13 protein-coding genes (2 of these 13 cut by a window edge) are annotated in these 57671 nt (G+C 73.6%); 8 read left to right on the plus strand and 5 right to left on the minus strand.

From position 1 onward, the window contains the following. The 3 genes in view from rfbB to FXF68_RS02950 are tightly spaced (at most 54 nt apart) and all read right to left on the minus strand, a layout consistent with a single transcriptional unit that may run on beyond the window. On the minus strand, positions 1-517 hold the 5' portion of the coding sequence (gene rfbB, locus FXF68_RS02940) for a dTDP-glucose 4,6-dehydratase (protein WP_148757335.1). Its footprint begins 470 nt before the window's first position; only the first 517 of its 987 coding nucleotides appear in the window; the start codon lies at positions 515-517; the stop codon falls past the left edge of the window. After that, positions 514-1611 carry a glucose-1-phosphate thymidylyltransferase gene (locus FXF68_RS02945; RefSeq protein ID WP_148757336.1) on the minus strand — a complete coding sequence of 366 codons (1098 nt, stop codon included), beginning with the start codon at positions 1609-1611 and terminating at the stop codon, positions 514-516. The genes rfbB and FXF68_RS02945 overlap by 4 nt, the downstream gene beginning before the upstream one ends. A 54-nt stretch (positions 1612-1665) precedes the next feature. Next, the gene (locus FXF68_RS02950) at positions 1666-2649 is read right to left on the minus strand and encodes a Gfo/Idh/MocA family protein (protein WP_222869784.1); all 984 of its coding nucleotides are present in this window, start codon (positions 2647-2649) and stop codon (positions 1666-1668) included. A gap of 249 nt (positions 2650-2898) precedes the next feature. Between FXF68_RS02950 and FXF68_RS02955 the strand changes: the two genes are divergently transcribed. From FXF68_RS02955 to FXF68_RS02985, 7 genes are read left to right on the plus strand one after another with little or no spacing between them, the layout of a single operon-like run. Next, positions 2899-3333, plus strand: a complete 435-nt coding sequence (locus FXF68_RS02955) for an allene oxide cyclase barrel-like domain-containing protein (protein ID WP_148757338.1) — start codon at positions 2899-2901, stop codon at positions 3331-3333. Positions 3334-3352: 19 nt separating this feature from the next. Next, positions 3353-9607 (plus strand): type I polyketide synthase, encoded by a 6255-nt coding sequence (locus FXF68_RS02960; RefSeq protein ID WP_148757339.1) that lies wholly within the window; start codon positions 3353-3355, stop codon positions 9605-9607. 13 nt (positions 9608-9620) lie between these two features. After that, positions 9621-25001 (plus strand): type I polyketide synthase, encoded by a 15381-nt coding sequence (locus tag FXF68_RS02965; RefSeq protein WP_148757340.1) that lies wholly within the window; start codon positions 9621-9623, stop codon positions 24999-25001. A 46-nt stretch (positions 25002-25047) separates the two neighbouring features. Continuing rightward, complete coding sequence (locus tag FXF68_RS02970) at positions 25048-30366, plus strand: type I polyketide synthase (protein WP_148757341.1); 5319 nt, start codon at positions 25048-25050, stop codon at positions 30364-30366. A 31-nt stretch (positions 30367-30397) separates the two neighbouring features. Continuing rightward, the gene (locus FXF68_RS02975; RefSeq protein WP_148757342.1) at positions 30398-41962 is read left to right on the plus strand and encodes a type I polyketide synthase; all 11565 of its coding nucleotides are present in this window, start codon (positions 30398-30400) and stop codon (positions 41960-41962) included. Further along, positions 41959-46305 carry a type I polyketide synthase gene (locus FXF68_RS02980; RefSeq protein ID WP_148757343.1) on the plus strand — a complete coding sequence of 1449 codons (4347 nt, stop codon included), beginning with the start codon at positions 41959-41961 and terminating at the stop codon, positions 46303-46305. The genes FXF68_RS02975 and FXF68_RS02980 overlap by 4 nt, the downstream gene beginning before the upstream one ends. Continuing rightward, entirely contained in the window at positions 46302-47762 is a 1461-nt protein-coding gene (locus tag FXF68_RS02985) for an FAD-dependent monooxygenase (RefSeq protein ID WP_148757344.1), read from the plus strand. Before FXF68_RS02980 ends, FXF68_RS02985 begins: the two co-directional genes overlap by 4 nt. Positions 47763-47836: 74 nt before the next feature. On the opposite strand, the gene FXF68_RS02990 is transcribed toward FXF68_RS02985, so the two are convergent. Together FXF68_RS02990 and FXF68_RS02995 are read right to left on the minus strand one after the other, a co-directional pair. Further along, a complete protein-coding gene (locus FXF68_RS02990) occupies positions 47837-48061 on the minus strand; it encodes a ferredoxin (protein WP_246178215.1) in 225 nt (74 codons plus the stop codon). Next, the gene (locus FXF68_RS02995; RefSeq protein ID WP_148757346.1) at positions 48058-49272 is read right to left on the minus strand and encodes a cytochrome P450; all 1215 of its coding nucleotides are present in this window, start codon (positions 49270-49272) and stop codon (positions 48058-48060) included. The genes FXF68_RS02990 and FXF68_RS02995 overlap by 4 nt, the downstream gene beginning before the upstream one ends. Positions 49273-49463: 191 nt before the next feature. Here FXF68_RS02995 and FXF68_RS42940 point away from each other — a divergent pair, with 191 nt between their 5' ends. Then, positions 49464-57671 carry the 5' portion of a type I polyketide synthase gene (locus FXF68_RS42940; protein ID WP_222869785.1) on the plus strand. 10464 nt of this gene lie beyond the right edge of the window, so 8208 of the gene's 18672 nt are visible here — the first part of the coding sequence; its start codon is at positions 49464-49466; its stop codon lies off the right edge, out of view.

A 57671-nucleotide genomic window follows, 5' to 3' on the forward strand; every position in this document is an offset into this window, starting at 1 on the left:
TCGAGACCTTCAGCTTGTGGCTCCGCCAGTAGGCACGGGCGATCAGGTCGCCGCCCGCCTTCGACGCCGCGTACGGCGAGTTCGGGGCGAGCGGTGACTCCTCCGTCCACGCGCCCTCGCCGATCGACCCGTACACCTCGTCGGTCGAGACGATGACGACGCGGTCGACGCCCGTGTGGCGGCAGGATTCGAGGAGGGTCTGCACGCCGAGGACGTTCGTCCGGACGAAGGCGTCCCCGCTCAGCAGCGACCGGTCGACGTGGGTCTCGGCGGCGAAGTGCATCACGGCGTCGTGCCCCGGCAGCAGCGACGCCAGCAGCGCGGAGTCGCAGACGTCGCCCTGGACGAAGTCGAGCCGCGGGTGCGACATCGGCAGGTTGGCCGGGTTCCCGGAGTAGGTCAGCTTGTCGAGGACGGTGATCCGCGCGTCCTCCAGCCCCCGGTAGCGGCCTTCGAGCGCGCAGCGGACGTAGTGGGAGCCGATGAACCCCGCTCCCCCGGTGACGAGCAGCCTCACGCGTCCCTGCCTTTCTGGGGAGCGATCTCGACCCGGCCATCGTCGCCCACCACCAGGCGGTGGGCGGCCCGTTCCCCGTCCGGCGCGCCGGGCGGCGGCCCGACCAGCGCGGACCGTCCGATGACCGAACCGGCGAGCGGGCCGACGCCGGTGACGGACGCGCCGTCCAGCAGCATCGAGTGCTCGACGTCGGCGTCCTCCAGCAGGCAGCCCGCGCCGAGCGAGGTGCCGGGGCCGATCCGGCTGCCGCGCACGACGCAGCCGGGGCCGAGCAGCGCCGGGCCGGTGATCACGGACCGTTCGATCAGGGCGTCCTCGGCGACGACGACGGGGCCGGTGATGACCGTCCCGGCGGTGACGGCGCCGCGGACCTCGGGGCGGAGGCGCTCCAGCAGCGTCCGGTTGCAGTCGAGCAGCCCGTCGACGGTGCCGGTGTCGTGCCAGGGACCGGCGAGCAGGCGGGCCTGCACGTCCCGGCCCTCGGACACGAGCCACTGGACGGCGTCGGTGATCTCCAGCTCGCCGCGGGCGCTCGGCTCGATCGCCCGGACGGCCTCGTGGATCTGCGAGCTGAAGAAGTAGACGCCGGTGACGGCGAGGTCGCTGCGCGGGCGGTCCGGCTTCTCCTCCACGCCGAGGACGCGTCCGGTGTCGTCCACCTCCGCGATGCCGCATTCGGTGGGCTCGGCGGCCTTGGCGACGACGAGCTGCGCCGCGGGCCGCCGCTCCTGGAACTCGAGGAGGGGTTCGCCGATGCCGTCCGCGAAGACGTTGTCGGCCAGGTACATCACGAAGTCGTCGTCGCCGAGGAAGTCGCGGGCGATGAGGACGCAGTGCGCGAGCCCGAGCGGCTCGTCCTGCGGCAGATAGGTGACGCTCATGCCGAACCGGGAACCGTCGCCGACGGCGGCGCGGATGGCGTCGCCCGGCGCGCTGACGATGATTCCGGTCTCGGTGACGCCCGCGGCGCGGAGCGCGTCCAGCACGTGGAAGAGCACCGGCGCGTTGGCCACCGGGACGAGCTGTTTGGGAATGCTGTGGCTGAACGGCCGCAGCCGGGTGCCGTGACCGCCGGCCAAAACCAGGGCCTTCATAATCGACCTTCCTGTACCGGTCAATTCCGTGGAAATTCGGTTAATCGCTGCCGGTCAAATGGTGGGGGCGGCCGGACCGCGTCGCGCCTGGCTCCGGATGTCGTCGACCAGCGCCGCGTGCCGCAGCAGCCGGTCGGCGTACGGGCCGAGGACCGCGCCGTCCCGCACGCCCCGCGCGAACGCGCGGACGAGTTGGGCGAACTGGTCGTCGGGCGGAAGGGTGATCTCCTCGGCGTGGTCCTGCCGGACCACCCGCAGGGTCGGGTTCAGGGTGGGCGGCGGGGTGAAGGCCCGCTCCAGGACGATCCGTCCCTCGCTGCCCCAGATCTCGTACATGGACCGGTAGGACGACCGGAACCCGAACGAGAGGTGCGCGGGCACGCCCGCGGGGGTGTGCAGCAGTGCCGCGCCTTCCAGGTCGACGTCCAACTCCGGGTCGACGCGCAGGACGGACCCGGCGACCGACAGCTCCTCGCCGAGGAACATCAGCGCCGCCTGGACCGGGTACACGCCCACGTCGAGCAGCGCTCCGCCGCCGAGTTCCGCCTGGTAGCGGACGTCGGACGGGTCGAGCGGCGGGATCCCGAAGGCGCTCGCGAACGACCGCACCTCGCCGATCCGCCCGCTCTCGACGAGCCGCCGGACGGCGGTGTGCTGGGAATGGTGGCGGAACATGAAGTCGTCCATCAGCCACAGCCCGGACCGCCTGGCCTCCGCGACCAGTTCGGCGGCCTCGTCCAGCGTGGCGGTGAGCGGCTTCTCGACGAGGACGTGCTTGCCCGCCTCCAACGCCCGCAGCGCCCAGCGGTGGTGCAGGCCGGTCGGGACGGCGACGTAGACGGCGTCCACGTCGGGACGGTCCAGGAGGTCGGCGTATCCGGTGACCGGGGCGCCGCCGAAACGTCCGGCGAACTCGGCGGCCTTCGCGGGGTCGCGGCTCGCCAGCGCGGTGATCGCGACGTCCTCGACCCGCGCCATCGCGGGCAGCACCTTGCGTCCCGCGATGGCGGCGCAACCGAGGACACCGATACGCAACACGTCACTCAACGAGACCCCGCCTCTCTGGGGGCGACCCCCAGACCCCCGAAGGGGAGCGCCCTGATGCTCGCTTCGCTGCGGTCACGCCTTGCCTCCCTTACCTCCAGGGAAGGCAAGCGAACTAGGGCTCGCTGAAGCGGCGACAATGCGCCGCCAATTTGCACCGCGCCTAGCCCCGGGCTAGGGCGGCTTTAGCGGCCGCTTTGACGATGAGGCGTCAGGCAGCGCCACCAATCAGGCGGGAGTCCCATGAACACCGCGACAGCCATCACCCTTGAGGACATCAAGGAGATCTGCCACACCACCATCGTTTTCGGCGGTAAACCGGAAAGCGGAGAGGGCGCGCAATTCGGCGTCAACCTCGGGTCCAGCGTCGAGTTCGAGGACGAACTGTACGACGCCGACGGCACGCAGATCGGCACCGCGAAGGGCACCTCGGTCATCTTCGCCCGGCCGGACGGCACGATCATGCAGATCGTCAGCGCCCGCGACGACTACGCGGACGGCAGCGTCACCTGGTCGGGCACGTACACGATGTTCCCGGTGACCGAGCCGAAGTCGGTCCCGGCGCACGGGATCAGCGGCCGGTACCACGGCCTCGCCGGCACCCGCACCTTCCAGCTCCTCGACCGGCCGGACCCCGAGACGTCGCTCATCAAGTCCAGCCTCGTCCTGAACGGCTGACCAAGGGGGCACCCAGCAGATGACTGTGGAGGATCGGCTTCGCGACTACCTCCGGAGGGTGACCGCCGAGCTGCAGCAGACGCGGGAGCGGCTGGCCGCGGCGGACGCGGGCGCGCACGAGCCCATCGCGATCGTCGGCACGGCCTGCCGCTTCCCCGGCGGCGTGGCCGGCCCGGCGGACCTGTGGCGGCTGGTGGCGTCCGGGACGGACGCGGTCACCGAGTTCCCGTCCGGGCGGGGCTGGGACGTCGGCGCGCTGTACGACCCGGATCCGGACCGTCCCGGGAAGAGCTACACGCGCGAGGGCGGCTTCCTGCACGACGCCGGCCTGTTCGACCCGGTCTTCTTCGGCATCAGCCCGCGCGAGGCGCTGGCCGTCGACCCGCAGCAGCGGCTCCTGCTCGAGACCACCTGGGAGACCTTCGAGCGGGCGGGCCTGCGGCCGGGCGCCTTGCGCGGCAGCCGGACGGGCGTCTTCACCGGGATCATGTACGGCGACTACGCGGCGCGGCTGCTCGGGAACGTCCCCTACGAGCTGGAGGGATACCTCAACGCGGGCAGCTCCTACAGCCTCGCGTCGGGACGGCTCGCCTACTCGTTCGGGCTGGAGGGCCCGGCGGTCAGCGTCGACACGGCCTGCTCGTCGTCGCTGGTCACGATGCATCTGGCGGCGCAGGCGCTGCGGAACGGCGAATGCGACCTGGCGCTCGCGGGCGGCGCGACCGTGATGGCGACGCCGATGCTGTTCGTGGAGTTCAGCAGGCAGCGCGGAATGGCTCCCGACGGGCGGTGCAAATCGTTCGCCGCCGCGGCGGACGGCGCCGGGTGGGCCGAGGGCGTCGGAATGCTCCTGCTCGAACGGTTGTCGGACGCGCAGGCGAACGGCCATCCGGTGATGGCCGTGATCCGCGGTTCCGCCGTGAACCAGGACGGCGCGAGCAGCCGCCTCACGGCGCCGAACGGGCCTTCGCAGCAGCGCCTCATCCGGGCCGCGCTCGCCAATGCGCGGCTCCGCTCGGACGAGGTCGACGCGGTCGAGGCGCACGGCACCGGAACGACGCTCGGCGACCCGATCGAAGCACAGGCACTGCTGGCGACCTATGGACAGGAACGGCCCGCGGACAGGCCGTTGTGGCTCGGGTCCATCAAGTCGAACATCGGGCACGCCCAGGCGGCGGCCGGGGTCGCCGGAGTCATCAAGATGGTCGAGGCGATGCGGCACGGCGTGCTGCCGAAGACGCTCCACGTGGACGCTCCCTCGCCGCATGTCGACTGGGATTCCGGGGCGGTCAGCCTGCTGACGGAGGCGACCCCGTGGCCGGAGCGGGACGGTCCGCGCCGGGCGGCGGTGTCGTCGTTCGGGATCAGCGGGACGAACGCCCACGTCATCCTCGAAGAAGGGGCGGCCGTTCCGGCCGGCGCGGAGCCGCCTGAACGTCCGCTGCCGGTCGTGCTGTCGGCGAAGACCGAATCGGCTTTGCGGTCGCAGGCCGAGCGGCTGCGGGAGTTCGTTTCCGAGCATCGTGAACTCGGGCTGGCCGATGTCGCCCACACGCTGGCGAACGGGCGCACTCATTTCCAGTATCGCGGCGGTGTCGTCGCGCGGACCGTCGACGAGCTCGTCGAGCGGCTGTCGGATGTGCGGCCGGTCGACGGAAATGCGGGGAGGGTCGCCTTCCTCTATTCCGGGCAGGGGTCGCAGCAGGCCGGGATGGGACGGGAGCTGTACGAGGCGTTCCCGGTGTTCGCCGAGGCGCTGGACGCGGCGTGCGCGCACCTGGATCCGCAGCTCAAGGACGTCATGTTCGCCGACGACCCCGAGCGGCTGAACGAGACCCTCTACACGCAGCCCGCCCTGTTCGCCTACCAGGTCGCCCTTCACGCGCTGCTGGCGGATTGGGGCATCACACCGGACTACCTGCTCGGGCATTCGCTCGGGGAACTGACGGCCGCTCACACGTCCGGGACGCTTTCGCTTTCGGACGCGGCGGCGTTGGTCACCGCTCGGGCTCGGGCGATGCATGACACTCCGGTGGGCGCGATGGCCGCCATCGGCGCGGCGCCCGACGAGATCGCCGGGACTCTTCCGGAGGGCGTGAGCGTCGCGGCCGTCAACACCGCGACCAGTTGCGTGATCTCCGGTCCTCCGGAGGCCGTGCGGGAGATCGCCGGGCGGTGGAAGGAGCAGGGGCGGCGGACGCGGATTCTCCCTACGAACCGCGCGTTCCATTCGTCGTTGATGGAGCGGGCCGTCGAGCCTTTGACGGCTGCGGCTCGTGGTCTCGCGCATGGTGCGGCGTCCATTCCCGTCATCTCCAACCTCACCGGAGAGCCCGCCGACCACCGACCTGCGTACTGGGCGGAGCATCTGCTCGGGACGGTGAACTACCACCGGGCCGTCCAATACCTGGACGAGCAAGGTGTCACGACGTATGTCGAGATCGGGCCGGACGCGACGCTCACCGCGTTGACCGCCGACATCAGTTCCGCGGCGACCATCGCCTTGCAGAACCCGAAGCGGCCGCAGGCGTCGGAACTCCTCTCCGGTGTCGTGAACATCCACAGCAGTGGGGCGGCTGTGGATTGGGCGAAAGTCCTCCCGGACGGGCGTCACACTGAGCTGCCCACATATGCCTTCGAGCGGCGCCGGTTCTGGCTCGATGCGCGGCCCGCGACGGCCGGGGGCTCGGGGCATCCGTTCCTTGGCGAGGTCATCTCGCTGGAGGACGAGGGTTATCTGCTGACGGGCCGGGTCTCGCTGGAAACGCATCCGTGGCTCGCCGACCACGCCGTTCAGGGAACCGTGCTCTTCCCCGGCACGGCGTTCCTGGAATTGGCGTCGCACGCGGCTCGCGAGATCGGGTGCGACACGGTCGAGGAACTCACGCTGGACGCTCCGCTCGTGCTGCCGGAGGGCGGGAGCGTGCGGCTCCAGGTCCGGGTCGGTCCGGCGGACGGCGCCGGGCGGCGGGACATGAGCGTCCGCGCCGAGTCCGAGTCGGTCTGGACGCGGCACGCCACCGGAGTCCTCTCCGTGGCTGCCGATGTTCCCGCCGCCGACCCGGGTGTTTGGCCTCCGTCCGGGGCCGAGGCGATCGGGCTCGACGGGCTCGCCGACCGCCTGGCGGACGCGGGCCTCGCCTACGGCCCCGCCTTCCAGGGGCTGCGGCGGGCCTGGCGGCACGGCGACGAACTGCTGGCCGAGGTCGCGCTGCCCGAGGAGATCACCGACGCGGCGGCGTTCACGCTGCACCCGGCGCTGCTCGACGCCTCGCTGCACCCGACCATGGCGGTCGAGGACTCCGGCGCGGCGCGGCTGCCGTTCTCTTGGACGGGTGTGACCGTCCACAAGCCGGGCGCGTCGGAGACGCGGGTGCGGCTGTCGCCGTCCGGTTCCGGTTCGTGGTCGTTGACCGTGGCGGACGGGGATGGCGCGCCGGTGGCGTCGGTGGAAACGCTGGCCACTCGTCCGGCGTCGTTCCCCGGCCATCGGGACTCGCTGTTCCATCTCGACTGGATGCCCGTCGACGGAGAGGCGTCCGAGGAGCCGTTTACCGTTCTCAACGGCAGGGGCGAGCTTGCCGGATTGTCGAACGGTTCAGTTCCGAGCGCTGTCCTTTGGCATTGCGCGGGTTCGGGTGGATCGGAGTTCGTCGAGGGCGTCCATGGTGGTGTCAGCGAGGCGCTCGGGTTGGTGCAGGAATGGCTCTCGGTCGAGGCGCTGAATTCTTCGCTGCTGGTCGTGGCGACTCACGGGGCGGTTTCCGTGGGTGACGGCGAGCCCGTCCGGGACCTTTCGCGCGCCGCCGTCTGGGGCCTGCTGGCCGCCGCGCAGACCGAGAACCCCGGACGTATCGCGCTGATCGACGTCGATGACCGGAGCGGCTCCGCCGACGCGCTGCCCGGCGCGGTGGCGAAGGCGCTGGCCGGGGAATCGCGCCTCGCCGTCCGGGACGGGGAGGTCTTCGCTCCGCGGGTCGTCCGGGCCGGTTCCGATGGGGCGCTCACCCCGCCGGACGGCGTGCCGAACTGGCGGCTTTCCGTGTCCGCGCCCGGGACGCTGGAGAACCTGGAGTTGGTGGAGAACCCGGAGGCGGCCGCTCCCCTCGGGCCCGGCCAGATCCGCGTGGAACTGCGGGCCGCCGGGGTCAATTTCCGCGACGTGCTGATGACGCTGGGAATGTATCCGGGCGACGCCGTCCTGGGCGGTGAGGGCGCCGGGACCGTCACCGAGGTCGGCGCCGATGTCACGGAGTTGGCGGTCGGCGACCGGGTCATGGGGCTGTTCACCGGAATGCTCGGGCCGGTCGCCGTGACCGATCGGCGATTGGCGGTCCGAATTCCGAGCGGTTGGTCGTTCGCGCAGGCCGCGACCACTCCCGTGGTGTTCCTGACCGCCTATTACGGGTTGCGTGATCTGGCGGGGATCCGTTCCGGGCAGCGTGTGCTCATCCACGCGGCGGCTGGCGGGGTCGGCATGGCCGCCACCCAGCTCGCTCGCCATTGGGGCGCCGAGGTCTACGGCACCGCCAGCCCCGGCAAGTGGGCGACCCTTGAGGGCCGCGGGCTCGACGCCGACCACATCGCCAATTCCCGGACGCTCGACTTCCGGGACGCGTTCCCGGGCGGTCTCGACATCGTCCTGAACTCGCTCTCCGGCGACTTCATCGACGCCTCTCTCGACCTCCTCAAGCCTGGCGGCCACTTCCTCGAAATGGGGAAGACCGATCTGCGGGATTCCGTCGAACCCGGCGTCCGGTACTCGCCTTTCGACTTGAGCGAGGCCGATCCGGACCGAATCCGGGAAATGCTCGGCGCGCTCGTCGAACTCTTCGAGGGCGGGCGGCTCACCCCGCTGCCGGTCACCGCGTTCGACGTGCGGCAGGCGCCGCAGGCGTTCCGTCGGCTGAGCCAGGGACGGACGATCGGCAAGGTCGCCCTGACGCTGCCGCGTCCGATCGACCCGGAGGGGACAATCCTGATCACCGGCGGGACGGGGGCGCTCGGGACGCTCGTGGCGCGGCATCTCGTCCGCGAGCACGGCGCCCGCCGCCTGCTCCTCGCCAGCCGCCGGGGCCCGGCCGCCGGCACGGCCGCCGAGCTGCGCGAACTCGACGCCGACGTCACCATCGCGGCCTGCGACGTCGCGGACCGCGACGCCCTCGCCCAGTTGCTCAAGGACGTCCCGGCGGAGCATCCGCTGACGGCGGTGATCCACGCCGCCGGGGTCCTCGACGACGGGACGTTCGACACGCTCACGCCCGAACGCGTCGGCGAAGTGCTGCGCGCGAAGGCCGACGCGGCCTGGAATCTGCACGAGCTGACCGCCGGAATGGACCTGTCGGCGTTCGTCCTTTTCTCGTCGGTCGCCGGGGTGCTGGGCTCCGCCGGGCAGGCCGGTTACGCGTCCGCCAACGCTTTCCTGGACGCGCTGGCCCGGCACCGCCGAGCCGAAGGGCTGCCCGCGACGTCCCTCGCATGGGGCCTGTGGGACAACGGTTCGGGAATGGCCGGAGAGCTGGACGAGACCGATCTCGCCCGAATGCGGCGCACCGGAATACGCGCGCTCTCCCCCGAGGAGGGGCTCGCCCTGTTCGACGCCCACGACTCGGGCCCGGCGGTCCTCATTCCCGCCCGGCTGGACACCGCCGCATTGCGGGCTCAGGCCGAATCCGGGGTGCTGCCCGCGATTCTGGGACGGCTCGTCCAGCGCGGCGCGCGGCGGGCGGCGGCCCCGTCCGGCGAGACCGGCGAGGCGTGGAAGCGGCGGCTCGCGGAGCTGGCGGAGGACGATCGCCGCGAGGCGCTGGTGGACCTGGTGCGCACCGAGTCGGTCGCGGTGCTGGGCCACGACTCGCCGTCCGTGCTGAAGAGCGACCAGGCGTTCAAGGAGGCCGGGTTCGACTCGCTCACCGGCGTCGAGCTGCGGAACCGGCTGAGCACGCGCACCGGGCTGCGGCTGCCGTCGACGCTGGTCTTCGACCATCCGACGCCCGCCGCGCTCGCCGACCACCTGCTGGCGCTGTTCGTCCCCGGCGACGCGGCGGCGGGCCCGCCCGCGCTCGCCGAGCTGGGCCGGCTGGAGTCCGCGGTGCTCGCCGCCGCCGCGGATCCGGGGACGCGCGCGGAAGTGACCGAGTCCCTGACCGCGCTGCTCCAGAAAGTGCGCGAGATCGGCGACGCGGCGGACGACGCCGACTCCGCGGACATCGCGGCGCGGCTCGACGCGGCGACCGACGAGGACCTCTTCGATTTCATCGAGAACGAACTCTAGGGCTGGCGGGACAATGACCAACGAGGACACCCTGCGCGGCTATCTCAAGCGCGTCACCGCCGATCTGCACGACGCGCGCCGGCGCCTCCGCGACATCGAGTCGAAGAACCACGAGCCCATCGCCATCGTCGCGATGGGATGCCGTTTCCCGGGCGGCGTCCGCTCGCCCGGCGAATTGTGGGACCTCGTCGCGCGGGGCGAGGAGGCCATTTCCGGTTTCCCGGAGGCACGCGGCTGGAACGCCGACGAACTCTACGACCCGGACCCGGACGTGCCGGGAAAGACCTACTGCGTCCGCGGCGGCTTCGTGCAGGACGCCGAAAGGTTCGACGCCGAGTTCTTCGGGATCAGCCCGCGGGAAGCGCTGGCGATGGACCCGCAGCAGCGGCTTCTCCTTGAGTCGTCCTGGGAGGCCCTTGAGCGCGCCGCGATCGACCCGGCCACATTGCGCGGCAGCAGGACCGGCGTCTTCACCGGAGTCGCGACGGCGGAATACGCCACCATGCGGTACGGCGGGCCGCCCGAGTCCGAGGGCTATCTGCTGACCGGAATCCTCGCCAGCGTCGCGTCCGGGCGGCTCTCCTATTCGCTCGGCCTTGAGGGCCCGGCCGTCAGCATCGACACGGCGTGCTCGTCGTCACTGGTCGCCCTGCACCTCGCCGTCCAGTCGCTGCGCAACGGTGAATGCGATCTGGCGCTCGCGTGCGGCGCGACGGTCATGACGTCGCCCGGCGTCTTCGTCGAATTCAGCCGCCAGCGGGGCCTTTCCCCGGACGGGCGCTGCAAGGCGTTCTCCGCCGCCGCCGACGGGACGGGCTGGGCCGAGGGCGCCGGTGTCCTGGTGGTCGAACGGCTGTCGGACGCCCAGGCGAACGGCCACCCGATCGTGGCCGTCGTCCGGGGTTCGGCGGTCAACCAGGATGGCGCGAGCAATGGCCTGACGGCGCCGAACGGCCCGTCACAGCAGCGGGTCATCCGGGCCGCGCTCGCCAATTCCGGTTTGAAGCCGGAGGACGTCGACGCCGTCGAAGCCCACGGCACCGGGACCACTCTCGGCGACCCGATCGAAGCGCAGGCACTACTCGCCACTTATGGGCAGGAGCGGCCTTCCGACCGGCCGCTGCGGCTGGGGTCGATCAAGTCGAACATCGGCCACACCCAGGCCGCCGCGGGCGTCGCCGGAATCATCAAAATGGTCGAAGCGATGCGCCACGGCGTCCTACCGAAAACGCTGCACGTGGACGAGCCCTCATCGCACGTCGATTGGGATTCCGGTGCTGTCAGCCTGCTCACGGAGCAGATCGCGTGGCCGGAGAGCGACCGTCCCCGGCGCTCGGCGGTCTCGTCGTTCGGGATCAGCGGGACGAACGCGCACGTCATCCTCGAACAGGCACCGGAAGCGGATCTCCCCGAGCCGGTGCGGCCGGAGCACCCGCTGCCGGTTCTCCTCTCGGCCAGGACCGAGCCCGCCTTGCAGGAGCAGGCGGCACGGTTGCGCGATTTCGTCGCTTCCGAGCCCACGGCCGAACTCACGGACATCGCCCGCACCCTGGCGACCGGGCGCGCCCGCTTCGAGCACCGCGCCGCCATCGTCGCCGCCGACCTGGCCGAGCTGCGCCAGGCCCTTGAGGGTGAGATCGTCGGTGAATCCGTCCGGCACTCGGGCAAAGTCGCGTTCCTTTACTCCGGGCAAGGCTCGCAGCACGCGGGAATGGGCCGGGAGCTGTACGAGACGTTCCCCGTATTCGCCGAGGCTCTCGACGCCGCCTGCGAGCATCTCGATCCGCGACTCAAGCGGATCATGTTCGCCGATGACCCGGAGGAACTGAACCAGACCCTCTACACCCAGCCCGCCCTCTTCGCCTACCAAACCGCGCTGCACGCGCTGCTGACCGATTGGGGAATTACCCCGCACTTCCTGGTCGGGCATTCGCTGGGCGAACTCACCGCCGCCCACACTTCCGGGACGCTGTCCCTCGCGGACGCGTCCGCGCTGGTCACCGCACGCGCCCGCGCCATGCACGACACCCCCGCCGGGGCCATGGCCGCCATCAACGCAGCACCCGACGAAATCACCCTCACCGACGGCCTCAGCATCGCCGCCATCAACACCGCGCACAGCACGGTCATCTCGGGTCCGTCCGAGGCCGTTCAGGAAATCGTCCGGCATTGGAAGGACGAAGGACGGCGCACCCGCCTGCTCACCACCAACCGCGCCTTCCACTCCTCCCTCATGGACGACGCCGTCGCGCCCCTGACCCAGGCCGCCCGCGACCTCGTCCACAACCCGGCCACGATCCCGGTCATCTCCAACCTCACCGGCCAGCCCGCCGAGCACACGCCCGAATACTGGGCCGAGCACCTCCTCGGCACGGTCAACTACCACAAGGCCGTCCAATACCTGGATGAGCAGGGCGTCACCACCTACATCGAAATAGGTCCGGACACCACGCTCACCGCCCTCACGGCGGACACCACCACCGCGACCACCATTCCGCTCCAGAATCCGAAGCAGCCGCAGACCTCGACGCTGCTCGGCAACATCACCCAGGTCCACAACACCGGAGTCCCGGTGGACTGGACCCGGATCATCCCGGCCGGACGCCACGCCGACCTGCCCACCTACCCGTTCGAGGAAGAGCCCTACTGGCTGGACGCACCCGCGACGAGTGCCGATCTGCGCACCGCCGGGCTGACGTCCACCGGACACCCGCTGCTGAGCGCGGTCGTGGAACTCCCCGACGACCAGGGGCACGTCTTCACCGGGACGCTCTCCCTCAAGTCGCAGCCGTGGCTCGCCGACCACATCGTCTACGACACCGCCGTCCTCCCCGGGACGGCCTATGTCGAGTTCGCCCTTCACGCCGCGAACCACATCGGCTACGACACGGTCGAGGAACTGACCCATCACGCCGCGCTGGGCGTCCAGGACGGCGAGGTCTTCCAGATCCGGCTGGCGATCGGCCCGGAGGACGGAAACGGCGGACGTTCCTTCACCGTCCATTCCCGTCCGGAGGACGCGGCCCGCGACACCGAATGGACGCGGCACGCCACCGGCCTGATCACCACCACGTCCCCCGAGCCCGTGGCGCTGACCGCGTGGCCGCCCGCGAACGCCGAACCGCTCGACCCCGACGAGATCTACCGGTTCCTCGGCAATCTCGGGTTCGACTACGGCCCGTCATTCCTCGGAGTGCGCGCCGCCTGGCGGCAGGACCAGGACTTCTACGCGGAAGTGGCGCTCCCCGACGACGCCCGACCGGGCGCTTTCGGCATCCATCCGGCCCTTCTGGACTGCGCGCTGCACACCTTCGTCGTCCAGGGCGCGGACCGTTTGAGCGTGCCGTTCTCGTGGAGCGGCGTGTCGCTGCACGCGCCGGGCGCCGACCGTCTCCGGGTGCGGATCGAGGTACTGGCGTCCGATTCGGTGCGGCTGGTCCTCGCCGACGGTTCCGGCGCCCCGGTCGCGACGATCCGCGGGCTCGCCGTCCGGCCCATGCCCGCCGACCGGATCGGCTCCGGCGGCGGCGACACCGTTTACCAGGTCGACTGGACGCCGATCGAAAGCGGCACCGAAACGGAATGGGCTCTCCTCGGCGAGCCGTTCCCCTCGCTGGCCGCCGCCGACGTTCCCGCCTTCGCCAACCTCGCCGCGCTGAGCGCGGCTCTCGACAACGGCGAGCGGCCCCCGTCGACCATTCTGGTGTGCCACGGCGGCGACGGGAACGGCTCCGCCGAGGCGGCCCATTCCGCCACCCGGCGGCTCCTCGGCCTCGTCCGGGAATGGCTCGCCGACGAGCGGCTCGCGGACGTCCGGCTCGCGGTCGCCACGCGCGGCGCGGTGGCCGTCCGCCCGGGCGAGCCCATCACCGACCTGGCCGCCGCGCCCGCCTGGGGCCTGATTCGCTCGGCGCAGTCGGAGCATCCCGGACGGTTCACGCTCATCGACCTCGACGACCAGGAGTCGAGCGCGGCGGCCCTCCCGGCGTCGCTCGGCGTCGGCGACGAGCGGCAACTCGTGCTGCGCGACGGCGCCCTGCACGCCTTCCGCCTCCCGCGCGCCGACGTCTGGGCGGAATCCCCCGCGAGCCCGTTCGGCCCGGACGGCACCGTCCTGATCACGGGCGGCACCGGCGGACTCGGCCGCCTCCTCGCGCGGCACCTGGTGGACGAGCACGGCGTCCGCCGCCTGCTCGTCATCAGCCGCCAGGGCCCGGACGCCGAGAACGCCGCCGAACTCCAGGAATTGCAGGCCGATGTCACCGTCGCCGCGTGCGACGCCGCCGACCGGGAGGCCCTCGCCGACCTCCTCGCGCGGCATCCGGTGAACGCGGTCGTCCACGCGGCCGGTGTCCTGGACGACGCGACCATCGCGAACCTCGAACCGGAACGGCTCGACGCCGTCCTGCGCCCGAAGGTCGACGCGGCCTGGAACCTGCACGAGCTCACCCGCGACCTGGACGCGTTCGTCCTGTTCTCGTCCGCCGCCGGAACACTCGGCAACCCCGGACAAGCCAACTACGCCGCCGCCAACACCTACCTCGACGCCCTCGCCCACCACCGCGTTCAGCAGGGTCGGCCCGCCGTGTCCCTCGCCTGGGGGCCCTGGGCGATGACCGGGATGGCCGGCGAGCTGACCGAGGCGGACGCGGCGCGGCTCGCCCGCGGCGGCGTCGCGCCGCTGTCCGCCGAGCAGGGGCTCGCGCTGTTCGACCTCGCGGTCGGCGCGGACGCGGCGGCGCTGGTCCCGGCGCGGCTGGTGCGGTCGCCGGCGCGGCGGGCGCGGCAGTCGGCCGCGGCCCGGCCGGGCGCCTCGAAGCTCGCCGGGAAGAGCCGCGCCGAGCTTGAGGCCGTCCTGCTCGACCTGGTGCGGGAGGAGGCGGCGGCGGTGCTCGGGCACGCGACGGCGGAGGCCGTCGAGGCGACGCGCCCGTTCCAGTCGCTCGGGTTCGACTCGCTCACCGCCGTCGACCTGCGCAACCACCTCAGCCGGAGCACCGGGCTGCGGCTGCCCGCCGCCACGCTGTTCGACTATCCGACGCCCGAGGCGCTCGCCGCCCACCTGGCGGGCGAGCTGTCCGCCGAGTCGGCGGAGACGGCGGCGCCCGTGGCGTCGGCGATCGTCCAGGCGACCGACGAGCCGATCGCGATCGTCGGGATGGGATGCCGCTTCCCCGGCGACGTCCGCGACCCCGAGGGACTGTGGCGGCTGGTCGCGGACGGAATCGACGCCGTGACCCAGTTCCCCACCGACCGGGGCTGGGACAAGGCCGCCCTCTACGACCCGACCCCCGGCACTCCCGGCCGCACCTACACGACGCAGGGCGGATTCTTCGACGGCGTCGACCGGTTCGACGCGGACTTCTTCGGTATCAGCCCCCGCGAGGCCCTCGCGATGGACCCGCAGCAGCGGCTCATGCTGGAGACCGCCTGGGAGGCGTTCGAGCGGGCGGGCATCGACCCGGCGACCGTGCGCGGCAGCGCGACGGGCGTGTTCGCCGGGGTCGCGACCGCCGAGTACCTGTCCCTCCAGCATCACGGGCCGGAGGAGCTCGGCGGCTACCTGCTGACCGGCAACACGGCGAGCGTCGCGTCCGGACGGATCGCCTACACCTTCGGGCTCGAGGGCCCGGCGGTCAGCGTCGACACGGCGTGCTCGTCGTCGCTGGTCGCGCTGCACCTGGCCGTCCAGTCGCTGCGCAACGGCGAATGCGACCTGGCGCTCGCCGGAGGCTCCACGATCATGGCCTCGCCGGGCATGTTCGTGGAGTTCAGCCGCCAGCGCGGCCTCGCCCCGGACGGGCGCAGCAAGTCGTTCTCCGCGTCCGCCGACGGCGTGGCGTGGGGCGAGGGCGCCGGGATGCTCCTGCTGGAACGGCTGTCGGACGCGAAGGCCAACGGGCATCCCGTCCTGGCCGTGGTGCGGGGCACGGCGATCAACCAGGACGGCGCGAGCAACGGACTCACCGCGCCTAACGGGCCGTCCCAGCAGCGGGTGATCCGGGCCGCGCTCGCCAACGCGGGGCTCACCGCCGACCAGGTCGACGCCGTCGAGGCGCACGGGACCGGGACGACGCTGGGCGACCCGATCGAGGCGCAGGCGCTCCTCGCCACCTACGGGCAGGCGCGGACGGCCGACCAGCCGCTACGGCTCGGGTCCATCAAGTCGAACATGGGGCACACGCAGGCCGCGGCGGGTGTCGCCGGGGTCATCAAGATGGTGCAGGCGATGCGGCACGGCGTCCTGCCCAAGAGCCTTCACATCGACGCCCCGTCACCGCACGTCGACTGGGAGTCCGGGGCCGTCAGCCTCCTGACCGAGGCGATCGAATGGCCCGACTACGGCCATCCGCACCGTGCCGGAGTCTCCTCGTTCGGCATCAGCGGCACCAACGCCCACGTCATCCTCGAAGAGGCGCCCGGGGCGGACGTTCCCGAGCCGGAACGGCCCGCCCATCCGGTGCCGGTGCTGCTCTCGGCGAAGACGGAAAGCGCGTTGTACGAGCAGGCCGCGCGACTGCGCGAATTCGTCGCCTCCGACCCGGCGGCCGACGTCGCGGACATCGCCCACACGCTCGCGAACGGACGCAGCCGCTTCGCCCACCGCGCCGGGATCGTCGCCGGAAGCGCCGAGGAACTCGTCCGGGGGCTGGACGACCTTCAGCCGGTCGTCAGCCGTCCTGGGAAGGTCGCGTTCCTTTACTCCGGGCAGGGCTCGCAGCACGCGGGAATGGGCCGCGAACTGTACGAGACGTTCCCGGTATTCGCCGAGGCCCTCGACGCCGCCTGCGAACACCTCGACCCGCGACTCAAGCAGATCATGTTCGCCGACGACCCCGAAGAACTGAACCAGACCCTCTACACCCAGCCCGCCCTGTTCGCCTACCAGACCGCGCTGCACGCGCTGCTAACCGATTGGGGCATCACGCCCCATTACCTGGTCGGGCATTCGCTGGGCGAGATCACCGCCGCCCACACCTCCGGGACGCTGTCCCTCGCGGACGCGGCCGCGCTGGTCACGGCCCGCGCCCGCGCCATGCACGACACCCCCGCCGGGGCCATGGCCGCCATCAACGCAGCCCCCGACGAAATCACCCTCACCGACGGCGTCAGCATCGCCGCCATCAACGCGGCACAAAGCACCGTCATCTCCGGCCCGGCAGAAGCCGTGCAAGAAATCGCCCAACACTGGAAGGACCAAGGACGGCGCACCCGCCTGCTCACCACCAACCGCGCCTTCCACTCCTCCCTTATGGACCAGGCCGTCGAGCCTCTGACCCAGGCCGCCCGCGACCTCGTCCACAACCCGGCCACGATCCCGGTCATCTCCAATCTCACCGGCCAGCCCGCCGAGCACACGCCCGAATACTGGGCCGAGCACCTCCTCGGCACGGTCGACTACCACCAAGCCGTTCAGTACCTCGACCGGCAGGGCGTCACCACGTTCATCGAAATCGGGCCCGACGCCACGCTGACGGCCCTCACCGCCGACACCGCCACCGGCGCGACCGTCGCCCTGCAGAATCCGAAACAACCGCAGAGCACGGCGCTGCTCACCGGGGTCACCGACGCGCACAACAGCGGTGTCCCCATCGACTGGCCGAAGGTCATTCCCACCGGACGCCAGGTCGAACTGCCGACCTATCCGTTCCAGCACGACCGCTACTGGACCACCAAGAGCCTCGCCGTCTCGGGCGCCGCGAGCCACGGCCTGCAAAGCACCGACCATCCGATCCTCACGGCGGTCACGGATCTGCCGGGCGACGGCGAACTCCTCCTCAGCGGACGGGTCTCGCTCGATTCCCACCCCTGGCTCGCCGACCACGCGATCCACGGCGCCGTCCTGCTGCCCGCCACGCTCTACCTCGAACTCGCGCTGCACGCCGCGAGCCATGTCGGATGCGACACGGTCGACGAGTTGACCCTGCACGCGCCCGTGATCCTGGCCGCCGGCGAGGCGGCGCAGCTCCAGGTCATCGTCGACGACGACCGGGCGATCACCATTCGGGCCCGCGCCTACGGCGATTCCGTCGAAAAGCGGGAATGGACGATCTGCGCCACCGGCAGCGTCACGGCGACGGGGATTCCCGTCCAGGCGGACCTGGCGGCCTGGCCGCCTCCCGGCGCCGCTCCGGTCGACATCGCGGACCTCTACGACCGGCTGGCCGAGCGCGGCTACGTCTACGGCCCGCTGTTCCAGGGCCTCAAGGCCGCCTGGCAGGACGGCGGCGACATCTACGCGGAGGCGGAGCTCCCGGAAGAGCCCGGCGCCGGATTCCATCTTCATCCCGCCCTCCTCGACGCCGTCCTGCACTCGACCCTCCTCTCCGGCGAGACCGGCGATCCGGGCGCGATCCGGTTGCCGTTCTCCTGGAGCGGCGTCACGTCGAGCGACACCAGGACGGGAACCCTGCGGGCCCGGCTGACCCCGACGTCCGCCGAGACGCTCGGCCTCCATCTCGCCGACTCCGCCGGGACGCCGGTCGCGACGATCGGGGCGCTGGCCACGCGTCCCGTCCGGACGGAGCAGCTCGTCAAGGCGGCACCGCCGTCCATCTACCGGATCGAGTGGACGCCGAAGCCCGTCGCCCCCGAGGACCCGACCGGTGGCTGGGCGGCACTGGGCGACCCGCCCGGCTTCTTGGCGGAAGACGAGCCCGCCTACCCGGACCTGGCCGCGCTCCGGGACGCGATCGAGTCCGGCGCGCCGACACCCGATCTGCTCTTCGTCCGCTGCGCGGCGGACGACGGCACCGACCCGGCCGCCCACGCGCACGCCCTCACCAAGGACGTCTTGGCCCTTCTCCAGGACTTCCTTCCGGACGAGCGGCTCACCGAGGTCCGCCTCGCGGTCGTCACCAACGGCTCGGTCATGGACGACCCCGACCCCGCCACGGCGGCCGTGTGGGGCCTGATCCGCTCGGCGCAGGCCGAGAACCCGGACCGCGTCGTCCTGCTCGACCTCGACCTCGACCCTGGCCTCGACGCGGACGCCGCCCGCGCGACCGTCGCGGCGGCCGTCGCGACCGACGAGCCGCAGCTCGCCGTCCGCGACGGCGGAACGCACGTCCCGCGCCTGGCCCGGGCCACCGCCGACGCACCGGCGGCCGTCCCGGCGTTCGACCCGGACGGCACGGTCCTGGTCACCGGCGGGACCGGCGCGCTCGGCGGGCTGGTCGCCGGGCACCTCGCCGCCGACCACGGCGCCCGGCGGCTGCTGCTCGTCAGCCGCCGCGGGCCGGACGCCCCGGGCGCGGCGGAGCTGGAGGCGGAGCTGACCGCGCACGGCGCGGACGTCACGATCGCGGCGTGCGACGTGTCCGACCGGCGGGCGCTCGCGGACCTCCTCGCCGAGCATCCCGTCACGGCCGTCGTCCACACGGCCGGGATCCTGGACGACGCGACCGTCACCGGCCTGACCGCCGACCGGCTCGACGCGGTGCTCCGCCCCAAGGTCGACGCGGCGTGGAACCTGCACGAGCTCACCGCCGGCCTGGACGCGTTCATCCTGTTCTCGTCCGTGGCGGGCACGCTCGGCAGTCCCGGGCAGGCCAACTACGCCGCCGCGAACGCGTTCCTCGACGCGCTCGCGCACCGCCGCCGCGCCGCCGGGCAGCCCGCGACGTCGCTGGCCTGGGGCCCGTGGGCGTCCGACGGCATGGCCGCCGGGGCCGACGCGGACACGGCGGCGCGGATGTCCCGCGACGGGATCACCCCGATCGGTTCCGAGCAGGGGCTCGCGCTCTTCGACCTGGCACGTTCGCTGGACGACGCCGTGCTCGCCCCCGTCCGGCTCGAACCGGCGGCGCTCCGCGACCTGGACGACGCGCTGCCCTCGGTGCTGCGCGGACTCGTCCGCACCGGGGCCCGGCGGCCGGGACGCGGGTCGGCCGCGCTCGTCCAGCGGCTCGCCCGGCTCGGCGACGAGGACCGGCGCGCCGCGCTCCTCGACCTGGTCAGGTCGGAGGTGGCGACGGCGCTCGGGCACAGGTCCGGCCAGGCGGTCGAGCCGGACCGGCCGTTCCAGGAGCTCGGGTTCGACTCGCTCACCGCCGTCGAGCTGCGCAACCGGCTCAAGCGGGCGAGCGGGCTCGCGCTGCCCGCCACGCTCGTCTTCGACTACCCGACGCCCGCCGCGCTCGCGGACCTGCTCGGTGAGCGCCTCCTCCAGACGAGTCCGGAGGCGGCGGCCGCGCCGGCCGTCACGCGCGCCGCCGTCGACGAGCCGATCGCGATCGTCGGGATGGCGTGCCGCTACCCCGGCGGCGTCCGCGGCCCGCGCGACCTGTGGAACCTCGTCACGTCGGGGACGGACGCCGTGTCGCCGTTCCCCACCGGGCGCGGCTGGGACGTCGCCGCGCTCTACGACCCGGACCCGGAACGTCCCGGCAAGAGCTACACCAGGCACGGCGGGTTCCTGCACGACGCCGACCACTTCGACCCGGCCTTCTTCGGGATCACCCCGCGCGAGGCCCTCGCCATCGACCCGCAGCAGCGGCTCCTCCTGGAGACGACCTGGGAGGCGCTCGAACGGGCGGGCCTCGACCCCGGCGGCCTGCGCGGCAGCCGGACCGGCGTCTTCACCGGGATCATGTACAGCGACTACGGGGGCCGCCTGGCCCGGCGGATCCCGAAGGACGTCGAGGGGTACGTCGGCACCGGCAGCTCCGGGAGCGTCGCGTCCGGACGCGTGTCCTACACGTTCGGCTTCGAGGGCCCGGCCGTCACGGTGGACACGGCGTGCTCGTCGTCGCTGGTCGCCCTGCACCTGGCCGCGCAGGCGCTCCGGAACGGCGAATGCGACCTGGCGCTCGCCGGAGGCTCCACGGTGATGGCCACGCCGAGCACGTTCGTGGAGTTCAGCCGCCAGCGCGGCCTTTCCCCGGACGGGCGCTGCAAGTCGTTCGCCGCCGCCGCCGACGGCGTCGCATGGGGCGAGGGCGCCGGAATGCTGCTCGTGGAACGGCTGTCGGACGCGCGCGCGAACGGCCATCCGATCCTGGCCGTCGTCCGCGGCTCCGCCATCAACCAGGACGGCGCGAGCAATGGCCTGACGGCGCCGAACGGCCCGTCGCAGCAGCGGGTGATCCGGGCCGCGCTCGCCAATTCCGGTCTCGCACCGGACGACATCGACGCCGTCGAAGCCCACGGCACCGGGACCACTCTCGGCGACCCGATCGAAGCGCAGGCACTACTCGCCACCTACGGGCGGGAACGGCCCGCCGACCGGCCGCTGCGGCTCGGGTCTATCAAGTCGAACATCGGCCACACCCAGGCCGCCGCGGGCGTCGCCGGAATCATCAAAATGGTCGAAGCGATGCGCCACGGCGTCCTGCCGAAAACGCTGCACGTGGACGAGCCCTCGCCGCACGTCGACTGGGAGACCGGCGCCGTCAGCCTGCTCACCGAACAGATCGACTGGCCGGAGAGCGACCGTCCCCGGCGCTCGGCGGTCTCGTCGTTCGGGATCAGCGGGACGAACGCCCACATCATCCTCGAACAGGCTCCCGGCACGGACGCCGGAGAAACCGAGCAGCCCGGCCATCCCATGCCGGTGCTCCTGTCGGCCAAAACCGAATCCGCCCTGCGGGACCAGGCGGCACGACTCCGCGATTTCGTCGCCGCGAATACTTCGGTCGGCCTTCCCGACATCGCCCGGACGCTGGCGACCGGACGCGCCCATTTCCCGCTGCGCACGGGCATCGTCGCGAAGACCATCGACGAACTCGTCCAAGGACTGGACGACGACCTGGAACCGGTCACCGCGAACCCCGGGAAAGTCGCGTTCCTTTACTCCGGGCAAGGCTCGCAGCACGCGGGAATGGGCCGCGAACTGTACGAGACGTTCCCCGTATTCGCCGAGGCCCTAGACGCCGCCTGCGAGCATCTCGACCCGCGACTCAAGCAGATCATGTTCGCCGACGACCCCGAAGAACTGAACCAGACCCTCTACACCCAACCCGCCCTCTTCGCCTACCAGACAGCGCTGCACGCGCTGCTAACCGATTGGGGAATCACGCCCCATTACCTGGTCGGGCATTCGCTGGGCGAACTCACCGCCGCCCACACCTCCGGGACGCTCTCCCTCGCCGACGCGTCCGCGCTGGTCACCGCACGCGCCCGCGCCATGCACGACACCCCCGCCGGGGCCATGGCCGCCATCAACGCAGCACCCGACGAAATCACCCTCACCGACGGCGTCAGCATCGCCGCCGTCAACACCGCGCACAGCACGGTCATCTCGGGCCCGCGCGACGCCGTCGAAGAAGTCATCCGGCATTGGAAGGACGAAGGGCGGCGCACCCGCCTGCTCACCACCAACCGCGCTTTCCACTCCTCCCTCATGGACGAGGCCGTCGCACCCCTGACCGAGGCCGCCCGCCAAATCACCCACCACTCCGCGAACATCCCGGTCATCTCCAACCTCACCGGGGAGCCCGCCGAGCACACGCCCGAATACTGGGCCGAGCACCTCCTCGGCACGGTCAACTACCACAAGGCCGTCCAATACCTGGATGAGCAGGGCGTCACCACCTACATCGAAATAGGCCCCGACACAACGCTCACCACTCTCACCGGTGAGACGACGACGAACACGACCATCGCCCTGCAAAACCCGAAGCGGCCGCAAACTTCAACGCTGCTCAGCGAGACGATCCGGGCACACAACACCGGAGTCCCGGTCGACTGGACCCGGATCATCCCGGCCGGACGTCACGCCGATCTCCCCACCTACCCGTTCGAGGAACGGCGTTACTGGCTCGACAGCCCGGCGACGGGAATGGACCTGACCGCCGCCGGTCTCGACACGTCCGAGCACCCGTTCGTCGGAGCCGCGGCCGAACTCCCGGACGGCGGGCACCTGTTCACCGGCCGGATATCGCTCGACTCCCACCCCTGGCTGACGGACCACGCCGTCCAGGGCACGGTCCTCCTCCCCGGAACGGCCTTCCTCGAACTGGCGCTGCACGCGGCGCGGCAGACCGGCAACGACACCGTGGACGAACTGACGCTCCACGCGCCACTCGCCGTCACCGCCGACGACCCCGTCCAGCTCCGCCTTTCGCTGACGCCGCCGGAAAACGACGGCCGACGAACCATCACCATTCATTCGCGCTCCACCAGCGCCGACTGGACGCACAACGCCACCGGCGCCGTCACCGCCACCGGAGCAATTCCCGAAATCCCGGCCACCGCCTGGCCGCCCGCCGATGCCACATCCATCGACATCGATGACCTTCACGCGAAACTCGCCGCGCAGGGCCTCACCTACGGCCCGGCGTTCCACGGCCTGAAAGCGGCCTGGCAGGACGACGACGGCCGGATCTACGCCGAAGCGGAACTCCCCGAGACCACCGGAAGCGACCCGAGCGCCTACGGCCTCCACCCCGCGCTGCTCGACGCCGCGCTGCACACCCTCGCCGCCCGCCAGGGCGACGGCCCGGTCCGCCTCCCGTTCTCCTGGAGCGGCGTCACCCTGAACTTGGCCGGCGCGAAGAGCCTGCGCGTGCGGCTCGGGTTCGACCGTCCCGACGAGGTGACACTCGACCTCGCGGACGGGTCGGGCCAGCCGGTCGGCACCGTCAGGGCCCTGGCCCTGCGCGAGGTCAGCGGCGAACAGCTCGCGGCGGCCCGCACCGGCCGGGACTCCCTCTTCGGCCTCGACTGGACGCCCCTCCCCCTCGCCACCACGACGCCCGACGCCGAATACACGACCCTCACCGTCACCACCGACACGGCGGATCCGGTCGCGGCGGCCCATTCCGTCGCCGAGAACGTCCTCGCCGAAATCCAGCAGTGGCTCAGGGACGAACGCTCCTCGGACGCCCGGCTCGTCGTCGTCACGCACGGCGCGGTCGCCGTCCGGCCGGACGAGGACGTCAGCGACCTGCCCGCCGCCACGGCCTGGGGCCTGGTCCGGTCGGCGCAGACGGAGAACCCGGGCCGGATCCAGCTCGTCGACGTCGACGAGAGCGGCGCCGACGCGCTCCCCGCCGCCGTCGCCACGGGCGAGCCGCAGCTCGCGCTCCGGGACGGCGCGGCGTTCGCGCCGAGGCTCGTCCGGGCCCGGCCGCCCGCCGAGCCGTCCGCCGGGCCGCACACCCCGTTCGACCCGGACGGGACGGTCCTCATCACCGGCGGCACCGGCACCCTGGGCGTCCTGATCGCCCGGCACCTGGTCGCGAACCACGGCGCCCGGCGCCTGGTGCTCGTCAGCAGGCGGGGCCGGAACGCCGGCACGGCGGCGGAACTCGACGGCCTCGACGCCGACGTCACCGTCGCGGCCTGCGACACCGCCGACCCCGAGGCGTTCGGCCGGCTGCTCACCGAGCACGCTCCGGCGACCGTCGTCCACGCCGCCGGGATCATCGACGACGCGACCGTCGACAACCTCACCCCGCGGAAGCTCCACGGCGTCCTGCGGCCCAAGGTCGACACGGTCCGAATCCTGCACGACCACCCCCACCAGCCCGAACACCTCATCCTGTTCTCGTCGGCCGCCGCCGCCCTCGGCAATCCGGGGCAGGCGAACTACGCCGCCGCGAACACCTACCTCGACGCGCTCGCCCACCACCGCACCCGCGCCGGACTGCGGACGACCTCGCTCGCCTGGGGGCTGTGGAACACGGCCAGCGGCATCACCGGCGACCTCAGCGCGGCGGACCTCGCCCGGCTGTCCGGGACGGGCGTCGTCCCGCTCGGCGCGGACGACGCCCTCGCGCTGTTCGACCTGGCGCTCGCCGGGGACCGGCCGCTGCTCGTCCCGGTGCGGCTCGACCTCGGGACGCTGCGCTCGCACGCCGCGTCCGGGATGCTGCCCGCCGTCCTGCGCGGGCTGGTCCCGGCGCCGGTGTCGCGGGCGTCCGCGAACGGGTCCGGGACGGCGGGCACGGAGCTGCGCCGCCGCCTGTCCGGCAAGAGCGAGCCGGAGCAGATCCGGGTGCTGGTGGACGTCGTCAGGACGGCGCTCGCCGCCGTCCAGGGACGTCCGGAGGGCGAGACGATCCCAGCGGAGCGCAAGTTCCTCGACATGGGGCTCGACTCGCTCGGCGCCCTCGAACTCCGCAACCGGCTCAACGCGGCGACCGGCCTCCGGCTGCCCGCGACGCTCCTCTTCGACTACCCGAACCCGCTGGCGAGCGCCCACCACCTCCGCGCGGAGCTGGGCGTCGCCGCCGCCACCCCCGAGGACGCGGCGGACGCCGAGATCCGCCGGACCCTCGCCGCCATCCCGCTCCCGAAGCTCCGGGAGTCCGGCCTGATGGGCGCCCTGCTGCGGCTCGCCGCCGGCGACGACGACGAACCGAACGGGACCGGCGGCGACGGGACCGACGCGATCCGCACCGCGGACGTGGACGACCTCGTCCGCCTGGCCCTGGGCGACACCGAATGACCACGGATCGAGAGATGACGACGGCGCACAGAACACGGAGCTGGCGATGAGCACGTCCCCCGACGGCAAGGTCGTGGCGGCGCTGCGCGCGGCGCTGCTGGAGAACGAGCACCTGAAGGCGGAGCGGCGGCGGCTCGCCGAGGAGGCCGCCGAGCCGGTGGCGATCGTCGGGACGGCGTGCCGCTTCCCCGGCGGCGTCGCGTCCCCGGCCGGGCTGTGGCGGCTCGTCGCGGAGGGCGTGGACGCGATCTCCGAGTTCCCCACCGGACGCGGCTGGAACCTCGACACGCTGTTCGACTCCGACCCGGAGAAGCAGGGCACGAGCTACGTCCGGGAGGGCGGGTTCCTGCACCCGGCCGACCGGTTCGACGCCGACTTCTTCGGCATCAGCCCGCGCGAGGCGATGACGATCGACCCGCAGCAGCGGCTCCTCCTGGAGGTCGCGTGGGAGGCGCTGGAGGGCGCGGGCATCGTCCCAAGCGCGCTGCGCGGCAGCCGGACCGGCGTCTTCACCGGGATCATGTACGGGGACTACGGCGCGCGGCTCTACGGCCGCGTCCCGGACGGGTTCGAGGGCTACGTCGGGACGGGCAGCTCGTACAGCATCGCGTCCGGGCGGGTCGCGTACACGCTGGGCCTCGAAGGCCCGGCGGTGTCGGTGGACACGGCCTGCTCGTCGTCCCTGCTCGCGATCCACCTGGCATGCCAGTCGCTGCGCGACGGCGACTGCGAGCTGGCGATGGCGGGCGGCGTGACCGTCATGGCGACGCCGACGACGTTCGTGGAGTTCAGCCGCCAGCGTGGCCTCGCCCCGGACGGGCGGAGCAAGTCGTTCGCCAAGTCCGCGGACGGCGTCGCGTGGGGCGAGGGCGCGGGGCTCGTCCTGCTGGAGCGGTTGTCGACCGCGCGCCGCCACGGGCACCCGGTCGTCGCGGTGATCCGCGGCTCGGCGGTGAACCAGGACGGCGCGAGCAACGGCCTCACCGCGCCGAACGGGCCGTCGCAGCAGCGGGTGATCCGCGCCGCGCTCGCCAACGCCGGGCTCACACCGGACGGCGTCGACGCCGTCGAAGCGCACGGCACCGGCACGACCCTCGGGGACCCGATCGAGGCGCAGGCGCTCCTCGCGACCTACGGGCGGGAGCGTCCCGCCGACCGGCCGCTGCGGCTCGGGTCGGTCAAGTCGAACATCGGCCACACGCAGGCCGCGGCGGGCGTCGCCGGGGTCATCAAGATGGTCGAGGCGATGCGGCACGGCGTCCTGCCGAAGACGCTGCACGTGGACGAGCCGACCCCGCACGTCGACTGGACGTCCGGCGCGGTCAGCCTGCTCACCGAGGCGACCCCGTGGCCGGACGCCGACCGGCCCCGGCGGGCGGCGGTGTCGTCGTTCGGGATCAGCGGGACGAACGCGCACATCGTCCTCGAACACGTCCCCGAACACGTTCCCGACGCGGAGGAACCGGCGGAGCCCCGCCCGGCGCGGCCGACCGCGTGGCTCGTGTCCGGCCGCGACGAGACCGCGCTGCGCGCCCAGGCCGAGCGGTTGCGCGCCCGCCTGCGCGAAGAACCCGGCCTCGACCCGGCGGACGTCGGCCTCACCCTCGCCACCGCGCGGACGCACTTCGAGCGCCGCGCCGCCGTCGTCGCCGACGACCGGGACGCGCTGGAGCGCGGGCTCGCCGCGCTGATCCGGGACGAGCCCGCCGCCGGGCTGGTGCGCGAGCCGCGCAGCGGCGCGGGCGGCCGGGTCGCGTTCGTCTTCCCCGGCCAGGGCGCGCAGTGGGCGGGCATGGGCGTGGAGCTGATGGCGGAGTCCGCCGTGTTCCGCGAGCACCTGGACGCGTGCGCGGACGCGCTCGCCCCGCACGTGGACTGGTCGCTGCACGACGTCCTGCGGCAGGCGCCCGGCGCGCCGACGCTCGACCGCGTCGACGTCGTCCAGCCCGCGCTGTTCGCGCTGATGACGTCGCTGGCCCGGCTGTGGGAGTCGCTCGGCGTCCGGCCGGACGCCGTCGCCGGGCACTCGCAGGGCGAGATCGCCGCCGCGTACGTGTGCGGGGCGCTGTCCCTGGACGACGCCGCCGCCGTCGCCGCGCTGCGCAGCCGGGCGATCGCCGGGCTCGCCGGCGGGGACGGCCGGGGCACGATGGCGTCGGTCCCGCTGCCGGCGCGGGACGTCGAGAAGCGGCTGAACGGGCGGGTCAGCGTCGCCGCCGTCAACGGGCCGTCCGCGACCGTGGTGTCCGGCGACCGGGACGCGGTGCTCGACCTCGTCGAGACGTACCGGGACGAGGGCGTCCGCGCGAAGGCGATCCCGGTCGACTACGCGTCCCACTCGCACCAGATGGAGGAGATCCGCGCCGAGATCCTCGACCGGCTGGCCGGGATCGCGCCGCGCACCGCCGAGATCGCGTTCTACTCGTCGCTGACCGGCGGGCGGCTGGACGACACGGCCGCGCTCGGCACCGGGTACTGGTACGACAACCTGCGCGGGACCGTCCAGTACCAGCGGGCCGTGCAGGCGCTCCACGCGGACGGGCACCGCCTGTACGTGGAGGCGAGCCCGCACCCGATCCTCACCGGGGCGACGGCCGAGACGCTCGGCGACGAGGGCGTGGTCGTCGAGTCGCTGCGCCGCGACGACGGCGGGCCGCGCCGGTTCCTCGCGTCCCTCGCGCACGCGCACACGGGCGGCGCGGACGTCGACTGGGCGGCCTGGCACGCGGGGACGGCGGCGCGCCGCGTCCCGCTGCCCACCTACGCGTTCCAGCACCGCTCCTACTGGCTGGACGGCTCGGCCGCCGCGCGCGACGCGGCCGGGCTCGGGCTGGAGCCCGCCGGGCATCCGCTGCTCGGCGCGGTCGCGGACCTGCCGACCGGCGGGCACGTGTTCAGCGGCCGGGTCTCCGCCGACACGCTTCCGTGGGCGGGCGAGCACTCCGTGCGGGACGCCGTCGTCCTGCCGGGCGCGGCGTTCGCCGAGCTGGCCCTGCACGCCGCCGCGCACACCGGTTTCGGCGGCGTCGAGGAACTGGTGGTGCACGCGCCGCTGGTGCTGCCCGCGCGCGGCGGCGTCCGGCTCAACGTCACCGTTCGGGACGGCGCCGTCGCCATCTACGCTCGGCCGGACGACGACGGCATGGCCGCCGAATGGGTCGAGCACGCCAGCGGCACCCTCGGCACCGGGCGCGCGCTGGACGACGGTTTGGCGGAGTGGCCGCCGCAGGGCGCGGAGCCCGTCGACGTCGACGGCCTGTACGGGCGGATGCTCCGCGCGGGCCTCGCGCACGGCCCGGTCTTCCAGGGTGTGCGGGCCGCCTGGCGGCGGGACGGCGAGGTCTTCGCGGAGCTCGACCTGCCGGACGGCACCGACGTCGGCGGGTACGGCGTCCACCCGGCGCTGCTCGACGCGGTCCTCCAGCCGGTGCTGCTCGGGGACGACGGCGGGGTCCGCGCGCCGTCGCGATGGTCGCGGCTGACGCTGGCGGCGCCGGGCGCGTCCCGGCTGCGGGCCCGGCTCGTCCCCGGACCGGACGCGGTGGAGGTCACCGTCGCCGACGAGGCGGGCGCGCCGGTCGCCGCGGCGTCCGTCGAGCTGGCGCCCCTCGACACGGGACGGCTGCGCGGCGGCCGCGACCCGCTGTACCGGGTGGAATGGCAGCCGGTCACGTCGGCGGCGGCGGCCGGCGACGTCGCGTACGAGACGCTGACCGTCGACACCGGGGCCAACGATCCGGCGGCCGGGGCGCACACCGCCGTCGAGGACGTCCTCGCGCGGCTCCAGGCGCTCGACTCGCCGCTGGTCGTCGTCACGCGCGGCGCGGTCGCGGCCCGTCCCGGCGAGGACGTCCGCGACCTTCCGGCCGCCGCCGTCTGGGGCCTCGTCCGGTCGGCGCAGACCGAGAACCCGGGGCGCGTCCAGATCATCGACGTGGACGACGACTCGGCCGACGTCGCTGTGGCCGTCGCCACGGGCGAACCGCAGCTCGCGATCCGGGACGGGCTCGTCTACGCGCCGCGCCTCGTCCCGGCCGCCGACGCGGACGCGGACGGCGAGATCGCCCTCGACCCGGACGGGACCGTCCTGATCACCGGCGGCACCGGCACGCTCGGCCGCCTCGTCGCCCGGCGGCTGGTCGCCGGGCACGGCGTCCGGCGGCTGCTGCTGATCAGCCGCCGCGGCCCCGCCGCCGAGGGGCTGGACGAGCTGGACGACCTGCCCGCCGACGTGGACGTCACCGTCGCCGCGTGCGACGCCGCCGACCGCGACGCGCTCGCCGCGCTGCTCGCCGAGCATCCGGTGCGCGCGGTCGTGCACACCGCCGGCGTCCTGGACGACGCCACCGTCGGCTCGCTGACGCCCGAGCAGGTCCACCGGGTGCTGCGGCCGAAGGTCGACGCGGCGTGGAACCTGCACGAGCTGCTCCCCGACCTGGACGCCTTCGTGCTGTTCTCGTCGGCGGCGGGCGTCCTCGGGAATCCGGGGCAGGCCAACTACGCCGCCGCGAACGCGTTCCTCGACGCGCTCGCCGCGCACCGGCACGCCGCCGGGCGGCCCGCCGCCTCGCTCGCCTGGGGCCTCTGGGCGACCGCGAGCGGGATGACCGGCGGGCTCGGCGACGCGGACCTCGCCCGGCTCTCCGGCAGCGGGATCGTCCCGCTCGGCACGGAGGAGGCCCTCGGGCTGTTCGACCGGGGGCTGCGGGGCGGGCGGCCGCTGCTCGTCCCGCTGGGGCTCGACCCGTCCGCGCTGCACGAGCAGGCCGCGGACGGGCTGCTGCCGCCGGTGCTGCGCGGGCTCGTCCGGGCCCCGGCGCGGCGCGCCGACCGGTCCGGGCCGCCGCTCGCCGCGCGGCTCGCCGCACTGCCGGAGGACGAGCGCGGCCCGGTGCTGCTCGACCTCGTCCGGTCGCACGCGGCGACCGTCCTCGGGCACGCGTCCGCCGACGCGATCGCCCCGGACCGCGCGTTCAAGGACCTCGGGTTCGACTCGCTCACCGCCGTCCGGTTCCGCAACCAGGTCAACGCCGCCAGCGGCCTCCAGCTCCCGGTCACGGTCGTCTTCGACTTCCCCAGCTCGGCGGCGCTGGCCGAGCACCTCGCGGCGGAGCTGGTCCCGGCGGGCGCCGACCCGGCCGACCGGCTGATCACCGAGATCGACCGGCTCGACGGCGTCCTCCGGGACGCCGCGCCGGACGCCGGGGCCCGCACCAGGATCGCCAACCGGCTCCGCGCGCTGCTGTGGAAGGTCGGCGACGTCCCGGCGGCGGGCGGCCCCGCGCCGGGCGGCGATCTCGACACGGCGTCCGACGCCGAACTGTTCGACGTGCTCGACAACGAGCTCGGTGTGTCCCACGACTGAGATGTCCGTTTTCCAGGAGGCGACGCCAGGCATGAACCAGGAGAAGCTGCGCGACTATCTCAGGCGCGCGACCGCCGATCTCCGGCTGACCCACCAGCGGCTGCGGGAGGCCGAGGCGCGCGACCATGAGCCGGTCGCGATCGTGGGCATGGGCTGCCGTTTCCCTGGCGACGTGCGGTCCGCGCGGGACCTGTGGCGGCTCGTCGCGGGCGGCGTGGACGCGCTCTCGCGTTTCCCGGACGGCCGGGGATGGGATGTCGACGCCCTTTACGACCCCGATCCCGAACAGCGCGGGACGACGTACGTCCGCGAAGGCGGATTCGTCTATGACGCCGACCGTTTCGACGCGGACTTCTTCGGCATCAGCCCCCGCGAGGCCCTCGGAATGGACCCGCAGCAACGGCTGCTGCTTGAGACCGCGTGGCAGTCGTTCGAGGACGCCGGAATAGACCCGGCGTCGCTTCGCGGCAGCCGGACGGGCGTCTTCGCCGGGACGAACGGGCAGGACTACGTCCGGCACGCGCTGAACGGTCTCGACAAGGTCGAGGGATACCTCGTCACCGGGACGTCGGTGAGCGTCGCCTCCGGGCGGATCGCCTATTCGTTCGGTTTGGAGGGCCCGGCGGTCACGGTCGACACGGCCTGCTCGTCGTCGCTCGTCGCCCTCCATCTGGCGATGCAGGCGCTCCGGCGCGGCGAATGCGACCTGGCGCTCGCGGGCGGCGTGACGGTGATGTCCACCCCGGACATCTTCCTCGAATTCAGCCGCCAGCGCGGATTGGCGGCGGACGGGCGGTGCAAGGCGTTCGCCGCCGCCGCCGACGGGACCGGCTGGGGCGAGGGCGCGGGCCTGCTCCTCGTCGAACGGCTGTCGGACGCCGAGGCCAACGGCCACCGCGTATTGGCCGTGGTGCGCGGTTCCGCGCTCAACCAGGACGGCGCCAGCAACGGCCTCACCGCGCCCAACGGGCCGTCGCAGCAAAGGGTGATCCGGGACGCGCTGGCGAACGCCCTCCTCACCCCGGACGACATCGACGCGGTCGAAGCGCACGGCACCGGGACGACGCTCGGCGACCCGATCGAGGCGCAGGCGCTCCTCGCCACCTATGGGCAGGAAAGGCCCGCGGATCGTCCGTTGTGGCTGGGATCGATCAAATCCAACATCGGCCACACCCAGGCCGCCGCGGGCGTCGCCGGAATCATCAAGATGGTCGAGGCGCTGCGGCACGGCGTCCTGCCGAAGACCCTGCACATCGACGAGCCGACACCGCACGTGAAATGGGAGTCGGGCGCGGTGCGCCTGCTCACCGAAGCGGCCCCGTGGCCGGAGCGGGACCGTCCCCGGCGCGCCGCCGTGTCCTCGTTCGGCATCAGCGGGACGAACGCGCACATCGTCCTCGAACAGGCGCCGGACTCGGACGTTCCCGAACCGGAGCGGCCCCGGCATCCGCTGCCGGTACTGCTGTCGGCCAAGACGGAGCCCGCTCTGCGGGAACAGGCGACGCGACTGGCGGAATTCGTCACCGAGAACCCCGGGACGAGCCTCGCCGACATCGCCCACACCCTGGCGAACGGACGCGCTCGCCTTTCGCAGCGCGCCGCCGTCGTCGCCGGTTCCACGGACGAACTCGTCTCGGGCCTGCAGAACTTGACGCCCGCGAGTGCCACGCCCGGAAAGGTCGCGTTCCTCTACTCGGGCCAGGGTTCGCAGCACGCGGGAATGGGCCGCGAACTATACGAGACGTTCCCGGTATTCGCCGAGGCCCTGGACGCCGCCTGCGAGCATCTCGATCCGCAACTCAAGCGGATCATGTTCGCCGACGACCCTGAAGAACTGAACCAGACCCTCTACACCCAGCCCGCGCTGTTCGCCTACCAGACCGCGCTGCACGCGCTGCTGACCGATTGGGGAATCACGCCCCACTTCCTGGTCGGGCATTCGCTGGGCGAACTCACCGCCGCCTACACCTCCGGCGCCCTCTCCCTGGCCGACGCGGCTGCGCTGGTCACCGCACGCGCCCGCGCCATGCACGACACCCCCGCCGGGGCCATGGCCGCCATCAACGCAGCCCCCGACGAAATCACCCTCACCGACGGCGTCAGCATCGCCGCCATCAACGCGGCACAAAGCACCGTCATCTCCGGACCAGCCCAAGCCGTCCAGGAAATCGCACGACACTGGAAGAACGAAGGCCGACGCACCCGTCTGCTCACCACCAACCGCGCCTTCCACTCCTCGCTCATGGACCAGGCCGTCGAGCCCTTGTCCGAGGCGGCCCGCGCCATCACCCATGACCCGGCGTCCATTCCGGTGGTCTCCAACCTCACCGGGCGGCCCGTCGAGCACACGCCCGCATACTGGGCCGAGCATCTCCTCGGCACGGTCAACTTCCACAAGGCCGTCGAGTATCTCGATGAGCAGGGCGTCACGACGTTCATCGAAATCGGGCCCGACGCGACGCTCACCGCGCTCACCGGCGAGACGGTCACCGGCGCGACCATCGCCCTCCAGAACCCGAAACAACCGCAGAACACGGCGCTGCTCACCGGGGTTTCCCGCGTCCACAACAGCGGCGTGGGCGTCGACTGGTCGAAGATCCTGCCCGCCGGACGCCACACCGACCTCCCCACCTACCCGTTCCAGCGGGAGCGGTTCTGGCTCGACCGCGGCCCGTCCGCCGGAGACGTCGATCAGGCGGGACTCACCCCGGCCGACCATCCGCTCCTGGCCGCGACGACATTGCTCGCCAACGACAACGGCCATCTGCTCACCGGGCGCATTTCCCTCAAGGACCAGCCGTGGCTCGCCGAGCACGCGATCCACGACTCGGCCGTCCTGCCCGGCACGGCGTATGTCGACCTGGCCCTGCGCGCCGCGCAGCGCGCCGGATGCGACACCGTCGAAGAGCTGACCCTCCAGACGCCGTTGGTGCTTCCGCCGAAGGACGGCGTCCAGATCCAGGTCTACGTCGACGCGGCGGACGCCGAGGGCCGCCATTCCATCACGATCCATTCGCGGCGCGAACCGTCCGATCCCGACGACGCGGACGGGCCCTGGACGTGCCACGCGACCGGCACTCTCCGAGCGGGCGGCGCGGCCCCGCCCGCCGAACAGGAGAATTGGCCGCCCGCCGACGCGACGCCGCTCGACGTCAGCGACGTCTACAGCACCTTCGAAACGATCGGCCTGCGTTACGGCCCCCTCTTCCAAGGGCTGAAAGCCGCCTGGCGCGACGGCACCGACATCTGCGCGGAAGTGGAGCTTCCCGACGACACCGATGTCGAGGGTTTCGCGGTGCATCCTGCGCTTCTCGACGCGTCCCTGCACGCGACCCTCCTCGCGGGAGACGCCGACGCGCTGAAACTGCCGTTCTCGTGGAGCGGTGTCTCCGTCCATTCGGTGGGCGCGGTCGCCGTTCGGGTCCGGCTCAGCCGGGGCGACGGCGACACGGTGTCGCTGGCGGTCACCGACCCGGCCGGTGCTCCCGTGGTGACGGTGGACGCGCTGACCGTGCGTCCGATCACGAGCGAGCAGTTGTCCGCCGCGCGGACGGCGCCGTCCGAGCCCGCCTACCACGTCGAATGGACGCCCATCGACGGCGGCCCCGAAACACCGTGGACGGCGATCGGCGAACCGTTCCCCGCCCTCACCGGCAAAGCCGCGAAGGAATTCCCGGATCTCCCAGCACTGCGCGACGCGCTCGCCGCGGGCGAGGACGTCCCGCCGACCGTCCTTTTCTGCCACCGCTCCGAAGAAGAGAACGAGAACCACCTCGACAACGTCCACAACACGACGGCGCGGCTCCTGGAACTGATCCAGAGCTGGCTTTCCGACGACGCGTTCGCCGACCTCCACCTGGTCGTCGCCACCCGTGGCGCGGTCGCCGCGCAGCTCGCAGAGCCGGTCAGCGACCTGGCCGCCGCCCCGGCGTGGGGCCTGGTGCGGTCCGCGCAGTCGGAGCACCCGGGCCGCCTGCGGCTGGTCGACCTGGACGACCGCGCCGGAGACGCCGCGTCCCTGCCCGCCGCGCTCGGCCGCGACGAACCGCAACTGGCGCTGCGCGACGGCGGCGTCCACGCCCCCCGGCTGACGCGCAGCGACCCGGCCCTCGCGCCGCCCGCCGACACCGGCCAATGGCGGCTCGGAATCACCGAGCCGGGGACCGTGGAGAACCTCGTCCTGTCCCCGAACCCGGACGCGGCGCGCCCGCTCGGCCCGGACGAGGTGCGCATCGCCGTGCGCGCGGCGGGCGTGAACTTCCGCGACGTGCTGATCAGCCTGGGAATGTATCCGGGCGAGGCGGTCATCGGCAGCGAGGCCGCCGGAATCGTCACCGAGACAGGGTCCGCCGTCACCGGGCTGACGGCCGGCGACCGGGTGATGGGAATGGTCGACGGGGCCGTCGGGCCGACGGCCGTCACCGACCGGCGGCTGCTCGCCCGCGTCCCGGACGGGTGGTCGTTCGTCCAGGCCGCGACGACGCCGATCGTGTTCCTGACCGCCTACTACGGCCTCCACCACCTGGCCCGGATCGAGCCCGGCCAGCGCATCCTCGTCCATGCCGCCACGGGCGGCGTGGGAATGGCCGCGACGCAGCTCGCCCGCCACTGGGGCGCGGAGGTCTACGGCACCGCCAGCCCCGGCAAATGGCACACGCTCCGCAAGAACGGCTTCGACGCCGACCACATCGCCAATTCCCGCACGCTCGACTTCCACGACGCGTTCCCACGCGGCATGGACGTCGTCCTCAACTCCCTCACCGGCGACTTCATCGACGCGTCGCTCGACCTCCTCAAACCGCGAGGCCATTTCCTCGAAATGGGGAAGACCGACCTCCGCGACCCCGAGGCCCTGCCGGACACCGCCTACCGCCCGTTCGACCTCACCGAGGCCGGGCACGACCGCATCCAGGAAATGCTCACCGCCCTCGTCGAGCTGTTCGAGGCGGGAGCGATCACCCCGCTCCCCGTCACGGCGTTCGACGTGCGGCAGGCGCCGCAGGCGTTCCGGTACCTGAGCCAGGCCAAGCACATCGGCAAGGTCGCGCTGACGGTGCCGCGCCCGATCGACCCGGACGGCACCGTCCTGATCACCGGCGGCACCGGCACGCTCGGCGCCCTCGTGGCCCGCCACCTCGTCACCGCGCACGGCGCCCGCCGCCTGCTGCTGGTCAGCAGGCGCGGCCCGGACGCCGACACCGCCGCCGAAACGGCCGCCGACCTGCGCGCTCTCGGCGCGGACGTCACCGTCGCCGCCTGCGACGTCGCCGACCGCGCCGCGCTGGCCGCACTGCTCGCCGGTATCCCCGACGAGCATCCGCTGACCGCTGTGGTGCACGCGGCGGGCGTCCTCGACGACGGCACGGTCGACGCCCTCACCCCGGAGCGCCTCGCCCCGGTGCTGCGCGCCAAGGCCGACGCGGCCTGGAACCTGCACGAGCTCACCCGCGACCTGGACGCGTTCGTCCTGTTCTCGTCCGCCGCCGGGACACTCGGCAACCCCGGACAGGCCAACTACGCCGCCGCCAACACCTACCTCGACGCCCTCGCCCACCACCGCGTTCAGCAGGGTCAGCCCGCCGTGTCCCTCGCCTGGGGGCTGTGGAAGACCACCAGCGGCATCACCGCCACGCTCGACGGGACGGACCAGAAGCGCCTCGGCCGCAGCGGGCTCGTGCCCCTGCCGGACGAGGACGCGCTCGCGCTGCTCGACACGGCGCAGCGGTCGGGACGTCCCACCTCAGTGCCCGCGCGGTTCGACCTCGGCGTCTTCCGGCGGCTCGCGGAGGCGGGGGTGCTGCCGCCGATGCTGCAAGGGCTGTTCCGCGCGCCGCCCGCGCGGGCGAAGGCGCGCCAGGCCGGGGCCGGGACGCTCCAAGCCCGGCTCGCCGGACGTCCGCGCGCCGAACAGGACAGGGCCCTGCTCGACCTGGTCCGCGAGCACATCGCGGCGGTGCTCGGCCACACGGCGCCGGACGCGATCGACCCCGAACGCCAGTTCCAGGAGCTCGGCTTCGACTCGCTCAGCGCGGTCGAGTTCCGGAACCGGCTGAACGGCGCGACCGGGCTCCGCCTCCCGCCCACGGTGATCTTCGACCGGCCGACCGCCGCCGGGCTCGCCGTCCACCTGCGCACCCTCCTCCTCGGCGAGGACGACGGCGCCGAAGCGGCGCGCCCCGCGCGGGCGACGGTGACGGCGGACGACGCCGAGCCGATCGCGATCGTCTCGATGGCGTGCCGCTTCCCCGGCGGCGTCCGGACGCCGGAGGACCTGTGGAGCCTCGTCGCGGACGGCCGCGACGCGATCACCCGGTTCCCCGACACGCGCGGCTGGGACCTCGACCGGCTCTACGACCCGGACCCCGACCGGGCGGGCACCACCTACGTCCGGGAGGGCGGGTTCGTCGCCGACGCCGACCGGTTCGACGCCGAGTTCTTCGGGATCAGCCCGCGCGAGGCGCTCGCCACCGACCCGCAGCAGCGGCTCCTGCTGGAGGTCGCGTGGGAGACGCTGGAGCGGGCCGGGATCGTCCCGGCGTCGCTGCGCGGCAGCAACACCGGCGTGTTCGTCGGCCTGACCCCCCAGCACTACGCCATCGACTCGGGCGAGCAGACCTCCGCGCTGGAGGGCTACCTCCTCACCGGGACGATGGGCAGCGTCGCCTCGGGCCGCCTGTCCTACAGCTTCGGGCTCGAAGGCCCGGCGATGACCGTCGACACGGCGTGCTCGTCGTCGCTGGTGTCGCTGCACCTGGCGTGCAAGTCGCTCCGCAACGGGGAGAGCGACCTCGCGCTCGCGGGCGGCGTCACCGTCATGGCGGTGCCGGGCATCCTGGTGGAGCTCAGCCGCCAGCGCGTCCTCGCCCCGGACGGGCGCTGCAAGTCCTTCGGCGCCGGAGCCGACGGGACGGGCTGGAGCGAGGGCGTCGGCATGGTCCTCGTGGAGCGGCTGTCGGACGCCGTCCGCAACGGCCACCGCGTCCTCGCCGTGGTCCGCGGGTCGGCGGTGAACCAGGACGGCGCGAGCAACGGCCTCACCGCGCCGAGCGGACCGGCGCAGCAGCGCGTCATCCGCGCGGCGCTCGCCGACGCGCGGCTCGACCCGGACGGGATCGACGCCGTCGAGGCGCACGGCACCGGAACCACCCTCGGCGACCCGATCGAGGCGCACGCCCTGCTCGCGACGTACGGGGCGGAACGTCCCGCCGACCGTCCGCTGCACCTCGGCTCGATCAAGTCGAACCTCGGCCACACGCAGGCCGCCGCGGGCGTCGCGGGCGTGATCAAGATGGTGCAGGCGATGCGGCACGGCGTCCTGCCGAAGACGCTGCACGCCGACGAGCCGACCCCGCACGTCGACTGGGAGTCCGGCGCGCTGTCCCTGCTCGGCGAGTCGGCGCCGTGGCCGCGGAACGGCCGCCCGCGGCGCGCCGCAGTCTCGTCGTTCAGCATCAGCGGAACCAACGCGCACCTGATCCTCGAACAGGGCCCCGACCAAGACCAGGACGACGCGCCCGAGCCCGCGCCGGAGCCGGAGCTCGTCCCGTGGACCATCTCCGCCCGCACCGAGCCCGCCCTCCGGGACCAGGCGCGGCGCCTGAGCGACCACGCCGGGCAGGACCCGGTCGCGGTCGCGCACGCGCTCGCCACCACGCGCGCCGTGTTCGGCCACCGCGCCGTGGTGCTGGGCGACGGCCCCGACGAGCTGCGGGCCGGGCTGGCGTCGCTCGCGTCCGGGGAGCCGGACCCGAACGTGATCGAGGGGACGGCCCTCCCGTCCGGGCACCGGACGGTGTTCGTGTTCCCCGGCCAGGGCTCGCAGTGGGTCGGCATGGCGCGGGACCTGCTCGACACCGCGCCCGTCTTCGCCGCCGAGGCGCGCGAGTGCGCGGCGGAGCTCGACCGGCACCTCGACTGGTCCGTGCTCGACGTGCTGCGCGGCGCGCCCGGCGCGCCGTCGCCGGACCGGATCGACGTCGTCCAGCCCGCCCTGTTCACGGTGATGGTGTCGCTGGCGGCGCTGTGGCGGTCCGCGGGCGTCCACCCGGACGCGGTCATCGGGCACTCCCAGGGCGAGGTCGCCGCCGCGTACGTCGCGGGCGGCCTCGGCCTGCCGGACGCCGCGCGGATCATCGCGCTGCGCGGCCTGGCGTGGCGGCGCCTCGAAGGCAGCGGCGGGATGCACTCCGTCTCGCTTCCCGAACGGGACGCCGTGGCGCGGCTCGCCCCGTGGGAGGGGCGGCTGTCGATCGCGGCGGTCAACGGGCCGACCGCGGTCACCGTGTCCGGCGACCTGGACGCGCTCACCGAGCTGGCCGCCGCGCTCGACGCGGACGAGATCCGCAACCGGCGCGTCCCCGGCGTCAACACGGCCGGGCACTCCCCGCAGGTGGAGACGCTCCGCGATGGGCTCCTCGACGCCCTCGCGGGCGTGTCGCCGCGCTCGTCGGACGTCCCGTTCTACTCCACGGTGACCGGCGGCCTCCTCGACACGGCCGAGCTGGACGCCGCGTACTGGTACCGGAACGTGCGGGAGCCGGTCCGGTTCGCGGACGCCTTCACCGCGCTCGCCGGAACGGGCGGGCTCCTGGCGGTCGAGGTCAGCCCGCATCCCGTGCTGGCGCCCGCGGTCCGGGAGAACCTCGACGGCGTCGGCGGCGCCGCCGACGTCATCGGGACGCTGCGCCGCGACCTCGGCGGCCGCCGCCAGTTCCTCACCGCGCTCGCGGAGGCGCACACGCGCGGGACGGCGGTCGACTGGCCGTCCGTCCTGCCGGAGCCGCGCGGCGCGGCGGCGGAGCTGCCGACCTACCCGTTCCAGGGCGAGCGGTACTGGGTGGTGTCGACGGGCGGTGCGGGCGACGTGTCCGCGGCCGGGCTCATCGGCACCGGCCACCCGCTGGTCGGGGCGGCCGTCCAGCGCGCCGACGACGACGGCCGGGTGCTGACCGGGCGGATCTCGCTGAGCCGCCACCCGTGGCTCGCCGACCACGCCGTCATGGAGACCGTCGTCCTGCCCGGCACCGCCTACCTGGAGATCGCCGCGTACGCGGCGGACCAGGCGGGCTGCGACCGGGTCGACGACCTGACGCTGCTCGCCCCGCTGGTGCTGGACGACAAGGCCGACGTCCGGTTCCAGGTCCTCGTCGGCGCGCCGGACGACGACGGCCGCCGCACGGTCACGATGCACTCGCGCGCCGACGACGACCCGGACACCGAATGGCTGCGGCACGCCACCGGAACCCTGTCGGTCGGCGGCCCTCAGCCCGAGCCCGCCGCAGACCCGGCCGAGTGGCCGCCGCCCGCGGCGACCGCGATCGCCGTCCACGACCTGTACGAGGAGCTGGTCGGGCACGGGCTCGGGTACGGGCCCGCGTTCCAGGGCGTCCGGGCGGCGTGGCGGCGGGACGAGGAGGTCTTCCTCGACGTCGACCTGCCCGAGGACGTCGACACCGGCGGCTATGGCCTGCACCCCGCCCTGCTCGACGCGGCGCTGCACGGCATCGCGATCGGGCGGATCGGGTCGGACGACCAGACCGTCCGGCTGCCGTTCTCGTGGTCGGGCGTGACCGTCCACGCGGCCGGGGCGCGGGCGCTGCGGGTGCGGCTCGCGCCGGCCGGCGGCGAAGGCGTCCGGCTGGACCTCGCCGACGAGGCCGGACGCCCGGTCGCGACCGTCGAGTCGCTGGAGCTGCGGCCGGTCACCGCCGAGCAGCTCGCGTCGGTCGGGTCGGCGCGGGGCGGGGCGCTGTACCGCCTCGGCTGGCACCCCGCCGCCGACCTGGCCACCGAGGACGCGGGCGCCTGGGCCGTGCTGGGCGACACGCCCATCGAGGACATCCCGGCGTACGCCGACCTGGACGCGCTGCGAGCGGCTGAGCCCGTCCCGGCCGTCGTCATCGCGCCGTTCCGCTCCCACGACGCCGATCCGGTGGCGGGGACGCACGCGATGGCGGCGTCCGGGCTGGCGCTGTTCCAGGAGTTCCTGGCCGACGAGCGGTTCGCCGATTCCCGGCTGGTGGTGCTCACGCGCGGCGCCACCGGGCCGGAGACCGAGGACCTGCCCGCCGCCGCGCTGTGGGGGCTGGCCCGCTCCGCCCAGTCGGAGAACCCGGGACGCCTCCAGCTCGTGGACACCGACGGGGACTTCGACGGGGACACCGCGGCCGCGCTGCGGGCGGCCGTCGCGTCCGGCGAACCGCAGCTCGCGCTGCGCGGCGGCGCGCCGCACGTCCCCCGGCTCACCGCCGCCGAACCGGCGGACGCGCCGCCCGCGTTCGGCCCGGACGGCGCCGTCCTGATCACCGGCGGCACCGGCACGCTCGGCCGCCTCATCGCGCACCGCCTGGTGACCGGGCACGGCGTCCGGCGGCTGGTGCTGGTCAGCCGCCGGGGACCGGACGCGCCCGGCGCCCGCGACCTGGAGGCGGAGCTGACCGCGCTCGGCGCGGACGTCGTGCTCGCCGCGTGCGACGCCGCCGACCGGGACGCGCTCGCCGCGCTCCTCGCCGAGCATCCGGTGACCGCGGTCGTCCACACGGCCGGGACGCTGGACGACGGCACCATCGGCACGCTCACCGCCGACCGGCTGGGGACCGTCCTGCGTCCCAAGGTCGACGCCGCGTGGAACCTGCACGAGCTGACGGGCGAGCTGACCGCGTTCGTGCTGTTCTCGTCCGCCGCGGGCCTGCTCGGCAGTCCCGGGCAGGGCAACTACGCGGCCGCGAACACGTTCCTCGACGCGCTCGCCGCGCACCGGCACGCGCTGGGGCTGCCCGCGACCTCGCTCTCCTGGGGCTTCTGGGAGGCCACGAGCGGCATGACCGGCGAGATGGCGGGCGCGGACGTCGCGCGGCTCGGCCGGCTCGGCCTCGCGCCGCTCGGCACCGACGACGCGCTCGCGCTGTTCGACGCCTCCGTCGCCGCCGGTGCGGCGTCGCTCATGCCCGTCCGGCTGGACCTGCCCGCGCTCCGCGCGCAGGCCGCCGCCGGGCTGCTGCCGCCGGTGTTCGGCGGGCTGGTGCGCGTCCCGGCCCGCCGGTCGGACGTCGCCGGGCCGTCCCTCGCCGAGCGGCTCACCGCGCTGAGCGAACCGGACCGGCGGGACCTCGTCGTGGACGTGATCCGCGGCCACACGGCGGCTGTGCTCGGGCACGGCTCCCCGCTGTCGGTGGACGCGAAACGCGCGTTCAAGGAGCTCGGCTTCGACTCGCTCACCGCGGTCGAGCTGCGCAACCGGCTCCAGGTCGCGACCGGGCTGCGGCTGCCCGCGACGCTCGTGTTCGACTTCCCGACACCGGACGCGCTCGCCGGGCACGTCCTCGCCGAGGCCGCGCCGCCGGAGCGGTCGCCGTACGAGCAGGTGCTGAGCGAGCTGGACCGGCTGGAGTCGGCGCTCGCCGCCGCGCGGCCGGACGGCGACGGCAACGGCAACGGCAACGGGCGGAACGGCGGCGCGGAGATCACCCGCCGCCTCCAGGCCCTCGCCGCCGCCTGGCAGGAGACCGGGGACGCCGCCGTCGAGGAACGCCTCCACGCGGCGTCCACCGAGGAGATCTTCGACTTCATCGACACCGAACTCGGACGGCAGGGATGACCAACGCCAGCGAAGAGAAGCTCGTCGACTACCTCAAGTGGGTCACGGCCGACCTGCACAAGACCCGGCAGCGGCTCGCCGAGGCCGAGGCGGCGGGCCGCGAGCCCATCGCGATCGTCGGCGCGAGCTGCCGGTTCCCGGGCGGGGTCCGCTCCCCCGAGGACCTGTGGCGGCTCACCGCGTCCGAGACCGACGCGGTCTCGGCGTTCCCCGCCGACCGGGGCTGGGACGTCGCCGCGCTCTACCACCCGGACCCCGACCACCCGGGCACCTCGTACGCGCGGGAGGGCGGCTTCCTCTACGACGCCGCCGAGTTCGACGCGGAGTTCTTCGGGATCAGCCCGCGCGAGGCGCAGACGATCGACCCGCAGCAGCGGCTGATGCTGGAGACCGCCTGGGAGGCGGTCGAGCGCGCGGGCATCTCCGCCGACGCGCTGCGCGGCAGCGACACGGGCGTCTTCGCCGGGTTCATGTACGGGGACTACGGCGCCCGCCTCATGGGGCGGGCCCGCCCGGAGCACGAGGGGCTCCTCGGCAACGGCAGCGCGGGCAGCATCGCGTCCGGGCGCGTGTCGTACACGCTGGGCCTTGAGGGACCGGCCGTCACCGTCGACACCGCGTGCTCGTCGTCGCTCGTCGCCATCCACCTCGCCGCGCTCGCGCTGCGCAACGGCGAATGCGGGCTGGCCCTCGCGGGCGGCGCGACCGTGATGTCGACGCCGATGCTCTTCGTGGAGTTCAGCCGCCAGCGCGGCATGGCCCCGGACGGACGCTGCAAGTCGTTCGCCGCCGCCGCCGACGGCGCGGGCTGGTCCGAGGGCGCGGGCGTGCTCCTCCTGGAACGGCTGTCGGACGCCGTCGCCAACGGCCACCGCGTCCTGGCCGTGATCCGCGGGACGGCCGTCAACCAGGACGGCGCGAGCAACGGCCTCACCGCGCCTAACGGGCCGTCCCAGCAGCGGGTGATCCGGGCCGCGCTCGCCAACGCGGGGCTCACCGCCGACCAGGTCGACGCCGTCGAGGCGCACGGGACCGGGACGGTCCTCGGCGACCCGATCGAGGCGCAGGCGCTCCTCGCCACCTACGGGCAGGAACGGGCCGCCGACCAGCCGCTCCTGCTCGGATCGATCAAGTCGAACATCGGGCACGCCCAGGCGGCGGCCGGGGTCGCCGGGGTCATCAAGATGGTCGAGGCGATGCGGCACGGCGTCCTGCCGAAGAGCCTGCACATCGACGCCCCTTCACCGCACGTCGACTGGGAGTCCGGGGCGGTCGGCCTGCTGACCGAGGCGACGGCCTGGCCCGACTACGGCCACCCGCGCCGCGCCGGGGTCTCCTCGTTCGGGATCAGCGGCACCAACGCCCACGTCATCCTCGAACAGGCGCCCGACGCATACGTTCCCGAGCCGGTGCGGCCCGCCCATCCCCTGCCGGTGCTGCTGTCGGCGAAGACCGAGCCCGCGCTGCGGGAGCAGGCGGCGCGGCTGCGCGACTCCGTCCACGACCAGCCGCTCGCCGACATCGCCCACACCCTCGCGACCGGGCGCAGCCACCTCCCGCACCGGGCGGCCGTCATCGCGTCCGACCCCGAGGACCTCCGGCAACGGCTGGGCTTCCTCGCCGAGGGGACGCACGCGGGCAACGTCATCACCGGAACGGTGAAACCGACGGGGAAGATCGCCTTTCTCTATTCCGGGCAGGGCTCGCAGCACGCGGGAATGGGCCGGGAACTGTACGAGACGTTCCCGGTGTTCGCGGAGGCTCTCGACGCGGCGTGCGAACATCTCGACCCGCGACTCAAGCAGGTCATGTTCGACGACGATCCCGCGCGGCTGAACCAGACGCTCTACACTCAGCCCGCGCTGTTCGCCTACCAGACCGCGCTCCACGCGCTTCTGGCCGATTGGGGAATCACGCCCCACTTCCTCGTCGGGCATTCGCTGGGCGAACTCACGGCCGCCCACACCTCCGGGACGCTCTCCCTCGCCGACGCGGCCGCGCTGGTCACCGCCCGTGCCCGCGCCATGCACGACACCCCGGAAGGGGCGATGGCCGCCATCAACGCCGCTCCCGAGGAGATCTCCCTCCCAGATGGCGTGAGCATCGCGGCGGTCAACACGGCGCGGAGCACGGTCGTCTCGGGGCCGCCCGAGGCGGTGCGGGAAATGGTCCGGCATTGGAAAGGCGAAGGGCGGCGCGCCCGGCTCCTGACCACCGAGCGCGCATTCCATTCATCGTTGATGGAGCGGGCCGTCGCGCCTTTGACCGAGGCCGCCCGGGGAATCACGCACCACCCGGCGGCGGTCCCGGTCATTTCCAACCTCACCGGGCTTCCCGCCGAGCACCAGCCCGGCTATTGGGCCGAGCATCTGCTCGGGACCGTCAATTTCCACAAGGCCGTCCAGTATCTCGATGAGCAGGGTGTCGCCGCGTACATCGAGATCGGGCCCGACACCACGCTCACCACCCTCACCGGCGACACCACCGCCGCGACGGCCATTCCGCTCCAGAACCCGAAGCGGCCGCAGAGCGCGGCGCTGCTCACCGCCGTCGCGAACGCGCACAACACCGGCGTCCCCATCGACTGGACGAGGATCCTGCCCGCCGGGCGCCACACCGACCTGCCCACCTATCCGTTCCAGCGCCGCCGCTACTGGATCGACGCCGCCGACCCCGACGCGCCCGGTACGGCGAACGTCGAGGAGAGGTTCTGGTCGGCCGTGGAGGGCGCGGACGCCGACGCCCTGGCGGCCGAACTGCGGCTGGCCCCCGGCGACCGCGCCGCGCTCGACGCGCTGCTCCCGGCGCTCGCGGCGTGGCGCCGCGACCGGGACCGCCTCTACCGGCTCGGCTGGGAACCGATGGCCGACCCGGCGGAGTCCGTCGCCGGACGGACCTGGCTGCTCCTGACGACGGAGAAGGACCCGGCGACCGACCTCGCCGACGCCCTCGAAGCGCAGGGCGCCCACGTGATCACCACCGAGGTGGACCTGGGCGGCGCGGACGGCCCGGAGTCCGCGCTGCGGCTTCGCGAACGGCTCGCCGGAAAGCCCGCCGTCGACGGCGTCCTCTCACTCCTGGCCCTGGAGGACGGCCCGCACCCCGCGTACGAGGCGGCGTCCACCGGCCTCGTCGCGACCGTCTCACTGGTGGACGCCCTCACGGAACTGGGCGTGTCCGCTCCGGTGTGGGTCGCGACGCGCGAGGCGGTGTGCGCCGCGCCGTCCGACCCGCCCGACGATCCGCTGGGCGCGCAACTCTGGGGCCTCGGCCCGTCCGCCGGGTACGGGCTGGTCGACCTGCCGCGCGTGCCGGTCGCGCGGATCGCGGAGCGGCTCGGCCGGGCGCTGGCCCAGGGCGCGGAGCGCGAGCTGGCGATACGTCCGGCGGGGCTGTTCGTCCGCCGCCTGGCGCCGTTCGTCCCGTCCGGGGAGGGGCGCTGGCGGCCCGAGGGCACCGTCGTGCTCTCCGGCGCCGACACCCCGCTCCGCGAGCACCTCGCGCGCTGGATCGGCGAACGGGAGGACGCTCGGTCGGTGCTGGTGGACGGCGCGACGGCGGCGAAGGTCGAAGGTCCCGTGGCGGCCGTCCTGCACGTGTGCGGGCCGCCGGACGCGGACGGCGACGACCCCGGCCTGCCCGATCTCGACCGCGACGTCGCCGCCGCGGTCGCCGCCGCCGACCTCGCCCGCGACCTCGACCCCGGCGTCGTCGTGCTCATCTCCGACACGGCCCGCTCGCTCGGCCTGCCCGGCGGCGGCGGCGGACCGCGCCGGGCCGTGCTCGACGCGCTCGCCGCCCGGCTGCGCGCCGCCGGGACCCCGGCCGTCTCGCTCGGCCTGGCCGGGACGGCGCCCGAGCTGGTCCCGCCCGTCCTGGAGCGGCTGCCGGCGCTGGACGTCCCGGCCGTGGTCGCCGCCGACCTCGACTGGGCGGCGCTCGCCGCCGAGGCCGCCGCGCCCCGGCTGCTCGCCGGGATCCCGGCGGCGCGGCGGGTCCTGGACGCCGCCGCCGACGGCCGCGCCCCGGCCGTCCGCAGGCTCGCGGACGTCCCGGACGACGAGCGCCCCGCGTTCCTGCTCGACCTCGTGCGGACGGAGGCCGCCGCCGTCCTCGGTTACGCCGCCGCCGACGCGATCGGCGCGGACGACGACCTCCTCGGCCTCGGCATGTCGTCGTTCACCGCGCTGGAGCTCAGCACCCGCATCCAGCCCGCCGGGCCCGCGCTGTCGCCCGCCGCGATCTTCGACCATCCCACGCCCGCCGCGCTCGCCCGGCATCTCCTCGACGGGATCTCCGGCGGCGGCACCGCCAACACCGGAAGTCAAGGGAGTCCCTCATGAGTGAACGTGTCATCGTCGCCGGAGCCGGCCCGGTCGGGCTGATGCTCGCCGTCGAACTCGGCCTCGCCGGGGCGGACGCGGTCGTCCTGGAGAGCCGGGACCGGCCGAACGAACGGTCCCGCGGCATGGTGATCAACGCGGCGGTGGTCGAGCTGCTCGACCAGCGCGGCGTGATGGACCGGCTCCGCCCGCACGGCCTCGAATTCCCGCGGGCCCACTTCGCGCAGCTCTGGCTCGGGCCGGAGCGGCTGCGGGAGAAGCACGCCTACGCGTTCGCGATCCCGCACTCCCGGATCGAGGCGGAGCTCGCCGCCCGCGCCCGCGATCTCGGCGTCGACGTCCGTTACGACGCCGAGATCGTCGCGCTGGACCAGGGCGCGAACGGCGTGACGGTGAAGACCCGGTCCGGCGAGTCGTTCGAGGGCGCCTACCTCGTCGGCTGCGACGGGACGGACAGCACCGTCCGCGGCCTCGCCGGGATCGGCTTCCCCGGCGACGAGCTGCCGTTCCGCGGCATCCTCGGGGACGTCCCGGTCGAGCCGGGCGACCCGCTGTTCACGCTGCTCGGCGCGCACGAGAACGACGGCGGGCTGTTCGCGGTCGGCCCGGTCGACCCGCACACGCTGCGGGTGATGGCGGGCGAGTTCGGCGTCGAGGCCGTCCCGAACGACACGCCGGTGACCTACGACGAGCTGCGGGAGAGCTTCGAGCGGCTGTCCGGCGCGAAGCTGACCGGCGGCGAGGCGCGCTGGCTGTCGCGCTGGAACGCGCCCACCCGGCACGCGGAGCGGTACCGGTCCGGGCGGGTGCTGCTCGCGGGCGACGCCGCGCACGTCCACTTCCCGCTCGGCGGCCAGGCGCTCAGCACCGGCATCGAGGACGCGGTGAACCTCGGCTGGAAGCTCGGCGCGGACGTCCTCGGCCGCGCCCCGGACGGGCTCCTCGACACCTACCACGACGAGCGGCACCCGGTCGGCGCCCGCGCCTGCCTCACGACGCGGGCGCAGGTGGCGCTGCTGCACCCGCTGTCGGCGGTGTCGCCGCTGCGGCAGGTGCTCGCCGAGCTGATCGCCTACGACGACGTCAACGAGCACTTCGTGAAGATGGTCGGCGGGCTCGACATCCGCTACGACTACCCGTACGAGGCGGGCGACCACCCGCTGCTCGGCCGCAGGCTCCCCCAGGTGACGGTCGGGGAGGAGCCGATCGCGCGGCTGCTGGAGCCGGGGCGCGGCCTGTTCCTGGAGTTCGCCGCCGGCTCCGGCCGGACGGACGAGGTCGCCGCCTGGACCGGACGCGTCGACACGGTGACCGCGCCCGCCACCCCGGAGATCGACGCGGCCGCGCTGCTGCTCCGCCCGGACGGCCGCGTCGCCTGGGCGACCCGCGCGTCGTCCGGCGCGGACGGCCTGGCCACCGCCCTGCGCACCTGGTTCGGCGAGCCGACCCGGAACTGAACACGAAACCCGGACGGCCCGTGCGGATTCCGCACGGGCCGTCCGGTCTTCTCCGTCGGGCTGTGGCCGGACGGTCAGCCGTCCGACAGGGTGAGCGCGCCGGTCGGGCAGAACTGGACGGCCCGCCGGACCGCCGCGGTGACCTCCGGCTCCTCGTCCGGGCCGGTCAGCAGCAGGACGCGGCCGTCGTCCTCGTCCTGGTCGAACAGGTCGGGGTCGGTGAGGACGCACCGTCCCGCGCCGAGGCAGAGCTCGCGGTCGACGTTCAGCCGCGCCGTGCTCACGGTGTCATTGCTCACCATGTCACCGGCACCTCGTGGATTCCGTAGACCTGCTCGGTGTCCTTGTAGGACAGCTCGTCCGCGGGCTTCGCCAGCCGCAGGTCGGGGACCCGCCGGAAGAGCGTGTTCAGGACGATCTCCAGCTCCTCCCTGGCGAGGTTCTGGCCGAGGCAGTTGTGACCGCCGTGGCCGAAGGCGACGTGGTGCCGGGCCTCCTCGCGGTGGATGTCGAGCACGTGCGGGTCGGTGAAGACCTCCGGGTCCATGTTGGCGGAGCTCGGCCGCGCGATGACGCCCTCACCCGCGCGGATCGTCTCGCCGTCCACCTCGATGTCCTCGATCGCCACGCGGCCGACGGTGAGGTCCACGACGCTGAAGTAGCGCAGCAGCTCCTCGACGGCGTGGGCGGTGTGCTCCGGGTTCTCGCGCAGCTCGGCGAGCTGCGCCGGGTTCTCCAGCAGCGCGACCACGGACAGTGAGATCATGTTGGTGGTCGTCTCGTGGCCCGCGTTGAGCAGCATCGTGGCGGTGTTGACCATGTAGGCGTGGTTGTAGCGGCCCGCGTCGCGGTACTTCACGATCGCCCGGCCGAGCAGGTCGTCGCCCGGATCCTTCTCCTTGAGCGTGATGAGCTCGTCGAAATACCCGAGGAGCTCACCGAAGCCCTTCCGCATTTCTTCGGCGCTATTGCTACGGTCCAGAAGTTTCTGGGTGCGCGCCTTGAAGAAGTCACGGTCCGTGTACGGGACGCCCAGAAGTTCGCACACGGCCATCGAGGGCACCGGCACCGAAATGGTCTGCACGAGGTCGGCCGGACGGCCGCTCGCGAGCAGGTCGTCGACGCACTGGTCCACGATTTCCTGAATGCGGGGCCGGAGCAGGCGCATCCGCCGGACGGTGAACTCGTTGACGAACATCCGGCGGTGCGCGGTGTGCTCGGGCGCGTCGAGGGTGACCATCGGCAGCGTCTCGTCCGGCGGGTTCCCCACCGGCACCGGCGCCAGGTGCGGGAATCCCGGCCGTCTGCGGTCGGAGCTGATCCGGGGGTCGGCCAGCAGCCGCCGCACGCGCTCGAATCCCGAGACCACCCAGGCCGTCCCGCCGGTGGGCAGGGTGACCTTCGTCAGGGGCGGTTCGGCGTCCCGTCCGGCGGCCCGCTCCGCCCCCCCGAATGGACAGCCCCGGGGCACCGGGAATGGCGGATGGTCGGTGGTCAGGTCGTCGGCCATATTGTTCCGCTCCCTATCGTCGGCGGCAGTAAATCTGCAGCGGAATCGGGTTCCGCCAATGCACCAGCCATCTCTGAAGCGCGGATAACGCAAGGCTAAGTTCGCCCGGCCAAGTACCGGATTAGCGCTGCTTAAGAGGTATTTCGGAGAGTGTTCGATGCTGCCGCATCGGAAGAGAGAAGCCACGCACGATGACTGTCACGCTCGATCACCCGGACGGCACGATCGCCATCGTCGGGATGTCCTGCCGGTTCCCCGGCGCGGCCGGGCCGGACGCCTACTGGGCCCTGCTCCGGGACGGCGTCGACGCCGTCACCGCGCCGCCGCCCGGCCGCCGCGCGCTGCCCGGCGGCCCCGACCGCGCCGGGTTCCTCGACGGCGTCGAGATGTTCGACCCGGCCTTCTTCGGCGTCTCGCCGCGCGAGGCGGAGGTCATGGACCCGCAGCAGCGGCTCATGCTGGAGCTGGCCTGGGAGGCGCTGGAGGACGCCGCGATCGTCCCCGGCGACCTCGCGGGCAGCGCCACCGGCGTGTTCGCGGGCGCGATCGGCGACGACTACAGCGTCCTGCTGTCCCGGCTCGGGCGGCAGGGCGTCACGCAGCACACCATGACCGGCACGAACCGCGGCATCATCGCGAACCGCGTGTCGTACACGCTCGGCCTGCACGGCCCGAGCCTGACGGTCGACGCGGCGCAGGCGTCCGCGCTGGTCGCGGTGCACATGGCGTGCGAGAGCCTGCGCTCGGGCGAGTCGGCGCTGGCGCTCGCGGGCGGCGTGAACCTGATCGCCGGGCCGGACGGCACCCGCCGCGCCGCGCGGTTCGGCGGGCTGTCCCCGGACGGCCGCTGCTTCACCTTCGACGCCCGCGCCAACGGCTACGTGCGCGGGGAGGGCGGCGGGTGCCTCGTCCTGAAGCCCCTCGCGCGGGCGCTCGCGGACGGCGACACCGTGCACGGCGTGATCCGCGGCAGCGCGGTCAACAACGACGGCGCGACGGACGGGCTGACCGTGCCGAGCGCGTCCGCGCAGGCGGAGGTGCTGCGGCGGGCGTGCGCGCGGGCGGCGGTGGACCCGGCGGACGTCCAGTACGTGGAACTGCACGGCACCGGCACCCCGGTCGGCGACCCGATCGAGGCGGCGGCGCTCGGCGCCGCGTACGGCGGGCGGCGCGCGGCGGCGCTCGCCGTCGGGTCGGCGAAGACGAACGTCGGGCACCTGGAGGGCGCGTCCGGGATCGCCGGGCTCATCAAGGCCGTGCTGGCCGTCGCGCGCCGCGAGCTGCCGCCGAGCCTGAACTACGAGCGTCCCAACCCGGAGATCGACTTCGACGCCCTCAACCTGCGCGTCCAGGACGAGCTGGGTGCGTGGCCCGACCCGTCCGCCCCGCTGGTGGCTGGGGTCAGCTCGTTCGGGATGGGCGGGACGAACTGCCACGTCGTCCTGGGCGAACCTCCCCGCGCCGAGCCCCCGGAGAGCGACGAGTCGGACGGGCCGACGCCCTGGGTGCTGTCCGCCCGGTCGGCCGCGGCGCTGCGCCGGCAGGCCGAGCGGCTCCACGCGCACGTGACCGCCCGCCCGGAGCTGTCCCCGGCGGACGTGGGCTGGTCGCTCGCAACCACCCGCACCGCGTTCCGGCACCGGGCCGTCTTCGTCGAGAGCGACCGCGCCGCGTTCCTCCGCGCGCTGGAGGGCTTCGCCGGAACGGGCGACGCTCCCGGCGCCGTCCGGGGGACGGCCCACGACGACCCCGGCGGGCCGGTCTTCGTCTTCCCCGGCCAGGGATCGCAGTGGGCCGGGATGGGCGTGGAACTGCTGGAGTCGTCCGAGGTGTTCCGGCGGGAGATGGACGCCTGCGCCGAGGCGCTGCGGCCGCACGTCGACTGGTCGTTGCTCGACGTGCTGCGCGGCGTCCCGGGCGCGCCGTCGCTGGACCGGGTGGACGTCGTCCAGCCCGTGCTGTTCTCGATCATGGTGTCGCTCGCCGGGCTGTGGCGGTCGCTCGGCGTCGAGCCGGCGGCGGTCGTCGGCCATTCGCAGGGCGAGATCGCGGCGGCGTGCGTCGCGGGCGCGCTGTCGCTGGACGACGCCGCCCGCGTGATCGCGCTGCGCAGCCGGGCGCTGGTGACGCTGAGCGGGCGGGGCGGCATGGCGTCCGTCCCGCTGCCCGCCGGGACGGTCGAGTCCCGCCTCGCCGCCTGGGACGGCCGCCTCACCGTCGCCGCCGTCAACGGCCCCGGCTCCACGGTCGTCTCCGGCGAGGACGCCGCGATCGGCGAGCTGGTCGACGTCCTGCAGGGCGAGGGCGTCAGGGCGCGGCGGATCCCGGTCGACTACGCCTCCCACTCCCCCCACATGGAGGACATCCGCGACGACCTGGTCTCGGCGCTGTCCGGGATCGAGGCGCGGTCGTCGGACGTCATGTTCCACTCCACCGTGACCGGCGAGCCGATCGACACGGCCCGGCTGGACGCGGAGTACTGGTTCGCGAACGGCCGCCGTACCGTCCGGTTCGAATCCGCCGCCCGCGCGCTCATCGACGCGGGGCACCGGGTGTTCGTCGAGGTCAGCCCGCATCCGGTGCTGACGCTCGGGCTCCAGGAGACGTTCGAGGACGCGGGCGGTGCCGGGGCCGCGTGCATCGCGGTCGGGACGCTCCAGCGCGCCGAGGGCTCCGGCCGCAGGGTGCTGGAGTCGGCGGCGCGGCTGCACGTCGCCGGGCTGTCGCCGTCCTGGCCCGCCGTGTTCGCCGGGCGCGGGGCGAAGCGCGTGCCGCTGCCCACGTACGCGTTCGAGCGCGAGCGCCACTGGCCGGACGACGGCGGCGCCGGGGAGGGCGGCGGCGGGGAGGGCGGCGGCGCGTCCCCGGCGGAGCGGCGGTTCTGGTCGGCGGTGGAGGAGGGCGACCTCGACGCGCTGACCGGCGAACTCGAGGTCGGCGGCGACGAGCCGCTGCGGGACGTGGTGCCCGCGATGGCGGAATGGGCGCGGCGGCGGCGCCACGAGAGCGTGCTCGGCCCGTGGCGCCATCGCGTCCGGTGGACGCCCGTCTCCGGGGCGCCCGCCGAGGTGTCGCTGTCGGGACGGTGGCTGCTGGCCGCCTCGCCCGGTTCGGTTCCGGCTATAGAGCAGGCCCTCACCTCGCATGGCGCGGAGGTCGTCTTCGATGCCGACGGGCCGCTCGCCGGAGTGCTGTCACTGGACGGCACCCTGCCGGAGACGGTCGGCGAGGACGTCCCCGTGTGGACGACCACGCCCGGTGAGCGCGGTCGGCTGATCGTCCTCCCCGAGGAGTTGGACGAGCGCGACGGGTCCGCGCTGTGCGCGGTGCTCGCGGGCCTGGCGGGCGGCGACGTGGTGGCCGTGCGTAACGGCGAGGTGCACGCGCCCCAGCTGGACGCCGCGCCGCGTGAGGCCGCGTCCGACGCGGACGCCGGAGCGCTGGTAAGCGGCGGCACCGTCCTGGTGACGCCGGGCGCGTGGAGCGAGGAGATCGCGCGGTGGCTGACGCGGCGCGGCGCGGCGGACGTCGTCGTCGCCGAGCCCTCCCAGGGCTGGGGGCTGGACGTCCCCGGCATGTCGGCCGTCGTGGCGGTGGGGAGCGCGGCTCCCGGCGAGGCTGCCGCGATCGCCGCGCGCCTGGACGCGCTGGTGCGTCCGCACCGCGACCGCGGCGCGGCGGGCGCGGCCGTCGTCGTCGACCCGGCGCTGGACGTGAGCGCGGAGCTCGTCGTCGCGGCCGTGGCGCAGGCGCTCGACGAAGGGGAGTCGGCCCTCGTCCTGACCGAGCCGCCGGAGGCCCCCGCCCGCGAGGACGAGGGCCCGGCCGAGGACGCGGCCTTCGCGGCGCGGCTGCGCGGACGGCGTCCGGCCGAACGGGAGCAGGACCTCCGCGAGCTGGTGCGCACGCAGGCGGCGGTCGTCCTCGGCCATGTCACGCCGGACGTCGTGGAGACCGACCGGTCCTTCAAGGAGCTGGGCTTCGACTCGCTGATGGCGGTCGAGCTGCGCAACCGGCTGGCGTCCGCGACCGGCCTCACGCTGCCCCGGACGCTGATCTTCAACCGGCCCACGCCCGCCGAGCTAGCCGGGCACCTGCTGACCGAGCTGACCGGCGAGCCGGACCGCGAGGCCACCGTCCAGACCGCGCCGGTGGACGGCGACGAGCCGATCGCGATCGTCGGAATGGCGTGCCGCTATCCCGGCGGCGTGCAGACGCCCGACGACCTGTGGCGCCTGGTCGACACCGGGACGGACGCCATCTCCGGCTTCCCGACCGACCGGGGCTGGAACCTGGAGCGGCTCTACGACCCCGACCCCGAACACGCCGGGACGACCTACACCCGGCACGGCGGATTCCTCACGAACGCCGCCGAGTTCGACGCCTCCTTCTTCGGCATCAGCCCGCGCGAGGCATTGGCCATCGACCCGCAACAGCGGCTCCTCCTCGAAACGGCGTGGGAGGCGATCGAGCGGGCCGGGATCGACGAGTCCGCCATCCGCGGCAGCGCCACGGGCGTGTTCGTCGGCGCGATGACCCAGGACTACGGACCCCGGCTGCACGAGCCCGCCCAGGGGCTCGACGGCTACCTGCTCACCGGCGGGACGGCGAGCGTCGCGTCCGGGCGCATCGCCTACACGTTCGGGCTGGAGGGCCCGGCCGTGACCGTGGACACCGCGTGCTCCTCGTCCCTCGTCGCCCTGCACCTGGCCGCGCAGGCGCTGCGGCAGGGGGAGTGCACGGTCGCGCTGGCCGGCGGCGTCGCCGTCATGGCGACCCCGGGAATGTTCATCGAGTTCAGCCGCCAGCGCGGGCTGTCGGCGGACGGGCGCTGCAAGTCGTTCGGCGCGTCGGCGGACGGGACGGGCTGGAGCGAGGGCGCCGGAATGCTCGTCCTGGAACGGCTGTCGGACGCCGAGGCCAACGGGCATCGCGTCCTCGCCGTCATCCGCGGCTCCGCCATCAACCAGGACGGCGCGAGCAACGGCCTCACCGCGCCCAACGGCCCGTCGCAGGAACGCCTCATCCGGCAGGCCCTCGCCAACGCCAGACTCCGGCCCGACGACGTCGACGCCGTCGAAGCCCACGGCACGGGAACGACCCTCGGCGACCCGATCGAAGCGCAGGCGTTGCTCGCCACCTACGGGCGGGAACGGCCCGCGGACCGGCCGTTGCGGCTCGGGTCGATCAAGTCGAACATCGGCCACGCCCAGGCGGCGGCCGGTGTCGCCGGGGTCATCAAAATGGTCGAGGCGATGCGGCACGGCGTGCTGCCGAAGACGCTCCACGCCGACGAGCCGTCGCCGCACGTGGAATGGGAGTCCGGGGCGGTCAGCCTGCTCACCGAGCGGACGGAATGGGCCGCGGACGAGCGCCCGCGCCGGTCGGCCGTCTCCTCGTTCGGGATCAGCGGGACGAACGCCCACGTCATCCTCGAACAGGCGCCCGCCGCCCGGTCCTCGGCCGATGACGACGGCGACCCGCTGCCCTGGCTCCTGTCGGCCAAGTCCGAACCGGCACTGCGCGAGCACGCCGCGCGGCTCCACGCCTACGCGCGGGACAACGCCGACCTCGATCTCAACGGCGCCGCTCACGCGCTGACGGCGCGGACGCATTTCCAGCACCGCGCCGCGATCCACGCCGCCGACCGGAGCGAGCTGCTCGCGGCACTCGACGAGCTGGCGAACGGGACGCCGTCGTCCAACGCGGTCCAGAACGTCGCGGCGTCCGATCCCAAGGTCGTCTTCGTCTTTCCCGGGCAGGGCAGCCAATGGCCCGCGATGGCCACCGAACTGCTCCAGAGCGCGCCCGCGTTCGCCGAGCACATCCAGGCGTGCCACGACGCGCTGGCACCCCACACCACCTGGTCGCTCATCGACCTGCTCACCAACCCCGACCCCGAGGCGCTCAACCACGTCGACGTCGTCCAACCCGCGCTGTTCGCGGTGATGACCAGCCTCGCCCACCATTACCGGGCGACGTATGGGATCGTCCCGCACGCGGTCATCGGGCACTCCCAGGGAGAAATCGCCGCCGCCTATACGGCAGGCGCCCTCACGCTCCCGGACGCGGCGAAAGTCATCGCTCAGCGCAGCCAAGCGCTGACGGCCCTCCAGAACACCGGCACGATGGCGTCGATCCCGTTGCCGCACGATCAGCTCCCCGCTCAACGCGATCTGCACATCGCCGCCGTCAACGGGCCCAGCACCACCATCGTCTCCGGTCCCACGGAGGTGCTTGAGGAACTGGTCGCGGGTTACAACGAGCGGAACGTCCAGGCGCGGCTGATCCCCGTCAACTACGCGTCGCACTCCGCGTACATCGACTCCATTCGGGAACGGCTGCTCACCACGATCGAGGACATCTCCCCGAGAACGTCGGAGATCCCGTTCCACTCGACGGTGCTGGCCGAGGAGTTCGACACCGAGGGCCTCGACCCGGACTACTGGTACCGCAACGCGCGCTACACCGTCCGCTTCCAGGAGACGATCCACAACCTCCTCGACACCGGGCACACGCTCTTCATCGAGACCAGCCCGCACCCCGTCCTGACGACCGCCATTCAGGACACGATCGACGCCACCGACCACGACGCGCACGCCATCGGCACCCTCCGCCGCGCAAAACCAGCCACCCACCAGTTCACCCGCGCCGTCGCCACCGCCTACACCCACGGGCTCCACCCCACCTGGCCCACCGCCCCGGCAACCGCGCACGACCTCCCCACCTATCCCTTCCAGCGGGAGCGGTACTGGCTGCACGGTTCCGGGACGGCGGACGTGTCCACGGCCGGGCTCGAACCGACCGAGCATCCGCTGCTCGGCGCGACGGTCGACGTCGCCGAAGGAGGGCAACTCGTCCTCACGGGCCGGGTCTCGCTGGGCGAGCACCCGTGGCTCGCGGACCACGCGGTGCTCGGGACCGTCCTGCTCCCGGGGACGGCGTTCGTCGAACTCGCCCTCCACGCCGGTCGCGTCGCGGGCCTCGACTCGCTCGACGACCTGACCCTGGAGTCCCCGCTGGTCGTCCCGGCCGATGACGCGGTCGATCTCCAGGTCGTGGTGTCCGCGCAGGACGACTCCGGGCACCGCGCGGTATCCGTCCACTCGCGCCGCGACCGCACCTCGCCGTGGATCCGGCACGCCGTCGGAGCCCTCGCCGAACCCGGCGCCGACCCGCGGACGCTGCCCGGAGACACGCCCGCCGACGCGGAGCCCGTCGACGTCGACGCCCTCTACGAGAAACTCGCCGAAGACGGCTACGAATACGGCCCCGCCTTCCAGGGACTGCACGCCGCGTGGCGGCGCGGCGGCGGCGAGGTGTTCGCCGAGGTCCGCCTGCCCGAGGACGCGGGCGGCCGGTCGTTCGGCCTGCATCCCGCGCTCCTCGACGCGACGCTGCACACGCTCGGCCTGACCGGCCTCCTCGGCCAGGACGACCAGGGCCGCATCCGGCTCCCGTTCTCCTGGACGGGCGTCACCGTGCACGCGCGGGGCGCGTCCGAGCTGCGCGCCCGCGTCCGTCCCGCCGGACAGGACGCGGTGACGGTGACGATCACCGACGCGGACGGCGCGCCCGTCGCCCACGTGGAGCGGCTCACGACCTACGCGACCCCGGCCGCCGCGCTGACCTCCGCCGGCGACGGCATGTACGCGGTCGGCTGGACCGCGCTCACCGAGACCGCCGACGAGATCGACGGCGAATTCGACGGCGAGTTCGTCTTCGTCGGGGACGGCGCGCCCGAGGGCATCGCGTCCTACGGCGATTTCGCGGCGCTGCGCGAGAGCGGTGACACGCCGGCGATCGTGCTCGTCGCGCCGCCGGAGGACGGCGGCGACCCGGTCGACGCCGCGCGCGCGGCGACCCGCGCCGCGCTCGACCTGCTCCAGGCCCCGCCCATCGGTGACGAGCGCCTCGTGTTCCTCACGCGCGGCGCGGTCGGCGTCCAGGACGAGGACCCGCGCGGTCTGGCACACGCGCCCGTCTGGGGGCTCGTCCGCGCGGCGCAGACGGAAAGCCCTGGCCGGTTCGTCCTGCTCGACCTGGACGGGCCGTCCGGCGAACTGCCGATGGGCGCGCTCCGCAAGGCGCTGGCCGAGGACGAGCCGCAGCTCGCCGTGCGCGACGGGATCGTCCACGTGCCGCGGCTCGGCCCGGCCGGTCCGCCCGGCGGGCGTCCCGCGCTCGGGCACGGCGACAGCGTCCTGATCACGGGCGGCACCGGCACGCTCGGCGGGCTGATCGCGCGCCGTCTCGTGACCGGCCACGGCGTCACCCGGCTGGTCCTCGTCGGCCGCCGCGGCCCCGCCGCCGAGGGCGCCGCCGAACTGTCGGACGAGCTGCGCGGCCTGGGCGCCGACGTCACGATCGCCGCCTGCGACGCCGCCGACCGCGACGAC

Origin of the sequence: Actinomadura decatromicini (genome assembly GCF_008121305.1) — a bacterium.
GTDB classification, from domain to species: domain Bacteria; phylum Actinomycetota; class Actinomycetes; order Streptosporangiales; family Streptosporangiaceae; genus Spirillospora; species Spirillospora syzygii.

What these genes read in the sequence shown, in the direction of transcription:
- FXF68_RS02995 (WP_148757346.1), bottom strand. Translation starts at nt 49,272, where the DNA reads ATGGCCGACGACCTGACCACCGACCATCCGCCATTCCCGGTGCCCCGG.
- FXF68_RS02970 (WP_148757341.1), top strand. Translation starts at nt 25,048, where the DNA reads ATGAGCACGTCCCCCGACGGCAAGGTCGTGGCGGCGCTGCGCGCGGCG.
- FXF68_RS02965 (WP_148757340.1), top strand. Translation starts at nt 9,621, where the DNA reads ATGACCAACGAGGACACCCTGCGCGGCTATCTCAAGCGCGTCACCGCC.
- FXF68_RS02955 (WP_148757338.1), top strand. Translation starts at nt 2,899, where the DNA reads ATGAACACCGCGACAGCCATCACCCTTGAGGACATCAAGGAGATCTGC.
- FXF68_RS02980 (WP_148757343.1), top strand. Translation starts at nt 41,959, where the DNA reads ATGACCAACGCCAGCGAAGAGAAGCTCGTCGACTACCTCAAGTGGGTC.
- FXF68_RS02945 (WP_148757336.1), bottom strand. Translation starts at nt 1,611, where the DNA reads ATGAAGGCCCTGGTTTTGGCCGGCGGTCACGGCACCCGGCTGCGGCCG.
- FXF68_RS02985 (WP_148757344.1), top strand. Translation starts at nt 46,302, where the DNA reads ATGAGTGAACGTGTCATCGTCGCCGGAGCCGGCCCGGTCGGGCTGATG.
- FXF68_RS02960 (WP_148757339.1), top strand. Translation starts at nt 3,353, where the DNA reads ATGACTGTGGAGGATCGGCTTCGCGACTACCTCCGGAGGGTGACCGCC.
- FXF68_RS02975 (WP_148757342.1), top strand. Translation starts at nt 30,398, where the DNA reads ATGAACCAGGAGAAGCTGCGCGACTATCTCAGGCGCGCGACCGCCGAT.